The sequence below is a fragment of the Shewanella sp. T24-MNA-CIBAN-0130 genome (assembly GCF_040310185.1).
GTDB lineage: Bacteria > Pseudomonadota > Gammaproteobacteria > Enterobacterales > Shewanellaceae > Shewanella > Shewanella psychromarinicola.
The window spans coordinates 173,015-229,225 of the sequence record NZ_JBEOPP010000001.1; the positions used below are offsets into that span (position 1 = coordinate 173,015).

Consider the following 56,211-nt stretch of genomic DNA (forward strand, 5'->3'; position numbering starts at 1 on the left):
TAAGCCGACCCAGCAAATACGTGCAGGCAAACCTTGAAACGCAATACGCTCACGCGCCATATCTAACCAATTATGTAACTGCGGATTATCAGGGATCAGCTGTTTGACTTTGGCATCTGTTTTGTAGATATCTTCAGGATCGCCCGACAAGGCGACCCAACGGAATGGGCCTATGCCTTCACAAAATAACGGCCGCACATAGGCTGGCACAAATCCGGGGAAATCAAACGCATTCGCCACGCCTTCTTCAAAGGCCATTTGACGAATATTATTGCCATAATCCGTGGTTGCCGCGCCCGCTGCCTGCAATGCCAACATGGCTCTAACTTGAACCGCCATTGACTGTTTAGCGGCTTTCACCACTGCAGCCTCATCCGTTTTACGCATTTTAGCTGCGTATTCTAAGGTCCAGCCTTGGGGTAAATAGCCGTTTAAGGGATCGTGCGCCGAGGTTTGGTCGGTGACCACATCGGGGGTAATACCGCGAGTCACTAACTCAGTAAACACATCTGCGGCATTGCCGAGTAAGCCTACCGAAACAGGCTTGCCGCTTTGATTCGCTTCATCAATCATCGCTAAGGCTTGGTTTAATGAAGTGGCTTTTTTGTCGACATAACCGGTGCGTAAGCGAAAATCGATACGCGTTTCATCCACTTCACAGGTTAAGACTGAATAACCCGCCATGGTGCCAGCCAATGGTTGTGCGCCGCCCATGCCACCTAAGCCACCGGTTAAAATCCACTTACCGGCTGATGAACCATTAAAGTGCTGTTTAGCCATAGCCACAAAGGTTTCGTAAGTGCCTTGAACAATGCCTTGCGAACCAATATAAATCCACGAGCCCGCCGTCATTTGGCCGTACATCGCCAAGCCTTTTTTATCCAGTTCGTTAAAATGCTCCCAATTAGCCCAATGTGGTACTAGGTTTGAGTTAGCAATAATCACTCGCGGCGCATTAGTGTGGGTGGTAAACACCCCAACGGGTTTACCCGATTGCACCAACAAGGTTTCATCATCTTCAAGACGCTTTAGCACCTCAATAATTTTGTCATAACTTTGCCAATCGCGCGCGGCGCGACCAATACCACCGTACACCACTAAGTCTTCTGGGCGCTCGGCAACATCTGGGTGGAGGTTATTCATTAACATCCGCATTGCCGCTTCGGTTAACCAGCTTTTACACTGTAATTGAGTACCGTGCGGCGCAATTATGCGACGGCTTGGGTCATGTCGTTTATCCATATTATCCTCTTCAACCGACTATCTTAGGTTTGGTTTTTTTATTGGTCTTGTTGGTTTATGTCTTATTGTTATGACTGTCAGCTAAGGTTTAAAGTGATACTTATTCGTATCATCTCTTAACCAAAGCTGAGGTTAATTTAAACTTACTGCCCGGATGCACTAAGCGTGCAAAACTGACCACACCTTGGCGTGACCAGGTACGACGTAAAATTTGTAAACAAGGTTCAGTCGCCGCAATAGCCAAACGTTGCTGTAACAGCTCGTTAGCCATAATGGCTTCAACGGTATGCCGAGCTTCTGTCAGTGGCGCCACGGCCGATAAATATTCATGGGGAGTATGTATAATAAAGTCTTGTTGCAGGTAATCAGGCACAAGCTGTGGGTTAACAAAGCGCTCTTCAACTTGCAGTGGCAAGCCTTGTTCGCAATGCACTAACACCGAGTAAAATACTGGACTGCCAACCTCTAGCCCTAGGGCATTAGCCACAGCGGTCGTAGCATCGATTTGTTTCAATTCGAGCTGTTTGACACTGTATCCATGACCGCGGTCTTTTATCTCGTCGGCAATATTACGAATAGTCAGTAATGACGATTGCGATTTAAATCCTGCCACAAAAGTGCCTATGCCTTGGGTGCGCTCTAACACACCCGACTCCACCAGCTCAGTCAAGGCACGTCTTGCGGTCATGCGGCTGCAAAAAAATATCTCGGCCAATTGGTTTTCAGACGGCACGCGATCGTTCTCTTGCCATTCGCCCGTCTCAATACGCGACAAAATAAATTGTTTTATTTGGGCAAACTTTGCTTGGGCCATGTCAGCAGCTCTCGGTTTTGTAGACAATTATGTCATTGCTGTTTAAAAACACATCAGTCATCCTACCTTGTATATACAAGTTAAAACAAGTATTGTTTAGCGATTGGTTAATAACTCATTTTCAGAGGTTTTTATGTCGTGGGATCAGGTGTGGATTGATGTCAATATTGCAACCATGGACCCGAGTGTTCAACGGGCTTACGGTGCGATAACTCAAGCGGCTATCGCAGTAAAAGATAGCAAAATAGCCTGGGTTGGTCCGCGCAGTGAGCTACCTGAATTTGATGTACTGGCAACGCCGGTTTACCGAGGTAAAGGAGGCTGGATAACGCCCGGGCTTATCGATGCACACACCCACTTAGTGTTTGCCGGAAATCGCACCGATGAGTTTGAACAACGTTTACTAGGCGCAACTTATCAAGATATCGCCCGTGCTGGCGGCGGTATTATCTCGACCGTTAACGCATGTCGCGATGCAGACGATGTCGAACTGTTTGAACTGGGTCGACAACGCTTAAACGCCTTAGCCAGAGAAGGCGTCACCACGGTTGAAATTAAATCCGGCTACGGCTTAAACACCGAAACCGAGCTTAAGTTACTCCGCGTAGCACGAGAACTCGGCGAACATCACCACATTGATGTTTGCACCACGTTTTTAGGCGCTCATGCCATTCCACCTGAATATAAAGACCGTGCCAACGAGTATGTCGACTTAGTGATTAATGACATGCTCCCCGCGGTGATTGCTGAAAACCTTGCTGATGCTGTGGATGTATTTTGTGAAAATATCGCCTTTGACCTTGAGCAAACGGAGCGGATATTAATCGCAGCCAAACAAGCAGGATTACAGTTTAAACTGCATGCCGAGCAATTATCCAATATAGGCGGCAGTGCGTTAGCCGCTAAACTAGGGGCTAAGTCGGTTGATCATATTGAGTTTTTAGACGAAGCGGGGGTTAAAGCCATTAGCGAAAGCGGTACCTGCGCAACCTTGCTACCTGGGGCATTTTACTTTTTACGCGAAACCCAATTACCGCCAATTGATTTATTGCGTCAATACAAGGTGCCAATGGTGATTGCCAGCGATTTTAATCCTGGGTCATCGCCTATTTGCTCAACCTTATTAATGCTTAATATGGCCTGCACGCTATTCAAACTTACCCCTGAAGAAGCCTTACAAGGCGTAACCATTAATGCCGCTAAAGCCTTAGGCCTCGAAGCAAAAGTCGGTCACCTTGCCATAGGTATGCAAGCTGATTTTTGTTTATGGGACATTACCACCCCAGCACAACTAGCTTATGCTTATGGAGTTACCCCTTGTAAAACCGTAGTGAAAAAGGGTCAAGTGGTTGCCTTACCCAATTAAGTCATAGTACTCAATTTGTATCATTAAACTCACCCGCCACTAAAGCCAAAACACTTTGTTTATTTTATCGTCACGAGTGCTAATACGTTATCACTCGTGACCTTGTTATTGGCGTCATCTCGAAATACGGAACGAATATTATTAGTAAACGTGACAATAAAACCGTGATTTTAAGGTCAGTTTCATTTAGGCTGACTATATTAATGAACAATCGTTCAACTTGTTAATGTCAGTATCACTGACAACAACAGTGAGATGAAGACTCGATAAATTCTTTTCAACCAACATTACATTGTCAGAGGTTTTATGAAAATCCGTATTTTATTATCGCTTGCCACTGCTTTTTTTATGCTTAATACCAGTAGCGCTTTTGCTAAAGATCCAGCAAATACTGCGGTGCAACCCCCATTAACTAAGCCTAAAGTGATTATTTTTGATGTTAATGAAACCTTGTTAGATCTTGAAAATATGCGCGCCTCTGTGGGTAAAGCACTTAATGGCCGTGAAGATTTACTGCCATTATGGTTCTCAACCATGCTGCACCATTCTTTGGTTGTTTCAGCGACAGGTGATTACCAAACGTTTGGCAGTATTGGCGTTGCGTCACTGCAAATGGTCGCCGAAATCAACGGCATTGCCATCACACCAGAACAAGCTAAAACTGCGATACTAACGCCACTGCGTTCATTACCTGCTCATCCAGATGTTGCCGAAGGCTTAGCTAAATTGAAGGCCCAAGGCTACAAACTAGTGACCTTAACTAACTCCTCATTAGAAGGCGTAACCTTACAGCTTAAAAACGCTCATTTAAGCCAGTATTTTGATGCCAACTTAAGCATAGAATCTGTTGGGGTATTTAAGCCGTATTTAAAAACTTACCAATGGGCCATTAAAGATTTAGGCGTTAATGCAGATGAAGCGTTAATGGTTGCTGCACACGGCTGGGATATTGCCGGTGCAGATAAAGCCGGCTTACAAACCGCCTTTATTCGTCGCCAAGGTAAAGTGTTGTTCCCGCTAGCAGCACAACCAGATTACAAGGTACTGGATGTTATTGAACTCGCCAGCATATTGGCTAAATTTAACTAAATATTTCGGTCTAAATATAAGTCTCAGTCTAAATAAAAGTCGAAAAAAACATCGCCCAGCATTTTGCTGGGCGATTGATAAAACCAGCATCTATCTCCAACAGCATTAACGCTGCGCATCAAAATCAGCTTAAATCCTATTCTTGCTTAGTGACAGCTCTTGCCATTAACTATTATTTAACATTTAATAAGTGCTGAATAAATAGTCGCATGAAAAGGGATAATAAGATGAAAAAAGGGTATTTAGCGCTATCGGTTGCATTAGGTTTTGCAGGGTTAAGCGCCAGCAGCATGGCACAGACAACCTTGGTGCATCACGTTAATGGCTACACACTGGTTAATGGAAAATTACAGACCTTTAATGCGATTCAATTTACCGATGATAAAATTGATCGACTATTTACCTTAAACCAAACCTTACCGACAGCGACAGATATCACCTCAATTGATGGCCAAGGTAAAACCTTACTCCCAGGCTTAATCGATGCCCACGGTCATGTGCTGGGTTACGGATTGAGTTTATTAACCGCCGATTTAACCAATACCGGTAGCGAGCAAGATGCCGTTGCACGCGCACAAGCATTCAACAGCAAAAATCCAACCGATGGCTGGTTAATGGGCCGCGGCTGGAACCAAGAATTATGGGATAGTAAGCAGTTTCCGAATAAAGAAAGCCTAGATAAAGCCTTTAGCGCTAATCCAGTGTCATTTGGCAGAGTCGATGGTCATGCTATTTGGGTTAACAGCAAGGCGTTAGCACTCGCGGGCATTTCGTCAACCACAGTGGCACCAGAAGGCGGTGAAATTGTTAAAGACGACCAAGGTAATCCTACTGGTGTGCTTATCGATAATGCGATGAGCTTAGTGTTTAACGTCATCCCTGAACTTAACCCGCAACAACTTGAATCGACTTTAATCCTAGCGATGGACAGTTTGGCGTCATATGGACTCACCAGCGTTCACGACGCTGGGATCAGCATTAACAACATCAACGCCTATCAGCAATTAGCCGCAAAAAAGGCCATGAGCTTGCGCGTCAATGGCATGTTGTCGGTAGAAGCCCCCCGCTTTGATAGCATATTAAAACAAGGTTTTATCACCACGGCTGACGACATGTTTAAAGTCGATAGCGTAAAAATCTCTGCCGACGGCGCGCTTGGCAGCCGCGGCGCCGCATTGATAAAAGAATACTCAGATCAGCCAGGCCATAACGGTCTACTGCTTTATTCAGACGAGCAATTAGGTAAACTTATTTTACAGTCGATGAAAGCCGGATTTCAGGTCAACACCCACGCCATTGGCGACAACGCCAACCAAGTGGTACTCGATAAATACCAAACCGCCATTGCAGCAACAGACTCAAAAGCATTGCGTCACCGCATTGAACACGCACAAGTTCTCGATTTAGCCGATATACCGCGTTTTTCTAAACTTGGGGTGATTGCCTCTATTCAAGCAACCCATGCCACCAGCGATAAGAACATGGCTGAAAACCGCTTAGGCAAAGCCCGCCTAGCCGGAGCTTATGCGTGGCGCAAACTGTTAAACGCCAACGCCGTCATCGCCAATGGTTCCGACTTCCCCATCGAATCTCCCAATCCATTTTTCGGTTTGCATGCCTCCGTAACTCGCCAAGATCATATAAACAAACCACTGGGCGGCTGGCTCGCCACTGAAAAACTCTCACGCATTGAAGCATTCAAAAGCTTCACCATCGACGCCGCCTACGCAGGCCATCAAGAGAAGCTCTTAGGCACATTAGAACCCGGCAAAAAAGCAGACTTTATTTTGGTCGAAGATGATTACTTTGCAATAAACCCACAAAAAATCTGGCAAAACAAAGTCATCGCCACCTGGGTTGATGGACGCAAAGTGTTTGCAAAAGAGTAAACAATGTTGAGCATGGCTTATTGGTAAGCAAGATAAGTGCAATGAGTCTTGAACACCTTATTAGCCCGTGTGCCAAAGTGACACCCAGATTGATTTTTGAACAATTTAAGTTCACAATACTCATGTGACATTTTGGCACAACTGGAGATTACATTATGACGACGACTTTACCTCGCATCACCGCTAGAGTTGATGTCGACACCCAAGATTTACTGGCTAAGGCAGCAGCGATCGCTGGCATGTCGAGCATTAACTCATTTATTCTGAGTGCGGCAATCGAAAAAGCCAAACAAGTGATAGAACGTGAACAAACGCTAAAACTTAATCAAACAGATGCAATCTTGCTTATGGAAGCGCTAGACAGTCCTGCAACACCAAACTCAAAACTCAACGAGGCTGCTGAACGTTACGAAAGCAAAACCCAATCATGAATACGGTACTGCTTGATAAAGCTAAACACGATAGAAACCGATTTAACTGTGGTATTGAAGCGCTTAATAACTACCTGAAAGTCATGGCGAGTCAGCAAGCCAAGAAAGACAACAGCAGAACTTTCGTTTTAGAAGATGATAACGATAACTCGCATATCATCGGCTTTTATACATTAACAATGACGACGATTGACTTGAAGGCTTTGCCGAATAAGCTACACAACAAGTATCAATCATCCACCTCTGGCGGCCTTATAGCCCGCTTAGCAATTGATGAGCGCTATAAAGGCCAAGGCTTTGGCGAGTGGTTACTTATTGATGCACTCCGAAAACTGTTAGCAGCGAGTGATAGCGTAGCATTCCCAGTGGTCATTGTTGACGCCAAAGTTGACGCAAAAGATGGCGCAAAACACTTCTATGAACGCTATGGATTTCAGGCCTTTCAAGACGCAGAAAACAAACTGTTCATCATAATTGCAGATGTAAGAGCAAGCTTAAACTAGTTAACCACAAGCCTTTGACATACTCACCGTAATTCGTCGAACTTACTTGGTATTGGTTTAGCTTAATTTGAATCGTCACTTCATTGTCACTAATTGCCTGCCGCAGGCTACGTGCAGATGATTAAGCGAGACGCCGCAAGCACATCCATGTGGGCTTAGCCAAAACATCCATGTTTTGGATACTCGCTGACTCATCTGCACCTGTGATTCTACTCTCTTCGATTTAACTTCATGGTTGTCTAACGGCAAGACGAAGCTCACCTTTTGACTAGCAGGAGGCTCATATATGTTAAATGGCTTGCCTGCGCACCCTTGCAATCTCATCCTTATTGCTTAGTTGTCTAATAAGAAATTCTGCCCATCGACGTGAATATAAGTAACCGTCAAAACCTTCAGAATAAGCTGCATATTCTCCTTTGAAGGTGATTACCATTTCACGAGGTCTCGCATTATAATACTTCCAACATTTAGTATGTAACGTAGGATTAAAGTCTTTTATTTTCTCTTTAACGATAGTAACAACTTTGCCTGGTTTTAACTTAAATGGAGACTCTATACCTTTAATAAAAGCTACGCCTCGCTCATAGTTTTCCATTTCATTATCATTGAGTTTATTAACGTTAATAAACTCAATAGCTAAGTCAGCTGATTTTGCATGATTTCCGAGCTTGGGGACTAAAAAAGCCCTTATTCTATATTTCTGGCTTTCCAATACGTCATCAGATAAATCGTTTTTATATGTTTCCATGTACTCACGCACAACACGGTAATTTTCGGTTTGAAATTGTTTTAAAGCATCGAGTTGAGCTTGTTCTGAAGTTCGGGTTAATTGCATAGCAATCGCTAACCTAGCCATTAATGCATGACTATCACCAAACTCTTCAACTAGAAGATTCTCAAAATTATTAAGTGCAGATTGGCATTCACCGCTAGTTGCGAGATCAACTGCTGGTAAACTTCTATGTTCAATCTTATTTCTGAGTCCAATAAGAAAATTTAAATTTTTGGTTTCAGGGTTATCCTCGCCACGCCAATATTCGTTACAGCAACGATACAACTCCCATGCTTTTTCTTCACCATCAATTATTATTGGATTTCCTTCTTCATCAAGATGAAAATAATTTTGTTCTTTTTTCTCAAAAATAGCATGAAACAAAGCTGTGTAAGCAATGACGATATTAACTATAAAGCCATATGTTTTAAATTCCGTATAAGGATTGTTGTACGTCGATACAGCCAGTAAAGCGAACTCTCTAGCTTTGTGAAGCAAAATACTTTTTGGCGAAAGGTTGTTTGGATCTTGCAAATTTTGTGAATGTATAAGACTAAATTCAGCCTTGCTTAAATAGATGAGCCCCGTAGAAGTATATTGGCTACCGTCTCTTTGAACGAATTGGTGCCATCTTTTAGTTGGATATGTTTGACAACTACTTATTGCCCAGCCTGATGCCTCTGCCAATTCAGTCATTGTGAAAGCTTCTCCAGCTTTCTCCTTAGCGAGCATAAACTCAAATGCTAGCTCTACTCTTTGATTCCGATTCAACGCAATACTCCATGAGTTATTTTAAAGCTGATTAATTAATTTCATCCTACATTTGCTATCTCTTTGGTGTAAAGCAATTAAATCTATTCACGTTGCCTTTACATGTAGACTGCTTAAGACAACCGACAAAATAATGCGTGAGCAGACTTAAACCATCAGGATTCAATCACATTGAGGGCGTTGAAGAAAATGACGTGAGCTGGCCATGGACGGCCAGCTAGCTTTCGAGGGGAAGGGACGCCCCATCGGAAGCGTTAGCATTTTCGAATAAGGCCGAAGCAGGATTCAAATGAAGTTAAAAGCTGGATCAATTTCCGTCGCGACCTTTTCGCTGTTTGAAAATGTTGCCGGAACGGCAGGGGTGATCCAAGAGGGGATTGCTGTTGATCCCCTTTTGGCCAGTGCAGGGTGGAACCTTGCGATCTTAATTCAAACGAAGTTTGAAAAAGCTGGTGTGGGCGAAGCGCCACGACCTTAGTGGCCGCAGGCCATAAAAATAAGAATAAGAATATAGCTGAGATAGCAGCAAAAATTGACCATGTCATCACAACCTAAGTGGTGACATAGCCAGAAAAAATGCTGAATAAACGAATTAAGCTTGAGAAATCTGCTGGTAAAGCTTGTCTTTGAGTACTGTTCGGTCAAGCTTGGCTTGATGCATAAAGTCATCGCTTGTTGGAGAGTTTCGTAACTCCAGCTTACGAATTTCAGTATCTAATTTATGATACTGCTTCGCATCTTCTACAAACTCAGTATCACTCGCGGTTAACAATAAAATCTTATTTTGATACTCAGGAAAATCAACTAATAGCGCATGGCTTTCACCTAACATACCTCTCTCCTTTTCATGTCAATGTCTAGTTAAGTTAGACCATATTTAAACGTCATCGTCAAATTTACCCCCACATCTTTCAATAAAATGGACATAAAAACTGCAACAACGTAACCGTTATAACTGTTAGGATGTCGTCATATTCCTACTTGAATGCCGCGATTAACTTAATGAGTAATCAATGAAAAAATTTTTCCATGTCTTAATCATAAGCCTGCTAGCCACCGCTTGCTCCGACTCTACCACCGCGGACAATAACTCAAACGCTGCAAGCTCCCAAACAGATAGCTCAGCCACCAAGCTCAGTCTTAAGCAGCAAGTAAAATCGATCACTAAAGACTATTTCCTACTAAGGCCCGAAATTGCCACCTACTATGGCGTGAGTGATGCCAGTATCGATGCCAATGTCATGTCTAAACTCACCGACTACAGCCCTAGAGGTGAAACCCATCGCCGCCAAGGCCTTAAAGCAATACTAGGCCAGCTCAACGATATTGATGCAGCAAGCTTAAGTTCATCCGATAAAATTAGCTTAAACGCAATAATCTCGGAAGTAAAAGGTGCATTATTACCCGCTCAAATTGTTAATTATGGCAATGTCCTGGGCGAGTATGGGGTGTGGTTTCTACCCTATGCGGTTAACCACTTGTCGGGTTTGCAAATTGAGTTCCCCGGCTATATGGAAGACAAGTTTGCGGTGACCAATACGGCCGAAGCCAATGCCTATTTAACTCGTTTGAACATTTACCCTGCGGCTATGGGCACTCTGGTTGACAAACTCAACCACGACGTTGCCATGGGCGTCATTCCACCGGACTTTGTTATTGATAATACTCTACGCGGCTTAAGATCACAGATCAGTGGCCCAGCAAACATGCATCCTTTAGTCACCAGCTTTAACGCTAAACTTAACGCCGCCAAAATGGCAGATAGCGCTGCTTTGGTAAGCTCTGCCGCCGAATTAGTCGATACCAAATACTATGCCGCCACCCGTCAACTTATTATGGCATTAGAAGCCGTGCGCCCAAAAGCGACCCATGACGCCGGAATAGGTCGTTTACCCCAAGGCGCTAAACTGTATAAGGCACTTATTCAGCATTTAGGTAACTCAAACAGAACCGCCGATGATATTCATCAACTAGGGTTAACTGAAGTGGCGCGGATCAGCACTGAAATGGACGGATTACTTAAAGAAGTCGGTTATGTTGACGGCTCCGTGGGTGAGCGCATGCAAGTGCTACTCAACGACCCGCAGTACCTTTATCCCAACACGCCTGAAGGTAAACAAAAGCTGATGGCAGATATTGATGCTGACCTGGCCTTAGTTAACGCAAAATTACCAGACTGGTTTGGCCTATTACCCAATCAAGATGTGGCTATTGCAGCCGTACCAGCCAGCCGCGCAGCCTCTACTAGCGGCGCGTTCTACGATGCCCCCTCACAAGACGGTTCGCGCAAAGGCACCTTCTGGATCAGCTTGTATGACACCGCATCACTTCCCTCTTATTCATTGCAAACCTTGACCTACCACGAAACCAATCCAGGTCATCATTTACAAACCATAATTGGCTTATCTGATGAACTCCCCCTGATGAGCACAGTCTTTTACTCTAATGCCGCTGGTGAAGGTTGGGCCTTATACGCCGAGCGTTTAGCTGCCGAAATGGGCATTTACGCTAATGACCCTATCGATAACATTGGTCGCCTCCAATCTGAACTGCATCGTGCAGTTCGGTTAGTGGTTGATACTGGTATGCATGCCAAAGGTTGGAGCCGCGAGCAAGCCATTGATTATGCTATTGCTACCGAAGGCATTCATTTGTCTGAAGCCACTGGCGAGATTGAACGTTACGCCGTCTGGCCAGGCCAAGCACTAGGCTATAAGTTGGGAGAATTAAAGATTCTCGAACTCCGCAAAAAAGCCAAACAAGTGTTAGGAGACAAGTTTGATATTAAAGTGTTCCACGATCGTCTACTTGAAAATGGCGCTTTGCCACTTGATTTAATGGAGCAAAAAATCAATCAGTGGTTAGCCAGCGAAACTGCTGCGTAATCAACCTAAGCTCGAAGTAGTAATCTCAGCTCAGAATAATATTATTTAAGCAGGTTAGACAGTAAAGCCACAGGACGAATACTCGTGCTGTGGCTTTATTGTCATTTATCTTTTTTCTAGTTTGGTTTAGTTTGGTTTAGCTTGGTTTTGACACGCTTAGTTTGAAATGCTTAATTTTGAAACGCTGCTAATTGCTTAGTGTATTTATTTTGATAGAACGGATGGTCGGTACTCGCTAACGCTTGTTGTTCAGCTTCGATAGCCTCACTCATTTCACCTGTGGCGGCATAAACACTGGCTAACTCATGGTAGGCCGAATGCGCTTTAGGGTAGGCTTTCAGCGTATCTTGATAAACCCCGATCGCTTGCTCTGGCGCTGCTTCAACTAAGCTATTACCTAAGGCTAACAACGAATCAATTGCTGGCAAATCAAAGCCATAAACCTCATCAGATAAGCGTTTATAATAGGCTAGAATTGCTTGAGCCCCCTGTCGCGATACCTCTGAATCAGCCGCCAAAACAGTGTGAACATCATTAAATATCATCTCTATGCCCAACGCCGTCGCCAAGATAGGTTGAGTCATATAATAGCTGCCGTCAAAACGCTTTATTTGATAGTTCAATTTACTGTTGGCATTGGTTTGAATCATATCTTCCAGCTTAGCAAACGAATCAAGCTGCCTTTGCTCAAAGTCGCTATCACTGGTGCTAACAAATAGAAATCTTGGTTTGCCTTGCATATTTTTGAGCTTTTTAGGCGCATCATTTAGCACATAAGCAAAGTCTGAAGATAACACTGGGCTGGCAGCAATATAGGCATTAAATAAGCTAGGACGATTAATTAAGCTGTATAGCACTAAACCTGCATTACCAGTAAAGCCGTTAAAAATACGAAAGCCATTGGTGCGATAGCGTTTATCAATTGCGGGCAGTAAATCTTGCTCAAAAAAGTCCAGTAGTCCTTGATCGCCTTGTCGCTCAATGGCACGCTGTTTTAACTTCCCCAAGCCTTGGTGGCCGTCGGGCGCGGTAACAATAATGGTTTCTAACCACGGCCAGCCACCATTATGGCTCATCCAGTCGTGCATGCCCGCTAAATACAAATGGCTACGTGGATGTAAGTCAAATAACACCACGTAACGCTTATCGGTTTGCTTGGTATAACTGTTTGGTAAGGTCACCAAAAAATCGGCTTGCTGGCTAAATAATGCGGACTTCACACTTAGTATTTCAGTAGTCTGCAGTGGCAATATTTCTGTGGAAGACACTACACCTATGTGAAAAAAACTTAATAATAACGTGCATATAGACAGGCTTTGAGCCCATAATCTCGACCATTTTAAATAACGTTTTATCCCTATTGTAAGCATGGTTTCTTCCTTGTGAAACGTGACAGTTAAGTTATCCCTGAAGCTACCAGACCACATCACTCAAGGCAATTTAGCATTACCTAAACCCAGCTCACATCTTGTACTAATAGTCAGCTAACAAGAATGTTATATCATCAATAGCACTAGCCTTAATCGCCAATAAAGCATAGGATCATCATTAAGTTAATTAATTGTTTTGGAGTAACAAATCTTATGAGTATTAGAGCTATCATCGTTGATACCGCCGGTACCACTACCGATCTTAACTTTATTCAGGATGTGTTATTTCCTTACTCAAGAAAGGGTATGGCTGATTTTCTTGAGCAAAATCAACATAACGTATTAGTTGATTATTGCATTAGCGATGTTAAAGATATCGCCCTAGAACCAGATGCATCACTCGAACGAGTTATCGAGATTTTACAACAATGGATTGACGAAGACCGTAAAGTTACGCCACTGAAAACCCTGCAAGGACTCATCTGGAAACAGGGTTATAACCGCGTTGAGTTTACCGGTCATATTTATCCAGACTTTATTGACAGCATTGAACGGATTAAAGATAAAGGCATTCGTATATATAGCTTTTCATCTGCCTCAGCTGAAGCGCAAAAACTGCTTTTTAGCCATACTAACTCAGGTGATTTAACCCATTATTTCAATGGCCATTTTGATACCCGTACAGGTAATAAATTAGACAAACAAGCCTACTGCAATATTTGCAATACGATTAGCTTGAAGCCAAAACAGATCTTATTTGTATCTGATGTAGCAGAAGAACTCAAAGCCGCAGAAGCTGCAGGCATGATCACGTGCCAAATGATCCGTTTTGCCGACCAACGTCAAGCAAAGTGCAAAAAAATCAGTAGCTTTAGTGAATTATCCTTCGATTAATGCTTTTTCATTAGCGATAAAAAAACGACCTTTTTAGGTCGTTTTTTTTATTCACCTCGTCTGCTAAAGAGGAAAAGCAGGAGAAATGCATTTTTTTACTTCAAAATGATAGCCATACTCTGCCTTTATATCAGGTGTTATCTCGAGGATTTCGTAATCATTCAGCTCGACCACATGCGACTGAGGTAACTTTTTACAACGCGATTTAACATTAGCTTCCAACTGAAACGCAAACAACGCAATCGCTTTACGTACGCCGGTAAAGTACTGGCTACGTAAATGATTATAAGGCTGCTTGGCTATCTCATCTATTGCAGCTAATTCTTGTTCGTGAACTATCTCATCAGCCGTCATGACCATTGGAGATTCATCGGCTTCTTTCTCAACGGACGGGGCTTTCACTATGGTAAAGACATCGTCATCGAATTCGGTTTCTGCTTCGACTAACGTCACCATTTGCGGATCGTCTAAGGCCTTTTCAAACTGACCATACAAATCCATCAGCATGGCTAAGTGGTACAACAACACCGCTGCTAGAATAACCCGCACCCAAAAGGTACAGCGATGAAAATGCAGATGGTTAATTAACCGAAAGTTTTTTACCCCCAATGGACGCAGCAAAAAAGAAACGGTGAACATTAATGGGAAAATCAACTGTAACATTAGCAACACAATGCAGCTCATTACCACGCTCCATGCGGGTAAATAGAGCAAAATGGCAAAGTTATGGGTGTAATTAAAATTGCTGGCGGCCACGCCCACCACATCATTGACGACTGAACTTGAGCTAGCCAAGGCAAAGTTGGCCACGATGGCGTAAAACAATAACAACACCGCTTTGCCCGCCAAACTGTGCCACATACGTTCAAACAAATGCCAGAATTCAATCGACATGGCTATCACACTGATCATTGCGACCCACACCACCGAATCGGTGGTAAACAATAATACTATCGCCACAAAATATAGCTTTTGCGGCAAACTCAGTTGATTTTGTAAAACGGCAATGCGTGCCGATAACACCGCTTCACATGACGATAGCCATGAACGTGACTGAGTTAAAAAAGCCAGCTTTTGCAAAGTTAAATCCTCATAAGTGTAATGACCTGTATGTCGGTATTATCTGCTTAAATTGACTCTTGTTGATCACCTGTATGGCTGATAGATTAACGCTGCTCATTTAAACAAGCGTTTAATTTATAATCCATAACAGAGAACCGCCATGAATGACTTTTTAGCACAACACTCTATTAGCACTGATATTCAAGTAGCATGGGGTGACATGGATGCACTGCAACACGTTAATAACTCGGTGTATTTTAAGTACTTTGAAACAGCTCGTCTCGATTTTTTTAATCAAATCAACCTACTTGGCGATCTTAAATCCACTGGTGTTGGCCCAGTACTTAGTGAAACCAATGCCCGCTTTAAGCGCCCAGTGACCTTTCCTGACTCAATCGTTGTCGGAGTCAAGATAAGTGATATTCATAAAGAGCGCTTTGTCATGCATTACACCGTGTTCAGCAAGGCACAACAAGCCGTTACTACCATCGGCTGGGCTAAAGTGGTTATGTTTAACTTTAAAACTGGCAAAAAATCTGAGTTAACCCCAGAATTACTTCAAGCCCTAAAACAACATGAATAGCGATATGAAGATCAATATGAACAACAGCACATACAACTCCTGCCCGAGCAACATCGTTTTGTGGTCGTCACCCAAGGTGTTGAAGCCATGCTTGAATATCACCTAGATGATCAAAATATCGATTTTTACCGTGCCTTGGTACCGCTAACATTACGCCGCCAAGGTATTGCCGAAAAATCAGTTCGCACTGGGCTGGCATGGGCTAAAACAGAAGGTCTTAACATCAGTACCCGCTGTAGTTATGTGGTCAATTTTTTGCGCTGACACCTTAAACTACACCGGTTAATGCTGCCAATTGCTGACGCACATGTTCAGCAAGCGGCTGACTTTTTTCTGTTTGGTAATTGTAGTGCACCATGGTCGTAGTTGCTTCGGCAGTTTTTTTACCCTGCTGCCAGCAGCTTTGCAATACATCAAAGCTGCTATTACCTAAACGGCTAATGTGGGTTTTTATCGTCACTTCCTCGCCGTAATAAGTGGGCGCACTAAAAGCAATGGTAAAGCCGGCAATAATCATATTCCACGTAGTTAAATCTTGGCCTGGATGAACGATTTCAAAAATCGGCTCGCGCGCGGCTTCAAACCACACCGGGATCACTGTGTTGTTAATATGCCCTAATGCGTCGGTTTCACAAAAACGCGGTTTCAAAATCATGCTAAATTGGGTATCTGCCACAAAAATTCCTTTATTATTATGTTGAGTCCATTGACGTTTTGCTCGATGAACAAACGCCATTAACTCATTCTAACGACACATCTCACTCGAGGTCATTAAAAAAGTCTTTATTGCGAAGGAATTATGGGGGGTATGTTAGGGGAGAAAACAGTAATCATCTTAAAAAATTAAATAAAATTATTTTATCGGTTGGGTATCGTGCCCATCTATAATGGCCAAAATCAACTAAACAGGCACAAATGTCATCAAATCTCGGCTTAAAATATTGTCACTCTAAAGCCAAACAATTAGAACTTATTTCCATGTTTAGCTCTTTCTGCAGCGATTTCAGCACGAACCTCCTTAATGTCTTCTAAGGCATCAAACTGATACTCTACAAAACTTTGATAGTATTTACTCTGTAACAAGTAGAGTGACATGAGCAAAAAAACAACGGCTAACAGATATGCATAAATAAATGTTACCTTTTCTACGATTAAAAACACTGTTGGCAAAAATATAATAAATAAAATACAGAAATACCATTGTAAGACTTTTACGGCGAAGAAAGATCCTCTCACAACTGCAAAGTTCACACCGCTGAAAATAATGGTAGTAGTGAATAAATACATCAACACATGCTCTATTTTTATCTCGAAATAAAAATCAAAAATGAGCAGATTTAACAGTGCGATGGAAAGTATCATGGATAGTGTCGCAGCTAAAAAAGCCGCTATGGACTTCATAGGTGGAAATAATCCGACAATATCGTCATCACTTTTCTTTTTAGTTTGTCTTTTCATCAATCAGCTAGCTCTTCATATATCCCAATAGCCATTGTTCCAATTGTTCCATTGAATAGGCTACCAGAAATGCTCATTGAAGCTCCAACGGCATCCATTAAATGTAAACGAAATGCATGGGTAATTTGTTTACCTGTATATTTTTTTATGTTGCCTTTTCGAGCCATAGATTTTATTAATTTACCTGAAGCACCAGGTAAATTAAGACGGGTAATTTCACGATTTAATCTCTTTTTTTCAGCACGGGATAACCCTTTTAAGATTTCATAGGTATTCTTACTTGTACCCAACTGCATCATTTTTATTGCTTTTATTGTACCTAAAGCAGCAGCCCCAGCACCTGCAAGTGATACTAAATCCACAGCTGAAGTGGCATTTTGATACCATTCTTGTGAGTCTAAATTATCATTTTTTTCAGGATTTTCATACGCATTATATGATCGCATCGCACCATTAATACATTGAACAAGACCAGCAGTTGCGCCTGCTCCAGCTAAATACGTTATCGCACTACTTGTCCCGCCGGTTAATGGAATAGCAGCCATACTACCAATTACAACCATCCACCCAAGCGCAGCAGTCCCACAACTCCAAGCAGCATTTCCCAATTCACCAACCAAGTTCGATTCACGGATATTACCCTGGCTACCTTTTAAATGGGAGGCAAACTCGGCCTGACTCATTAATTGAGGAGGCTCCCTTAGCACAATTTTAATAGGATTTAGTTGGCAAACAGGTTCGAATTTTCTTAATTCAATAATGTTATATTTGCTATCAATATAAACGATTCCTGCACCCGCAAGCCCCGGTATAGCATCAATTTTTTTGAACAGCGTTTTTGTATCGATATTAGCTAGCACTTTTTGGCTAAATTGATTGTCATAAAACGACTGAGTGTTAGATCTAAAAACAGGCTTTCCATTTACCGTGATAATTTCCATAGTTCCCTCTACGTTGCCTAATTTTAAAATAGGGTATTGTACCGCTACTGGAAATACAGGCAATTATCACTAAGTATTACTAAAAAGGACGCTAATGCGTCCTTTAGTATAAAGATTGATGGTTAATTACTTCCCATACATGGCATTAATTTCATTATGGTATTTACTGTAGATCATTTTACGGCGCAGCTTTAATGTGGGGGTGATTAAGCCGGCTTCCATTGAAAAGGCTTCATGTAATAGGGTGAATTTTTTAATTTTTTCAAAACCGGCCAATTCATGTTGTAACTCTTTTAAGCGCTGCTCAAAATGAGCGACCACTTGTGAATGACGCAACAAATCAATCGGATTTTCAACATAAATACCTTGGGCATGGGCCCAAGATTCTAGGGCGGAAAAGGCTGGCACAATAAGCGCTGACACGTAATTACGCGCATCGGCAATAATGGCCACCTGCTCAATAAACGGGCAACACCCCACTTTACCTTCAACCCGCTGTGGGGCAATGTATTTGCCGTTAGAAGTTTTCATCAGTTCTTTAATGCGATCGGTCATAAACAGATTACCCTGCTCATCAATGCGGCCAGCATCGCCGGTTTTTAACCAGCCGTCTTCAAAGGCTTCAGCAGTATCTTCGGGGCGATTGTAATAACCGCGCATTACCGTGTCGCCACGCACTAGAATTTCATCGTCTTTGCCTAGCTTTATTTCCATGCCATCTAGTGGTTGACCGTTCGATCCCGGCACGCGATTGTCTAAGGTGTTACAGGTTACCGTGGCACTGGTTTCTGTCATGCCATAACCACATAACACTGGCACACTAATGCTGTGAAAAAAGTCGCCGACATTAACGTCTAACGCCGCGCCGCCCACTGGCATAAACTTCAAACGGCCACCCAACACTTGCTGCAGTTTGCGGTAAACCAGCTTGTTGGCCAGTTTCCACTGGGCACTTAACCATAAACTACCTGACGCTCGACCTTGGCTGACTTCAAATTGGCGTTTGCCTACTTTAATCGCCCAAGCAAATAGCGCTTGTCGAGCTTTAGGGGCTTGGCCCACTTTATCGTGCACTGCACTGTATATTTTTTCTAAAAATCGCGGCACCACACATAAGGTATGTGGTTTAACCGCAACAAGGGCTTCTTTAATGCGGTTAGTATCATTTAAATACACATTGTGACCGCCACGACACAGTACGTACATGGTCCAACCACGTTCAAATACATGGCTTAACGGTAAAAAAGCTAATGACACATCACCAGGGGTAAACGCTAATTTACTGTCATGTTGGTTGATCATTGAAGCAAAATTACGGTAGTCCAGCATCACACCTTTAGGATTACCCGTGGTGCCCGAGGTGTAGATCAGCGTGAATAAGTCATTTAAATCTGCCGCGTCGAGTCTGGCTGCTAACTCTTGTGCAATGCTTGGATTAAATTGGGTTGTAAGCAAGTGATCAAAATAAACATGATTATCGCTATTTAGGCTCACGTTCGCGTCAAACACCACAATATGCTTTACGCAGTCTGCTTGTGCGGCAACGGCACATGCCATGTCATATTGTTGTTGGTTACCGGCAAAAATTAATTTTGCTTGGGCATCATTAACAATGAATGCGGCTTGATCTATGGTGCTGGTTGGATACACAGGCACCACCACATTGCGGGCTTTAAGTGCACCAATATCAGCACACGTCCACTGTGGGCAGTTTTGAGCTAAAATCACCACTTTATCTTGCACTTGTAAACCAAACTTAATTAACAACTGTGCCACTGAGTCTGTGACAGTATTGAATGCATTCCAGGTCACAGTATGCCACGGCGCGGGCATATCAAAGCCTTCAAGCGCAATGTTATTAGTTAATAACTGGCTCTGCTGTTGCATGAGTCGTACGACATGGTATTGATCTAGTGACATATTACAGTGCCCTCTTAGCTTACAAGTGTTCCGCTTTTCTATTCTACCTTAAGCCACTAAAAATCATATGAGTTTTTGCTCTATTTTTGAGCTTGAAGTCACGTTCATACTAAAAATTGACAACTTATTAAGCTGTGGTGATGCCATTTTTCCACAATTTTCGCTTACCTCTGGCTAGGGCTCCAACACCTATGGCGAGCAATGGGATGTCGATAAACAATACCCTAACCGCTCTAGCAACGGGTTCGCCTTGGGTATCCACCAGCACACGTTGACCTTTTTTTGATCGAGGCAACATGGCTAGCAACGCGCGCTAAGTCTGAGGTGATACCCAATAAAAATATCACGGCAGCCCCGAATTAAGCACAAGATCAAATAAGTCGTTTATAAGCTGGCGTCTGGCAGCGGGGTCAAGACTCGGGATGGGCTCATCGAGTAATTATAAGTGGGGCGATACGCCATTGTCATAGTTAATGTCATAGTTAATGCCATAGTTAATGCCATTGATTGACACTGAGCAACAGACAATTTTTGCATCGTTTGAGTGACATCTAAATCAAAATAAAAATCAAAATATTTCAGTCAATCTTGTTCGAGTGTTCTATCCCAGTTAAGGTTGGAGTTTAGGTGTAGTTTTTACGTTTATCTATGATGAAACCTTCATAGCCAAAAGGCTGTTGCGGCAAATAATTAATGTGTTCTTTTGCTTATATTGACAGGGCTGTAGGTGTTTAATCGAGAGTTAAAATATCCTCGGTCTCAATACCAACAAGGCCTAAGACACAGCGCATAAAGGGTCGACTGACCGGCACCATTTTAACCGAATAATCTGACCACAGTGCAAGGGTGAAGTGTCATCGACAGATCAACCAACACAGTGTTACCGCGGTAGATTTGTCTTTGGTGGCAAAGAGTTTGCTCACATGATTAACAGTAAAACGGGCTGTTGTTCAAGTTCCATTGTCGACTTCCTTGAGGGTGTTGTTAACAAAATCGACTTAATTACCGCTGTTTTTATTCCAAAATTGTTCCAATAAAATCTGTAACTGGTCATAATCGACCCCTAATTGTCGCGCTTGCTCAACCAATGCGGTTAATTGCGGTGCCAACAAACTACCGCCAGAGGTATTATTAGCTGGCGTTCTTGCGGCAATCCGCGATGGCTGACCACGACGGCGTTCAATCCAGCCTTGCTCAGCAAGTTGCTGCATTGCTCGCGATACTGTCATTGGGTTTACCGCTAAATGCTCGGCAAGATGGCGCACCGAAGGCAGAATCTCTTCAGGGTGCAACTGCCCGCCGACAATTAAGCGCACGATTTGATCGTGCAACTGTCGATAGATGGGTTCACCACTGTTAGGGTTAACATTTAATAATTCTAGCATTCGCCTTTAACAACCGTATTAACGCATTGATACACTCATACACTAAATGCTAAGGTAGCATAATCGCCATGAAATGCAAAAAGGAAACATTCCGATGATCAACAGGAAGTTTGTCAACACCGCCTTGGCTCAACCGGTTAGCCGCTCAGGGTTATGCCAATCGGCAACACTTACCAGCCGTTGGCTCGCGGTGGCCATTGTTATTTTATTCGCCAACTATAGCTATGCCGACACACAGGAAGCCAATGAGACTGCGCCCGCTAAAACTACAGCTTGTTACTTAGACGGTTTAGACGAGCAATTACAATGCGGTAAAATGAGTGTGCCAGAAAACCCCAAACAACCTGACGGTAAGCAAATCGACATTCATTTTGCGATTTTGCCGGCGATTAAAAACACTTATCCGGATGAAGCTTTACTCGCCATAGCGGGTGGGCCAGGCCAATCGGCTATCGAAAATGCCGCCAGCTTTAATCGTATGTTGTCAAAAGTCCGCCAGCAGCGTGATATTTTACTCATCGACCAACGCGGTACAGGCCAATCGAACATACTATCTTGTGACGATGACACCACAGCAATACTCAGTATGAATGATGATGATATGGATATCATTGCTATGACTGAAAAGTGCCTAGCTCAAATTGATGCCGACGTGACTCAATACGGCAGTAACTCAGCGTTAAAAGACTTCGAAGCGGTACGCCAATTTTTAGGTTATCAAAAACTGCATCTCTATGGCATTTCATATGGTTCACGCATGGCACAGCTTTATATGCGTCATTATCCAGAAGCCTTATTAACAGTGACATTAGATGGTGTGGTGCCAATGCAACAGAGTGTTGTCGCGATTGGTAGTTCAATAGAGCGTGGCTTAAATGTGTTATGGCGTGACTGTAAAAGTACACCGGCTTGCCAGCAACAGTTTCCTGATTTGGCAGATGAATACAATAAAGTCGACCAGCTGTTGGCTAGCGCACCGATTAATCAGCAGGTGCGCGATCCACAAACTAATCAACTTAGCGACTTTCTACTCACCCGCGGTAAGTTTTCTGGTGCTATTCGGATGGCAATGTACATGGCCAATATTCGCGCACTACTCCCCCATGCTATTCATCAAGCGGCACAAGGTAATTATCAATCGATATTAGGCATTTACGCGTTAACCATCGACAGCACAGGTATTGCCATGGGCATGCATGCATCGGTAGTTTGCGGCGAAGACATTCACCGCATTAGCGAACAAATGCGTAAAGATGCCAAAGAGTCGTACATTAGTAGCAGCATGTTAGATGGGTTAGAAAAAACCTGCCAAGCTTGGCCGATGCCAACGGTTGACGATAGCTTTAGCGAGCCCATCCACAGTGACATACCAACCCTACTCTTGTCTGGTGAACTAGATCCCGCCACGCCACCCAATTGGGGCGCCTTAGCGCAAGAGAAACTCACTCAGTCAAAGCACTTGATTGCCCCCTACGCGACTCACGGGGTGGCTGGTCAAAGCTGTGGTAATGATTTAGTCGCCCAATTAGTTGATCAAGGTTCGGTAAAAGACCTCGATGGCGCATGTTTACAAAAAGACGTACGTCGCAGTTTTTACCTCAACGCCAATACTGTAGAAGCACTGCCGGTTACCGACAACCCAGCCGACATCGAAACCAATCTCGACACAACGGCGCCAGCGAATATCGCTACAGATAAGGAATAGTCATGATTACTGTTGCAAACTTAACCAAAAAGATTGGCGATATTCAGGCATTAGATGATTTAAGTTTTAGCGCCGAAAATGGTCAGATCACCGGCTTACTCGGCCCAAATGGCGCCGGTAAAACCACCTGTTTACGCACCTTGTTTGGATTGCTCAAACCCGATTCAGGCACTGCCACGGTAAATGATATTGATGTAGCCGATGATCCGATTGGAGCCAAGAAGCAGTTGGGTTTATTCCCCGACCCTTTTGGTTTGTACGAGCGCCTTACCCCACGGGAATACATTAGCTTTTTTGCCGAACTGAGCGGTATGTCGCGTAAACAAGCTAAACAAGCCACCGCAAATGTCATTGCACAATTGAAGCTTGAAGACATTAGCGACCGTCGCTGCAAGGGCTTTTCCCAAGGTCAACGGATGAAAACCGCCTTAGCACAAGCGATTGTACATAGACCAAGTAACATTATTTTAGATGAGCCGACTCGTGGACTCGATGTGATGAACACCCGCCTATTGCGCGATATCTTGCTACAACTCAAAGCCGAAGGGCATTGTGTACTGTTTTCAAGCCATGTAATGCAAGAAGTCGCCGCCTTGTGTGACCGCGTCATCGTGATGGCTAATGGTAAAGTGATCGCCATGGGCAGCCCTGACGAACTGTGTCAGCAAACCGGCAAAGACTCACTAGAAGATGCATTTATCGAACTTATCGGTACTGACGAAGGAATTGCAGCTTAATGAAAATGATACTCGCAATGGTGCGCAAAGAACTCGTCGATGCCGCACGTGACAAGCGTTCGGTAATGGCTGGGCTGTATTACGCCATTGGCACCCCGCTGCTCATGTGTGGCATGTTTATGGTGTTAATTGGTCAACTGTCTAGCCCAGAAGATTTAAACATCAATATAAACAACGCAGATAATGCACCCGATTTAGTACGCTACTTAAGCAATAACGGCATTAACCATGGTGAAGGCGAAGACGCCAACAAAATCACCTTAACCATTAGCGACGATTACGCCACCAACATGGCCAAAGCCAAACAAGCTGAAGTGTTATTAATCGCCGATAATTCAGATGAGAAGCTGCAAAAGTCTATCCGCCGACTAGAACGTCAGCTGCAAACTTATAGCGCCGAAATGGGTAGCATACGGCTAATTGCACGAGGTATTAATCCACGTATTACCCAACCACTCAAAATCAATGTCGAAGACCAAGCCACCCCAGATTCTAAAGGCGGGATGATTTTAGGCATTGCCATTTTCACCATGATGTATTCGGTGTTCATCTCGGGCATGAACCTTGCTATCGACACCAGTGCCGGCGAGCGTGAGCGTAATTCACTGGCACTATTACTCAGCCACCCAATGAGCACCCGCCAATTAGTGATAAGTAAAATCATTGCCGTAAGCTGCTTTGCGTTACTTGGCTTAATCCTGATTTTATTAGTCTCTAAAGTGGCGTACGCCTTTGTCCCGTGGCAAGAAATAGGCTTTACCGTCAATATTACCCAAGACTTTATGGGCTTAATGTTCATTGTAGGGATCCCGGTTGCCTTGATGGCCGCAACCTTACAACTGTATGTGTCGTTTATGGCTAAAACCTTTAAAGAGGCGCAGTCATATTTAACCATGGTGCTGTTTGTGCCACTGGCACTATCAATTGCAGCCAGTTACAACATCGCCCCAGATGTATTGCAGTGGTTACCCGTATCGGGCCAGCAACAAGCCTTAATGGACTTTATCAAAGGTCGTGAAATTCCGATGCTGCAGCTAATTATTTCATCAATCACCACGCTGATCATTGCCATTGCATTAGCCGCAGGTTTAGAAAAGTCGCTTAAAAGTGAAAAAGTCGTCTTTGGCTTATAAGAGTTGGTTTATATCGATGTGATCCCAGCCTTGACGGCTTGAGATAAGGCTGGCTGATTTACCCGTAATCATTAACAAGGATGGTTTAACAGGGAATATTAACAACCAATAATGACGGACAACGCTATCGCGATTATCTGTTGGCATTCGTTGTTATTGTCGGCACGACAGCATCTGAAATGTCTAAACACTATTTAGAGCATAAACAACAAACTGACACCGGCAGCGTTGCTGAGCTTAAAATCCAAAACCAAGCGCTGACTGAGCGAGTGCCAGAGTGAGTGAAACGCGTTAGCGACAATGGCGTTAAGCTGAAGCAGCCGTTTAAACAGTTGTAGTGTTTGCACTAAAGTCCAGACACCTAACTACACAGGGAGGGTTGTCGGCTATTTCTGTTGGCTAATAGCATTCATTTGAAGTCAATAAATAGCTGATAAATAAACTATTAACCAAATTTTTAATCAATTAATATATTCCAGTAAATGCTGGACAATCGCGATGACCTTAAGAGTTAATCAACGAAAGTTCTGACAACATACTAGCAATAACAGCACATATGCAATTAGACATGAAAACAATGAAAAAGCTTGAATTGCCATTGTACGTTTAGAGGGATTTCATGCCTTAACTCAAATAATTTATAACGTTTAGTATGCCAATAAATATAAATATAATGTTCAAAATCCAACATAAAAACATTCAATGAATAAAAAAGGCCCTTCCTCTAAATTTTTCTATACGCTTTTAAAGTAATACTTATATAATAAAGGAGAAGTCAAAATAATCATCAAAAACTTGATAATAAAAATTTTATCTGTTAAAAATCCTGGATAACTATCATACTCAGATAATATTAGATCTAAATATTAAATTCCCATCATAAAATTATTTTATAGTTGGATATATGTAATCTAAAATAACCATAGTAACAAAACAGAGTGAATCAATCATAAAAATGATATAATAAACTTTAAAAATACGTGTTATTTTAGTTGGTACACAATCTTTTAAATGAAATAAATTATACCGCTTTGCATACCAATCAAACATAAAAACACTCGCATAATGAAGCGTTCCATGTCCTGTTAAAAAGATGTTTAATGAGAAATATTCACGTCCATTTTCTAATATCCCTTCAACTGACTTAATACGTTTTTTGTATATATATAACAACATAGGCAACAAAACAAATAAACCTAAAAATACAAAGCTGCCACCTAATAAAAGCCCTATAAGATCTGTTATTGACATTATTTTTCTATCACCTCGTACAAAAGTTCTGCTTTATCTCCTATATAATGACCCCCATGCTTCGCCCCAAAATATCCTCCAACACCACCGGCGACTATCCCACACCATAGTAAACTAGTCCCGCCACTAGGAAGACCAAAAACAATTGAACATAAACCATAACTTGCAATAAAACCACCGCCAGCGCCCCCGACAATAGATCCAGCGCCTTTGCCCGTCTCAACATATTTAGCTTTAGTACACTCAAGACCTGTACCTTCAAGACAAGCTCGTTGGATATTTGCTGTTGCCTCAACACCCGTTAATACAACGCCTACATATCCAACACGCTTTAAGTTTTTTGCCATATTCGCTACAGTTTTATAATGTTCAGCAAAAATAGGAATATTTTGAGCATGTCCGCCCATTTTATCCCAACGTCTAATTAAACTTTTGCTACTTAAACCTAATTGAGTTCGAATATCTCCTGGCATTAAATTTTCACCAAACGCGGGCTGACCAAAGCGTCTTAAAGCATTCTTTAAATTAGAAAAGATAACCTTCCTTCGATGTTGAAACTCAGGAGACCTCAAGTTACCTTTTGCGTTATAAGTCTTAACATACGTCTGCTCTAAATTTTTTAAGTTCTCCTTTACAAAGCTAACATGCGAGTTCCAAGTGTTATTAGCTACGCCTAATAATAAGCCGTTATATTTAGCAACATTACTGAGTAAGTCGTACCGCTTGGCCAAAACTTCTTTTTCAATCTCATCAAGCTCTCTCAACTTTTTATCAATAACCAACGCATACTTTTGAAACTCTTGTTCTTCTATTGTGCACTCAAATGTATTTAAAGGAGAAATTAAAACGATTTGACCAGGCTTAGCAAAGCCATCGATTAGATGAGAGTTAACAAATTTAAAATGCTCAAAGGTTTCTTTTGTTGGCATGTTGTATAGCGCAAGGATCAATACATTGACCGCCATACGCTTCTCAACAATATGTATTGCAAGACCACTTGGTATTGCAGAGGTATTACTCATAAAACATCCTTGCTTTCACGATTTAGTCCTTCAATATTTAGATCTATATTTTACACCTATGCCTCTAATTTTCTATTATCAAATAGGATATAAATACCTTTACCTCCACATCATAATGGTTATAAAGCGTATCGTATGGGTCTTTTTATCCTCACGACACGCTTTAACATAGCAGAAACTGAATTTTTTTAATTACTTAGCTTTAGGTCTAAATGGCTTGATCACTGCTTCGTCACACACCAAAAACGGTCCATCCATTAAGTCGATACAGTATGGAATGGCTGGGAATACCGCATCTAAACATTCGCGAATAGACTTAGGTTTACCGGGCAAATTGACAATCAGCGAATCGCCGCGTAATCCTGCAGTTTGACGTGATAAAATAGCAGTTGGTACAAACTTTAATGACTCGGCGCGCATGAGTTCACCAAAGCCTGGCATCATTCTATCGCACACAGCTTCGGTAGCTTCTGGGGTAACATCGCGTTTGGAAGGACCCGTTCCACCAGTGGTCACGATTAAACAACAATCTTGGTTGTCGGCTAAATCAATTAATGTGGCTTCAATAACGTCACCCTCATCTGGGATCACCTTGTAAACAGGTTCCCATTCAGAGGTTAAGTATTCAGTTAATACATCAATAATAGCTTTGCCCGACAAATCTTCATATATACCCGCGCTGGCACGATCGCTCACGGTAACGATGCCTATTTTAGCTTTGCTCATGGTTATCTTTCCCTAATGTGGGTAAATCAATCTCAGCTAGAGTTGAGGTTAAATCAATAATGCACTTATAGACCGACAATCTACCAAATAAATGCAAGTTCACAAAATAACAGATCGATAAATAGATCACTGTTTCAGTATAAACAATGACTTCGTCTAATAGAGTATTTATCCTATATTACCTTTTTAGTTCGGCTTAGTTTACATGCTAGGTTGCTGATGACTATAAAAACGAGATCACAATATGCATACTAATCGACAGCGCGGCTTTACCCTTATCGAGCTAGTTGTAGTGATCATTATTTTAGGTATTTTGGCTGTGGTAGCTGCGCCGAAGTTTATTAACCTAAAAAGTGATGCGCTTATCGCCAATTTAAATGGTTTGCAAGGGGCGTTAAAGTCGGCCAATACCTTAGTGTATTCTAAAGCAGTATTAACTGGTCAAGAAAAGCTCGAACCCGGTTCGGTGGCAGTTAATGGCACACCGATTAGCACCACTGTGGGCTACATTACATCTTCACCAGCCAATGTAGCAGCGGCTATTGACGGTTCTTTTGAAGTGATGACTGGTGCACAAGATGAGATTACCGCGGACTGGGGATTATTTAATGATCCAGGAAAAACCATGCATATTTACCCTAAAGGATATGGCAATACGGGTAACAGTAGCTTGCTTTACAATGTTGATTCAACGAATACCACCGAACCGACGTTTTACAGTATTACCAGCAGCGGCTGTTAGGGCTATATGAACAAGGAGTAACAAACAAAAGAGTCAATATTGAGAGAAGATTGAGACGGTAAAAGATACGGTGAAAATTACAGTATCAATTGATTTACTGAATGGCTAGCCTTAGTAACCGAGTTAATAAGCTACTGAATAAGCTACTTAGGATTGACGTATAAAATCAAAATACCTGCAATCGCCATGCTAGCGACTTGCTGCAACTCTTCAATGCTTGCCCCTTCTGATGCTTGAATCGACATTCCCTGAAACAAGGTGCTAATGAATCGCGCTAACACTTCAGGCTGACAATCTGCATTTAATTCACCTTGATGCTTGGCTTGCTCAAATCGGGCAATCAACTGGAGCTTATGTTGCGCTTTGCGCTCTAAAACAGCTTGTTTAATAGACTCGCTCGCCTCACTACATGAAAGGGTGCTGTTAATTAATGCGCAACCTTGAGGGTGGCTACAGTCAGTAAACTTGGCTGCAGCGCCAAGCAATAAGCCGCGAACCACATCAGCAACATATTGATGTTTAAAAGCCGTATTAAATAATGAATCTGGGCGGTTTTCGTATAAATCGATGGCTTTTAAAAATAGCTGCTCTTTATTACCAAATGCGGCATACAGGCTAGGCTTCTTGATCCCCATTGCCTCGGTTAGCTCGTTTAAAGAAGTCCCTTCATATCCATGACGCCAGAAAACATTAAGCGCTTGCTCTAATGCTAAGTCGATATCGAACCCACGAGGGCGACCAACGCAAGCTGCTTTTGTGATTGTCATAAATAGTACCTCATATATTAACGCAGCTTTACTTATCAGAAACTTAACTGGCTTTCTAATGACAAATAACCCGCATACTTTAGCATAATATTAAGCCATCTTAGGGTTAATATTGTGCAGATTTGTCGCAATTATAACAATTGAACAAGTATTGATTAACGCTATTTCATCGCAACAAATCACCTTGTAAGTAGTGATGTTACTTTATCTTCCCGCTAATTGAACCTCTTGTCAAAATAATTTAATACCTGTCGGTACAAAAGTCATTGACAGGGTTATTTTAATCTATATATTACCGTTCGGTACAGAACATTTTTTACCTATCGGTATAAAATTAATCCGCACACCAATATAACGACCCTATAGCCTGCTGAAACAAACGTAAATGCTATTGATTAAAGGACCGCACCATGAAGACGTTAACATCAATTAAAACCACTTTATTAGTCAGCCTAACGGCATTGCTATTAGTGGCGTGCGGCGAACAACCTGCACAACAAGCCAATACATCTGCAGCGCCTAAGGTAGATGTTGCTAACGTGCTTTATGAGCGCATTACCGAGTGGGATCAATTTACCGGACGCTTACAAGCCCCTGAAAAGGTCACTTTAGTGCCTCGCGTATCGGGCTATATTGAATCGATTAACTTTAAAGAAGGCGCGCTAGTGCAAAAAGGCGATGTGTTATTTACCATCGACTCGAGTGTTTTTATTGCTGAATATGAACGCCTTAAAGCAGAATTAACCAGTGCTCTATCGGCCAATCAACTCGCTAAAAATGACTACGCACGGGCAAATAAACTTTTTTATCAAAAAGCGGTATCAGAAGAGCTAATTGATACTCGTCGCTCTACTATGCATCAAACTGCGGCAGCGGTTGCGTCAGTTAACGCCGCATTAACCCGCGCACAACTTAACGTTGAATACACCCATGTTACCGCTCCTATCACGGGTCGTGTTTCATATGCCAACGAAACCGCAGGTAACTTCGTTACGGCAGGACAAACACATCTCACCAGTTTAGTATCAACATCGCATATGTACGCTTATTTCGATATCGACGAGCAAAGCTATTTAAAATATGCGGCCTTATCGTTCGAGAATAAACGCCAGAATCCTCGTTTAGGTAACAATGCCGTGGTTATGGCGCTTGCCAATGAAACCAGTTTTAATCACCAAGGCGTGATCGACTTTGTTGATAATGCAGTAAACCAACAAACCGGTACTATTCGTGTTAGAGCCAACTTTGCTAATCAAGACAATCAGTTACTTCCAGGCTTATTTGCTCGCATCAGCATTGCTGGTAGCGAGTCGTATCAACGTATTTTAATTGACGACAAAGCCATTATGACTGACCTAAGCAACAAGTTTGTCTTAGTGGTAAGCGACAAAAATATCCTTGAATATCGTGGTGTTAGCCTCGGAGCGAAACTTCATGGTTTGCGTATTATTACCGCAGGGTTATCGCCTAACGACACCATCGTGGTTAACAGCCTGCAAAAAGTACGTCCTAACGTCACTATTGAGCCAAACCTGACCGAAATGGCAGGTGACGGTCAGCTTGAAGCCTTGCATCAAGCGCAACAAATCCTCGATAACCAGCCTCTCACAGCACAAGTTGCTGATGACGCTAGTCAAGGTTAAGGAAACTACACTATGTTGTCTCAATTTTTTATTAAAAGACCGATTTTTGCCGCTGTTCTGTCGCTACTGTTCTTTATTTCAGGCGCGCTGGCGGTATGGCAATTACCGATCACCGAATACCCTGAGGTAGTACCGCCAACAGTCGTTGTTACGGCAAACTACCCAGGCGCCAACCCAAAAGTAATCGCCGAAACGGTTGCCTCACCACTTGAGCAAGAGATAAACGGCGTAGAAAACATGTTGTACATGTCTTCACAAGCCACATCCGATGGCCGCATGACGCTAACCATCACCTTTGCGATTGGTACTGACGTTGATTTAGCTCAAACCCAAGTGCAAAGCCGTGTAGAGCGTGCAAAACCTCGCTTACCAGAAGAAGTACAACGCTTAGGTATTGTGACCGAAAAGTCATCACCGAGTTTAACCATGGTGGTGCATTTAACCTCGCCCGATAACCGTTATGACATGTTATATCTGTCTAACTATGCGGTATTGAAAGTGAAAGACGAATTAGCCCGAATTACCGGTGTAGGGGCGGTGCGCGTATTTGGCGCAGGTGACTACAGTATGCGTGTATGGCTAGATCCTAATAAAGTGGCAGCAATCAGTTTATCTCCGAGTAATATTGTTGCCGCTATTCGTGAGCAAAACCAACAAGCAGCAGCAGGAAGCCTAGGCGCACAACCTAGTGGCGACAGTGATTTCCAATTATTGATCAACGTTAAAGGTCGTTTATCCAGCGTTGAAGAGTTCGAGAATATTATTATTAAAGTGGGCGATGAAGGTCAGATCACCCGTTTAAAGGATGTTGCTCGGGTTGAATTAGGCGCATCAACTTATGCCCTACGTTCAATGTTAGACAATAAAGACGCTGCTGCACTACCTGTTTTCCAAGCATCGGGTTCAAACGCGATTCAAATATCTGATGATGTCCGTTCTAAAATGGCTGAATTGTCTCAGGCATTTCCAGAAGGATTAACCTACGACATCGTCTACGATCCAACCGTGTTCGTCCGCGGTTCAATAAAAGCGGTAGTGCAAACACTGCTCGAAGCTTTATTGCTGGTAGTACTCGTCGTGGTACTGTTTTTACAAACGTGGCGCGCATCCATTATTCCATTAGTGGCCGTTCCGGTATCGCTTGTGGGTACCTTTGCCTTTATGCACCTATTGGGCTTCTCACTGAATGCCTTATCATTATTTGGTTTGGTATTAGCCATCGGTATTGTCGTTGACGATGCTATCGTGGTGGTTGAAAACGTTGAACGAAATATCTCTGACGGTTTATCTCCTGTTGCTGCCACCCAAAAGGCAATGAAAGAAGTGACCGGCCCGATTGTCGCCACCACACTGGTTCTAGCAGCAGTATTTATTCCAACCGCCTTTATGTCAGGTTTAACCGGCCAGTTTTATAAGCAGTTCGCGCTGACGATCACCATTTCCACCTTTATTTCAGCGATTAACTCGTTAACCCTGAGCCCTGCATTATCGGCATTACTGCTTAAAGGTCATCACGAGAAAAAAGATGTGCTTACTCGTGGCATGGATAAACTGCTGGGAGGCTGGCTATTCAATCCATTTAATCGCCTGTTTGCGCGCATGTCTGAAGGTTACGGTTGGCTGGTTAAAAAGATCATCCGTTTTGGTGCGGTTGTCGGCATTATTTATATCGGTTTAGTCGGCTTAACAGGCTTACAATTTGCCAACACCCCTACTGGTTATGTACCAGGGCAAGATAAACAATATCTTATCGCCTTTGCACAATTGCCTGATGCCGCGTCATTAGATCGCACTGAAGCTGTCGTGAAAGAAATGTCACGAATTGCCTTAGCGCAACCTGGTGTCGCCCATGCGGTAGCCTTTCCAGGCTTAAGCATTAATGGCTTTACTAACAGCACCAATAGCGCCATTTTGTTTACCCCGTTGGATGACTTTGCCGATCGCAAAGATCCATCATTATCAGCAGGCGCAATTGCAGCAGCGTTAAATCAACAGTTTGCCGCCATTGACGGTGCGTATATTGCGATTTTCCCACCACCGCCAGTACAAGGCTTAGGCACCATTGGTGGCTTTAGATTACAAATTCAAGACCGGGCAAACTACGGTTATGAAGAGTTGTATAAAGTGACCATGGAAGTGATGCAAAAAGCATGGGCAACGCCAGAGTTAGCGGGGGTGTTCTCGAGTTATCAAGTGAGTGTGCCACAACTTGACGTGAACATTGATCGTACTAAAGCCAAACAACAATCGGTGTCGTTAGACGAATTGTTTTCCACATTACAGGGTTACATGGGCTCGGTTTACGCCAACGACTTCAACCAATTTGGCCGCACTTATCAAGTTAAGGTGCAAGCCGATGAGCAGTTTAGACAAACGCCAGAACAAATAGCCCAACTTAAAGTACGCAACAACCAAGGCGAAATGGTGCCTATTGGTTCATTTATTAATGTGACCAATACATCCGGGCCTGACCGAGTCATGCATTACAACGGTTTTACCACTGCAGAACTTAACGGTGGTGCTGCGCCAGGATACAGTTCTGGTGAGGCACAAGCTGCGATTGAAAAAATATTGGCAGAAACCTTACCCAATGGCATGACTTACGAGTGGACAGAGATCACTTACCAGCAGATTTTGGCCGGTAATGCGGGTACCTATATTTATCCGTTAATTATCTTATTAGTGTTTATGGTATTAGCGGCGCAATATGAAAGTTTAACCTTGCCATTAGCCATTATTCTTATTATTCCAATGACACTATTGTCAGCATTAACAGGGGTGCTTATCTACGGTGGCGATAACAATATCTTTACCCAGATTGGTTTGATTGTACTGGTGGGGCTGGCAACCAAAAACGCCATTCTGATTGTTGAGTTTGCCAAGGAGTTACAAGACAAAGGCATGCAACCATTAGAGGCGATACTTGAAGCGGGTCGTTTACGTTTACGGCCTATTTTAATGACCTCGATTGCCTTCATTATGGGGGTGGTACCTATGGTATTCTCGAGCGGACCAGGTTCAGAAATGCGCCAAGCAATGGGTGTTGCAGTATTCTCTGGCATGATTGGGGTGACTATTTTTGGCCTTATCCTCACGCCACTGTTTTACTATGCTCTGGCTAAGCGTGGCAAACATAACGCCGAGTTAGCTGAACCAGTCGAGTCGCACGACTAAATACCTAATGGGATCAATCATCACAAAAAAGAGCTAACCCTAGGGTTAGCTCTTTTTTATTGCCCTGCCACTAACTCAAGCATCTGCTGTACATGAACCTTATGCCAAAATATAAATAGTTAAAACAAATTAATAACTTAGATGAAATAGCATTAGGTAATCTAACCCTTTAAAATATAACCGATGTCGACATTCACATTGAAGAGCACCTGCTCATTAGGCTGATGGCGCATTATAAATTGTCTTGCTGTTGAACATGATCAACAAGACTGGCTATCGACATGTTTTGCTCAAGCGTTGGGTTTTTTAAGCGTGTTGCAAACCAAAAACGCGGCTTCCAATAGATATTATTCAAACTCGAAATTTTGACCCCTTTTTTAGTCGAGGCATGTAAAAAACGATTGTTGCCCATGTAAATACCGACATGGCGAACGGTTCGAGTGGTTTTAAAAAACACTAAATCGCCCGTTTGCAACTGAGCTCGCGGCACCTCTTTACCCATAATACGCTGCGCGTTTACAGTACGAGGTAATTTGTCACCGACAATATTAAGGTAAGCCAAATACACAAATCCTGAACAATCAATACCGTTTTTACTCAGCCCACCTAAACGATAAGGGGTACCTTTCCATTCGTTATGAAAACTTAGCAGGTTTGACTCGCTCCATTTTGGCGGCGGTTGCAACATAGGCGGTACCGCCACAGGTATAGGCGCAACCACAGGAGGCTTTGCCGCACACGCAGACAACAACACCACTACACAACCAACTAATAATCCTTTAGTCAATTCGACCCACTCCAAGACCCGAAAAATCACCCAAAATATAAACGTGTCACAATAAGCAATCAAAATCACGCTTGCCGATATAGACGTTTAACGAGTCATCATTTGCATGCACTGCACTAAAGCCCGTTTAGTCGCTATTTTATCCGCTTTAATTTGTGAGCGTAGCATAGTTCCTTGCCAGTTTGACCAAAAAACACTCGCTAATATTGATGCCGATAAGTCGGCACGAATATGCCCTTGTTGTTGACCTTGTTGAATAAGTGCACTCAATAAACCTAACCATTTATCGTAAAGATGAGTCAATGTTTGATGCAATAATGGTGATTGTGGACTCACCTCAACCATCAAGTTACCGATAACACAGCCGCGAGGCTGATGACCACTAAAAAGCTCATCAATGAGTTGATGATAGCCATTCAATAGCGTCGATAAATTGGCTTTAAAATTCGCACTAGGATCAATCGCAATGGGTTGAATGCGTTGTTGGAAATAATGTTCGGCAACGGCAGCTGCAAACGCTTCTTTACTGGCAAAATAATGGTAAAAAGAACCTTTAGGAATGCCGACTTCATCGAGGATCAATTTAATGCCTACGCCACTGTATCCATGCAAAGCAAAAAGCTTTTCGCCTACGGCACAAATCGACTGTTTACTGGTGATATTTTTGTTCATAGGGCCTCCCATTTTAGTGACAGAATAAACAAGAATAGACCAGTCGTCTACATTTTGCGAAACATCGAGTCTGTTATTGTATTGTCATGGTAAAATAAGCATTATTAGTGAGTATTTGGCTTAATACTCTCGTCCAGCCGTTGATTGTCGGTGCGTTTCAGCGCAACCGTGGTCGATATGCTGATGACCCCTTTTCTGGCACTGTTTGCGCTTGTACAACACGCTTCAGCTGCCACTTAACAACAAGATACAAGTACATATCAACGCAGTAAAATAACCGCTTGCGGTATTAATTATCCCAACCAAAAGCTAGCGACTTAGCAAACATTCGCTAAAGGTGTTTACTGACATTAGGTATAAACACCTTTAGGGACTTGGGCTTGACTTTAATACACAGATCTTCAGATTCAAATAACTCACCGTCAATCACATATTGGCATGACGAATCAGTATTTAAGTAGATTTTCTTGGCTTGTACATGCCGAATACCACTCACTTGATCATCCTCACGCGCTCCGGTTAAGCCAGCAAATAGCAGCTCGGTCATACTCAATAATTGTTGTTGTGATACTTCACTCGACTCAATCCAAGTAATGTCTAACAAGCCATCGGTGATATTGGGTTCACCATTACCTTGTGCTAACAAACTGGTAAAGGGTGCAGCATTGGCAATCACTAGGCTAGTGGTGTTAATCACTTGAATTTCACCACCATCAAGCTGTAACCTCATCGACAATGGTTGGTTTTCTTCTATCGCCTCCCACAAACCATTAAGATATGCCCACTGGCCTAGCTGATCTTTTCGGTCACGATCAGCTTTTTCAATCATTTTTTGCTCAAAGCCTAATCCCACCAGCAACAACATCAACTGATTATTACAAATGGCGGTATCAATTCGCTGACAATGACCTTGAATTAAAATATCAAGCGCTTGCGACACAGGAACCAACTTACTGGTTACGCCAAATAAGGTATGACTTAGTGCGTTGGTGGTTCCCATCGGAATAATACCTAAGAAAATATCAGTATCGACAATAACCGATGCCACCTCGTTAACTGTGCCATCACCACCGCAGGCCACAATAATATCCGCACCCTTGTTTTTGGCATGTTCGGCGAGTTGCCCAGCTGACTTATCTTTGGCGGTATGCAGCACTTCAAGCTGAAAATAGTCCGACAAGGTTTGGATTATATGATCAGCTTCATCATGCCACTTGCCACCACCTGACACTGGGTTAACAATTAACCAAGCGCGTTTGTGGATGTTAATTTGGTTCCGGCTATGCATTTTCTCTACCGCAGCCAACTGCCATTTATTTAACCGTGCCGTTTGACGAATATTATTAATGGATTTAAGCACATCACTAAAATCACTGTGTTGATCACGACACACCAAATAAGCCGCTAACACCAACACAGAACGTCCTCGACCTAAGGCACAATGCACCACCACATTTTTGCCGTTACCGACTTGAGTGTGCAACCAATTGATGGCTTGATTTAACTGCGCGACAGTCGGCACGCTGTGATCCAATACGGGAATATTTAAATAGGCGATATGTTCATCAACCAAGGTCCACTCTAATGCGTCAAATTCGGCAGTAACATCCAAAATCGCATCAATTTTTCTTTCCTTAAGCAGGCTAATATCACTCGGAAACAATCGACAAGCCAAATACAACTGCTTATCAATTTTTTGGATTGCGGGCACTTTATCGTGCTGTCTCGCCCAAGCGTTATACACTTGGCAACCCATTAAAAATGGAATAAAACTCCAACTGATATACCAAGGAATACTGCCATCTTGGCTTTTACGGAATATGCCTGCGCTATTAACCCAATACGCCGAACTCACCAGCCCCAAAGACAATGCAATCCAGCCAAAAATGAGCTTAAGTACCACGTAAGGAAGCGCCACACATAAGCACAAAGCCAATAATACGCCAAGGGTATAATAATATTTAATATGAATTCGGCTGAGCATGGGGGTCCTCCTGCGATAGAAAAGCAGCACATGTGTGCTGCTTGGGCTAATGCTTATTGTAATAACACTCTGGTCTCTTCGCGGCAGTCACTCAAGTATTCCACTTCAGCTTACATTAGCGTAAAGGCAATTACCCCTACATCAATAATCCTAAGCTAAAAAGCTTAATGGCTCTGAACGGATAAAATAGTTAATTAGATAGATTTGGTAGTTAACAGTCTGGATCTTCTGCTTTCATACCTTCTTTTACATCTTCACATGCATCTTCAACAGCATTACCTGCATCTTGCATCATTTCATCCACTTTCTCGCCAGCATTCTCAGCTTTGTTATCTGAACAGGCTGATAAACCTGCGGTTAAAAACACCATTAAGCTTGCCATTGTCAGTAATTTTAATAATTTCATATTCATCTCCAAGATGATGGTTGTAATCGAATAATTTTATATCGCTAACCTTATCTCGAGTTAAGAGATCAGGTTAACTACTATGCTCGGGGACCTTTGCCTCTAATCGCATTGGCTACTAATGAAATCACCAGTAACACAATAAAAATAAAGAAAATAATTTTCGCGATACCTGCTGCGGCACCGGCAATACCCGTAAAACCCAATAGACCCGCTATAACGGCTATAACTAAAACATTAATGTCCAGCCCAACATAAAAACCTCCTTGGTGTACGGTTCACATTGTGATGTGCGTTGAATTTACGCTGACGGTTGACACAAATATCTTATCTCTATCGTCAAAATTAACAATTCACACCACGACTATGTGTTAGTTAAAGCTAACATTGTGCCAACTTCAACAAAAAACTATAAGACCATGATTTGTAGATATTTTAATTTAAGGTAAGAAGATCAATAATGAAGAAGCCATAGTCGAGCAGGCAATTTTTACCGATGATACGGTAAGGATTTCAGGCTATCACGGTTAGGTAGCGAAATATCGATATGTAAACAAAAATGCATCTATTAGCTGTAATGGCTTACCCTTTATGAGGCAACTTAAGTGAAATTAAGGCAGCAAGAGCGACAAAACTACTGGATATCCATAAACAGGCTTCTAAGCCATATTCTTGAAACACCCAACCTGAAAGTACTGTACCCATTAACCGTCCCATGGCATTAGCCATATAGTAAAAACCCACATCCAGTGACACTCCATCACTGCTGGCGTAGCTAACGATTAAGTAGCTGTGCAGTGATGAATTAATCGCAAACACCGCGCCAAATAACAATAAACCCGCTATTAATGTTACCTGGATATAAAAGTCAAAATGCAGAGTGAGAGCAATAGCCGCCGGGATCAGTAATAAGTAGCTTGCCCATGCAAATGCAGCTCGACCGCTCGGCACTTTGCCCTGCCGTTTACCGGTGAAATAAGGTGCAATAGATTGTACGATCCCATAACCAATTACCCAGCTAGCCATAAAGCCGCCAACCCACCAATGATCCCAGCCAAAGGTTGTGGCTAAAAATACCGGTAATGCCACCACAAACCATACATCTCTGGCGCCAAACAAAAACATCCGCGCCGCCGACAGTAAGTTAATCGCCTGACTTTTCGAAAAAATATCTTTGAATTTGGGTTTGTTTTTAGCTTTGCCTAAATCATCTTTTAAGGTCACTAAACTAAATAACCATACAATGCCTAATAACGTGGCCATTAACATAATAGCCCCTCTAAATCCCAAGCCCGTAAGCAACACACCACCTAAAAAGAACCCCACCCCTTTTAAGGCATTTTTAGAACCGGTTAACAGCGCCACCCACTGATAAAGCTTACCCTCGGCATCTGCTGGCACCAGAGTTTTAATGGCACTTTTGGCGCTCATTTTATTCAAATCTTTGGCGATACCCGACAAGGCCTGCGCTGCCATCACGTAAACCACTGTGAGCATGTCAGCAGGCACGGTTAGCATGGCTAACGCCACGATTTGCAGGCCTAAGCCAATATTCATGGTGTTATTAAGGCCAAGCCTTGCCCCTAACCAACCGCCAATAAGATTGGTGATCACCCCAAAGATTTCATAAAACAAAAACAACATCGCAATATTTAACGGGCTGTAACCTAGCTGATGAAAGTACAGCACCACCAGCATACGCAAGGCGCCATCGGTTAAGGTAAATGCCCAATAATTAGCGGTGATCAGCAAATACTGCTTTATCGATGGTGGTAAGCTACGCAATGAAACCAGCCCCATGAACGCTATTCCTTATCAGCTAAGCCGACTTTGCGCGCCAGCTCTGCAGTGCGATTAGCGTATCCCCACTCATTGTCGTACCACACATACAGCTTAACTTGGGTGTCATTGACTACCATGGTCGACAAGGCATCGATAATGCTTGAACGTGGGTCGGTTTTATAATCTACCGACACTAATGGACGTTCTTCATAGCCCATAATGCCTGCAAGTTCTTGTTGTGATGCCTGCTTAAGCAGCTGATTTACTTCTTCAACTGTAGTGCCTCGCGCCACTTCAAACACGCAATCGGTAAGCGAAGCATTAGCTAACGGCACGCGTATCGCATGGCCATTTAACTTGCCTTTTAGCTCAGGAAAAATATGGGTGATGGCAGTCGCTGACCCCGTGGTGGTCGGAATTAAACTGATGCCACAAGCCCTTGCGCGGCGTAAGTCTTGATGCGGTGCATCCAAAATAGTTTGGGTATTAGTAATGTCGTGGATTGTCGTCATCGAGCCATGCTTAATGCCAATTTTCTCATGGATCACTTTCACCACTGGCGCCAAACAGTTGGTGGTACAAGATGCCGCGGTCACTATAGGGTGGATGGCTTTATCGTATAAATGCTCGTTTACACCCATCACAATGTTTAACACGCCGTCTTCTTTTACTGGCGCAGTCACCACAACCCGTTTTACACCTTGATCTAAATAAGCTTGCAGCAAGGCTGTGGTTTTTATCTTACCTGATGCTTCAATCACCACGTCACATTTTGACCAATCGGTATCTTTAGTCGCAATATTACGACTACAAGGAATGGCGTTACCATTAATCACTATCGCCTCCCCATGATGGGTCGCCTCATGATGCCAACGGCCATGCACTGAATCAAAGGTCATTAAATGGGCCAAGGTCGCAGCGTCGCCAGCAGGATCGTTAATGTGCACTATTTCAACATCGTCCCAATCATATGCAGCGCGCATAGATAAACGTCCCATACGGCCAAAACCGTTAATGCCTATTTTTATCGTCATAATGGTGTCCTACTAAATAAAGTTAACTAACCTCAACTCGAGTAAAAGATGAGGTTAACAATTAAAAGCATTGAAATAATCGCGTTGGATCGAATGCGTCAGTGCTTTTGGCCGTAAGCTTTGCACCGCAGTTACTGCTTTATCTTTTGGCCAACCAAGGCTGGCAAGAATTAACCCAATCACTAATCCAGTGCGTCCCGAACCGCCTTTGCAATGCACCGCAATGGTGCCTTGGTTATTAATCACCTCAATAATCTGCGCTTTATTAGCTAACCAATTAGCTTCAAATTCGGCACCGGGTGCGGCATCGTCTAAAATGGGCAATTGCACCCAGGCGATCTGTTGTTTGGCGCATTCTGTCGGTAGTTCGGTAGCATTATTGCGCGCCATTTCGTCATCGAACATCAAGGTGATTAACATCTGCGTGCCGGCACGTTTTAATGTGGCAAGCGACTCGATTAACGGTTCATCTTTGGTACCAGGGCACGGGGTAAAAATTAATTTGGCGCCATTCTCACACAATGAGTCTAATGGCGAATCTAACGCTAAGATATCGAAAGGATGTTGCTGCATGATTAATTCCACTGTTAATTTAGAACGTATTATTTCGTCGTCATAAAAAACGTATTCGAAATACTTATCAAAATAATCGTCAACATTAATGCTTAAACCAATGTTGAGTACGATTAATAATCGCCACCAGCGACAACATCACCGGCACTTCTACCAACACCCCAACCACAGTGGCTAAGGCTGCACCCGAGTGCAAACCAAACAGGGATATAGCTACCGCAACGGCAAGCTCAAAAAAGTTAGAGGTACCAATTAAGCAAGCTGGCCCAGCAATATTATGCTTTAATTTCAATAATATAGCAGCAAAATACGCTATCGCAAAAATCCCGTAAGTTTGAATCACCAATGGCACCGCGATTAAGCCAATGGTTTGTGGGTCGGACACGATAACCTTGGCCTGAAACCCAAACAGCAACACCACAGTGGCCAGTAAGCCGACAATCGACCATGGTTTTAATCTTGCCACTAATCGATCCACTCCTGGTGTGCCGCCTTGATGATTAAGCACATAACGCGTGGTCACACCCGCCATTAATGGCAGTAATACATACAGCACCACTGAAATAAGCAAGGTTTCCCATGGCACCTGAATGTCACTCACCCCCAGCAAAAATGCCGAAATAGGCGCAAAGGCAAAAATCATAATCACATCGTTAACCGACACTTGCACTAAGGTGTAATTAGGATCGCCCTTAGTTAATTGCGACCATACAAATACCATTGCCGTACAGGGTGCAACACCTAATAAAATCATCCCTGCGATATATTCTTGTGCCGATGCGGGGTCAACTAAGTCGGCAAACAGCACTTTAAAAAATAACCAACCTAATGCGGCCATGGTAAAAGGTTTAATCAACCAGTTAACGACAATCGTCAGTAATAATCCCTTGGGGTTTTTACCGACATCTTTAATGGCTGAAAAATCAATTTGCACCATCATTGGGTAAATCATTACCCAAATAAACAACGCCACCACAAGGTTAACGTGGGCAACTTCAAGACTCGCAATGGTCTGAAATACTTGTGGTTGCCATAGCCCTAACAGCACTCCGGCAAGCATACTTAAGCCAACCCATACCGATAAAAATCGTTCAAACAAGCCCATTACGATCACTCCTATTTTGCTGAATCAGCGACAAAAACTCACTTTATTAGGCCGGTTTTGCATAATATCTAGTCGTTGTAGATGAGCCATAATCAAGCCAATATTGTTCTCGGTCGTTGCAGCTATTACAGACTTTGCCCATAACGGTAAATTAGGGTTAATTCGATAAAATACCCACTGGCCATTTTTTCGGTCGCTAATAATAGCGGCCTTTTTTAACAACGCTAAATTGCGAGACACCTTAGGTTGGCTGTCCTCATTCAATGCCTCCATCAGCTCGCACACACATAACTCACCATGATAATGAGTCAGCATTAGGCTTTTTAAGCGAATGTCATCGGTTAAGCATTTATAAAATGCGATGGGATCAACATCGGCGAATACCTCGGGAGGTGTTTCATTTGCGCCAATGACGTCTACCTTGGCGGTCACCTCCGCCGTGGTCTTAGCCTTGGCAGTAACGTTGTTTTCCACCAGTAGAAACATCGACAAGCGGTTATTCAGCTCAGCTAAGGTACTTGAAAAGGGTTGATGACCTGCGCGGCTTTTAGGATCGGGAAAATCCCAAGCCAGTTGTTTACCTGCACCAGGAAAACGACGGCATTCTGTATTGGCTTTATCACAAAGGGTAATCACGTAATCAAATGTTTTACCTGCAAACGTTTGTACGTTTTTAGACACTAAACCACCCGTATCAACACCAAAACGCGCTATGGCCTCAATCGCCCTGCTGTCGATATCTTCGGGCTGAGTCCCTGCACTAAACACATCAAATTGATCAGACGCTTTACTTCTTAGCAAAGCTTCTGCCATTTGAGAACGCGCCGAATTGCCGCTACATAGAAACAACACAGTTTTCTTTTTCATTGGTGGCACATCCAATTAAAACACACTGAACATTGTATATATGCTTTTTTACATATACAACCAAGAAAAACAAAAAAGCCTATTCTGTAAATGAATAGGCTTGAATGGTTAACTTAAATGAAGAGGTCGCTTTAGTGCTTATCTAACCAGTTAAGCGCCAGTGGCCATAAGGTTTGCGACTTACTGCTAAAAAACTTCATATGGCCAATGTCTGATAATCCATAATCACTTGGGGTTAAGGTTAAGGTTTGCCCGTTAAGCTTAGGAAACACCGACATCATGTCTGCTACGTTGGCGTTATTGGCAATGTCATCATCAACGGCGTTAACCCACAATGACGGTAAGGTCAGCTCATTGTAATAATGCTGGTGCACGGTTTTACCAAAAGCAGTTTTGACATACCCTTGACCATTGCACCATTGCTGCCATTGTTTGGCGACATCCTTTGGCAATGGCTCTCCCATACCCAGCCACTGAGACTTGGTATGACCAAACATCGCATTACTGAAAGGAATAAAAAAGTTCATAAAAAAATGTGCTTGAATCAGATAAGCCAACTTCATATTTTTTAACTGACCAGAAGAACAGGCAAAATTGAACATTGAACTGATGTCCATCGCATTATGCATTAACCCAATGAGTTGACCACCAGCACTGTGGCCCACCAGATGATAGTTTGTATTCGGAAATACCTCTTTTAAACATTCCAACACCGCAGGCATATCTTTTTCACCCCAACACTGTAACGACGAGGCACTCTTCGCAACTGGCACCGTTGATGATCCACCAATACCCCGGTTATCAAACGTAATAACGCCATAGCCATTGCAGGCAAGGTAGTTAGCAAAATTTCCGTAAAACTGTCTTTTGATCCCAGTAGCAGGCGCCATCAATACCGCACCCTTCACTGTAATAGTTGGCTCATAAATAGTTGCAGCAAGTAACTCACCATCGCTGCACTTAATTGTCATTTGCTTTACATTCTGCTGATTCATCGTTTTTAGTTACGCCAAATGGGTGTTAATGCAAATTATCTATATGCCAAGATATTTTGTACCATGGGGGGTATTAAAACGATAGTTTTAATCTTGTGTTTAAAGTAAATACTCGGCCACACTGGCATGATAGAACATCCATTACCTTTATAAAGAACAAGCCGTTTCCACAGGTGTCTTTCCATCACGGTCGTTTTATGGCTTGTTGTCTAGTGTCGTTACTGTTGAAAAGTCTGAGGTTGAGTCCCTAGCTCCCAAAGGGGCCAATCTTGAAAACTTAACATTGGAAGGCTTAGCGTTAGAAGGATGGCATTCAGAGAATAAGACTGGTTGCCATTTATCTTCTGCAGGGGTTTATTGCTTATGACTATCATCCTTAATATCACTCGACACTCAATATATTCCTTATTGCTGTTTAACAGCGATAAGCCCACCAACATCCCTTGGTGATTTCAGCTCACCGCTTTTACTGATTACTTCACCACTTAAAATCCCCAGACTACTGGTTCTTTTATCATAGTTACAAATCTAAACGGCCAACCCTGCCGCGACACCAGAGCTCCAGGCCCATTGAAAATTAAACCCGCCTAACCAACCACTTACGTCCATTACTTCACCAATAAAATACAATCCTGGGACCTTGTTGGCTTGCATGGTTTTAGATGACAGTTCATTGGAGTCAACACCACCTAAAGTGACTTCTGCGGTGCGGTAACCTTCAGTACCATTCATGATGATTGACCAATGATTTAACTCATTAGCCAGCTTTTCACGCTCACCATGACCGAGTTGGTTTAGGGCTTTATCTAATTGAGACTCTTCAAATAGCGCTTCAACCAAGCGTTTAGGTAACCATTGGCTTACTGTATTACGTAGACTTTGTTTTGGGTGATGTTTTAAGGCAAATTCGATTTTATCTAACGCGCTTTCACCCGGCAACAAGTTGATTGAGATAGCTTCACCTGGCTGCCAATAATTTGAAATTTGTAATACGGCTGGACCTGATAGACCGCGATGAGTAAACAATAAAGCCTCACTAAACTGGGTGCCATCTTGCGCGGTAATGGTTGTTGGCACGGCAATGCCAGATAACGGCTCAAAACGAATTTTTTGATCGCTATGCCAAGTGAACGGTACTAGGCCTGCACTGGTAGGTAACACTTTTAAGCCAAATTGCTCTGCCAACTTATAGCCATAAGGCGTGGCACCCAGCTTTGGCATCGATAAGCCTCCGGTGGCAATAACCAGTGAATCACAGCTTAAATCACCGTTAGAGGTATTTAAATTGAAACCGGCTTCAGTCTTGCTAACCGAGAGTATTTCAGTGCGCAGCTTTACCTTGGCACCTGCCCATTCGCACTCGGTCATCAACATAGTGACGATTTCTTTAGCGGAGTCATTACAAAATAACTGCCCATGGTCACGTTCATGGTATTCAATCCCGTGTCGCTCAACCAGTTCAATAAAGTCGCTTGAGCGATAGCGGGCCAATGCCGATTTCACAAAGTGCGGATTACCACAAATAAACTGCTGCGGCTCAACTTTTTGATTGGTGAAGTTACAACGTCCGCCGCCACTGATCAGAATTTTTTTGCCTGCTTGTTTGGCATTATCCAGCACCAACACATCACGACCTCGATAGCCCGCGGTAGCAGCACACATTAACCCTGCCGCACCGGCGCCGATAATGATTACGTCATGATGTTTCACGTTTTACTCCACACGGTTTAAATGGGTTACTTGGTTCTTAATTGATAACTATTAAATGCAAAAAAGGATGCTATTTTAGCATCCTTTTTACTAGGGTCTGTTAACCTTTATGGCTAACTTAACTACTGTGCCGCACTATTTTTTGAGTGTTTCAGACTTTTTATCTCGGCTGAGTAACACTTTTGACGCTTCAACAGGAGATTTACCTTGGTAAAGCACTTGATAGATTTGCTCAGTAATCGGCATTTCTACCCCTAGGCGTTTGGCTAAGGTAAACACTTCTTTGGTATTACGGTAGCCTTCGACTACTTGACCAATTTCTTGTTGCGCGGTGATCACGTCTTTGCCTTGACCTAAAGCCAAGCCAAAACGACGGTTACGCGACTGATTGTCGGTACAAGTTAACACCAAGTCACCTAGACCCGCCATGCCCATAAAGGTTGATGCATCAGCGCCAAGCGCGACACCTAAACGGCTAAGTTCGACTAAACCACGGGTTATTAATGCCGTACGAGCATTAGCACCAAAGCCAATACCGTCAGACATTCCAGCACCAATCGCAATCACGTTTTTAACCGCGCCGCCTAGTTGTATACCAGTAAAGTCGTCATTGGCGTAAACGCGCAGACGTTCTGGACTGTGGAGTAGCTCAACCAAATCATGAGTAAACTGAGGGCAAGTACCGGCAACCGAAATGGCTGTTGGTAAACCAGCCGCTAATTCTCTCGCAAAGGTTGGACCTGACAATACCGCCAATGGATACTGTTCGCCTAATTGCTCGCGGGCAACATCTTGTAATAAACGACCGGTTTCGGGTTCTAGCCCTTTAGTCGCCCACACAATCCGAGCATCTTCACGCAATAACGGCTTAGCTCGTTTGAGTACATCACCAAATACATGGCTAGGGACTACCACTAAGATATTTTTGCTTGCCGCGAGTGCCTTTCCTAAATCAGCTTCGATGGCTAAACAATCAGGAAACTGAATACCAGACAGAAACTCCTCATTACTGCGCTGCTCAGTTAAGCGCGCCATATGATCGGCTTCATGACCCCAAAGTAATACCTTGTGGCCGTTACTGGCTAAAGAAATAGCAAGGGCGGTGCCATAAGAGCCCGCCCCTAATACCGTGATTTCGGCAGCGTTATTCATAGCTTATGCTGTGACTTCTTCGGCAGAATTTGCTTGTTCTGCTGCAGTTTGACGCTGTTGAACGTACTGAGCAAATAGCGCATCAAAGTTAACTGGAGCAAGGTTTAGTTGTGGGAAAGTACCACGGCCAACTAAATTACCCACTAATTCACGTGCGTATGGGAATAATACGTTAGGGCAGTATGCACCTAAAGAATGAGCAAGTTGTTGCTCAGTTAACCCAACGATGGAGAAAATACCCGCTTGCTGAACTTCACATAAAAATGCGGTGTCTTCGCCGTTTTTAGCCGTAACGGTTAACGATAAAATCACTTCATATGTGTCATCAGACAGCTTGTTGCTGCGAGTATCTAAATCTAATTTTACTTCTGGGTTCCATTCTTTCTGGAAAACAGCTGGGCTGTTTGGCGTTTCAAAAGACAAATCCTTTGTATAAATACGCTGAATGTTGAACTGTGGTGCTTGCGCTTCGTTGTTTGCTACTTCAGCCATAATTTCCTACCTATCGATGTTATTTAGCTTTTCTGTGAAGCTAATTGTGTTGGGCTTGCTCTTAATGTATATAGAATTAATCTAACATTAGTGCTATCCCGTAAAGTTGATCCGGCTCGATAAATGGTAACGAACAAGATCTTGATAATAAACAGTGTTAGCTCATTCCCAAACTTGTTAACACTGAATACCATTAAGCAACAGTATTAACGCTTGCTTTTAACTACGGGTAAATTTGCACCCTTCCATTCGCCCATGCCACCTTTAAGGTTAGACACGTTTTCAAACCCTTGTTTAGTAAGAAGTTGAGCGGCTTGAGAAGATGTAGTACCTGAGTCACATACTAATATAATGGGGTTAGTTTTGAAATTTTCAAGGCTAGTGACTTGATTATTTTTAATTTCTGATAAGGTCACATTAAGCGCATCAACAATATGGCCTTTTTTAAATTCTTCTTTACCTCGCACATCAACGACTCTGGCATCTTGCTTATTCACCATGAGTGTTAGCTCTTGATGACTGACAAGTTTCACTTTTGATATACTTGATTTAATGACACTGAAAACAAGCGTTACAAACAAGCCGACCCAAGCCAAACTTAACATTGGGTTCGCTTTAAAAAATTCCATATATTCTTGCATAATTACTAATTTCTCTGACGATGACTAAGATGAGATGGCCTCGAGTATATCGTTTTGCTCGGCAGTTTTCATTAAAGAAACACCTAAAATAGACGCTTTAAGCCGACTTATTCGTGACTGGTCCCTCGTTATTAGCTGCTTTAGTTATATCTTCAAACCTATATGCCTTTTGCACATTATCAAGAAGTAGTAATATTCATACAATTGAAATTTTATAACACTTCTATTTTCAACTTAAAAGGTACTTGCATGACGACAACAAAACGTCCACTCGCATTACTTATCCTTGATGGCTGGGGTTCCCGTGAAAACACGCAAGATAATGCGATTTTTCATGCCAACACCCCTGTTTTAGATAAGCTCAATGCGCAATATCCTCACAGTCTTATTTCGGGTTCTGGTATTGACGTCGGATTACCCGATGGCCAAATGGGTAACTCTGAAGTAGGCCATATCAATATTGGTTCAGGCCGAATTGTGTATCAAGAACTCACCCGCATCAGTAAAGCGATTGCCGACCATGAGTTTGAGAAAAACCCAGCACTTTGCGATGCGGTAGACAAAGCCATTGCCGCTAACGGTGCCGTTCACATTATGGGGCTTTTGTCTGCCGGTGGCGTTCACAGCCATGAAGAACATATTGAAGCTATGTGCCGTATGGCCGTTGAGCGCGGCGCAACCAAAGTGTACTTACATGCCTTTTTAGATGGCCGAGATACACCTCCGCGCAGCGCTAAAAACAGCTTGCTTCATTTTGACGAGCTATTTGCCTCACTAGGTCATGGCCGCACGGCATCGATTATCGGTCGTTACTTTGCCATGGATCGTGATAACCGTTGGGACCGCGTATCGCAAGCCTACGAATTAATCACCGAAGGCAAAGCCAAGTTCGCTTATGCTTCGGCAGCAGAAGCGCTGGACGCTGCATATGATCGAGATGAAAACGATGAATTTGTTGCTGCATCTGCAATTGTTGATGCTCAAGGCGAAGCAGCTGAGTTAAACGATAACGATTCGCTCATTTTTATGAATTTCCGCGCCGATCGTGCCCGCCAAATTACCCGCTGTTTTGTCAATCCTGATTTTGATGGCTTTGCACGTAATAAAACACCAAAAATCAACTTTGTGATGCTGACTGAATACGCGGCCGATATTAACGCCGCAGTAGCCTATCCATCTGATAATTTGGTGAATACCTTAGGTGAAACCCTGCAAAAGCAGCATAAAACTCAACTGCGCATTTCAGAAACTGAAAAATATGCTCATGTGACCTTCTTTTTCAATGGCGGTAAAGAAGAGCCATTTGAAGGCGAAGATCGCATTTTAATTCAGTCTCCTAAAGTCGCTACCTACGATTTGCAACCTGAGATGAACTCAGCAGAACTGACCGACAAACTGGTCGCGGCTATTGAGTCTGCAAAATATGATGTGATAATTTGTAACTATCCAAATGGTGACATGGTTGGCCATACTGGTAAATTTGATGCTGCCGTTAAAGCCTGTGAAGCGGTTGATGCTTGCATTGGTCGTGTAGTAGAAGCATTAGCCAAAGTGGATGGCGAGTGTTTGATTACCGCCGACCATGGTAACGCAGACCAAATGACCGACCCGATAACAGGTCAACCTCATACGGCCCATACCAGTGAGTTAGTACCGTTTATTTATGTTGGCCGTGACGCCACAATAAAAGACAACGGGCGATTGAGTGATATTGCGCCAACTATGTTAACCTTGATGGGCCAAAGCATCCCAAAAGAAATGAGTGGACGCTGTATTATTGACCTTAAAGAGTAAACATTAACTCGTGATAACTCGTTTATTTGTTAAAGCCAGCATTGTTGCTGGCTTTCTAATCTTTTCATTTGTGGCAACTAGTGCTGATTTGTCTTCACGCCAATCGGCTTTGAAGTCTATTCAAGCACAAATAAACCAACAACAAAATTCGCTCAAAGATACAGCCAAGCAACGCGAAAAGCTTAATTCGTTACTTAAAAGTGATGAACAAGCCATTGCAAAAGCAGCTCAAAAAGTTAATCAATCACAAAACCAATTATCTGCGGTTAACCTAAAAGTTAAAGAATTAGATAAACAACAAGTTAATTTAGCCGAACTGAAACTGAGTCAGCAAGATACCTTATCAAAACAGCTTTCTAGTGCTTATTTGGCTGGTAATCATGATTACACTAAAATGATGCTTAACCAGCAAAATCCGGCTACGGTTGAACGCATGCTGGCGTATTATCAATACCTCAACAATGCCCGTATAAAAGCCATTCAGCAACTAAAGCAAACCAGCATTGATCTTAATAAAATCAAACAACAGCAAGTCACAACGCAACAAAAACTCAATGCTTTAGTGATAGATCAAAAACAACAGGCACAGCAATTAACCAAAGAGCAAAGCCAACGTCAACAAACTCTGACTCAATTGCAACGAACCTTATCCACTAAAGGCGCAAAATTAGAACAACTGCAAATAGAAGAGGCGAGTTTAAAACGCATCGTACAACAAGCTATGATTGCCGCAAAAGCCAATCCAACGATGGATGGATTAGTCAGTCAAAAAGCTAAATTAAAATGGCCAACCAAAGGCCGATTAAGTAAACGCTTTGGTAGCAGCCGCTCAGGACAAATTGTGTGGAAAGGTGCAGTACTTGCTGCACCAGAAGGACAAGATATTCATGCTGTGGCGTCAGGGAAAGTGATTTATGCCGACTGGTTACGTGGTTTTGGTATGGTGCTCGTCATTGATCACGGTAAGGGCTATATGAGCCTCTACGGTCACGCCCAAACACTATTAAGACAACCTGGTGATATGGTAAAAAGCGGCGAGTCTATTGCGCTCGTGGGTCGATCTGGGGGGCAAAGTGAGCCAGGATTATATTTCGAAATCCGTAATAAAGGTAAGGCCGTTGATCCTGCCTATTATTGTCGTTAGCCGCTCAAACACTCGGCATTGATATTCCATGATGTAATGCATTGGTTTAGCGCATTATTGAACACCGGCGAACACTGTCCCCAATATGGCGATAAACAGCCCTTGTAATTAGTACGGTATCAATAGAGATATTCATGACTATAATCAATCTGTTATGCTGATATTCTGCTATACTGATATGAATAATAACTCACAACTAGATAAGCTAAACTTGTGCGCAATCGACTCCTAATCCTATTCTGCCTATGCAGCATCATGCCTGCTACCGCCGCTAAATTAGCCATCATCATTGATGATATTGGTTATCGCCTAACTGACGAAGCCACATTGTCATTACCTAATGCCATCACTTTGTCGGTATTACCCCACACTCCGTTAGGACAAAAACTCGCGCAAGATGGTTTCGATAAAGGTCATGAGATTATGCTGCACCTCCCCATGCAAGCCTTAAATGGTAAAGCACTTGGACCTGGAGGGTTAACAAATGACATGACTGAGGTGCAAATTAAACAGAAATTACAAAGAGCATTCGCTAACATCCCATTTGCTAAAGGGGCGAATAATCATATGGGTAGTTTACTCACTCAGATGGATGAGCCGATGCTATGGGTAATGCAAAGCCTCAAACAGCAACAATTGTTTTTTGTCGATAGTTTTACTACTAAATACACCAAAGCGGGTAGCAAAGCCTTACAACTTGGCGTACCAGTACTAAGAAGGCATGTTTTTTTAGACAACAATATTGATGATCGAGCTCTTGAAAAGCAGTTCCAACAGATAATTAAGCGATCAAAGCAACAGGGTCAGCTCGTCGCTATTGCACATCCTTACCCTGAAACCATTCGATTTTTAAACGCTAATTTGGCTCGTTTAAAAGACAATGGCATCACATTAGTGCCCACATCTCAATTATTTGATGACGTGAATGTCGCGACAACAAGCCAGCCTAATCCATCTGCAACACTGAAATAGATAAGTCCGGTAATGTAGACAAAATCTCTGCTTTGTTCGATATAATATCGGCTAAAGTATATTGATCAAGTACAGCCAAATAGGCGGTAACCGCTTGGCCTAAGACTCCTTTTAATCGACATATTGGCGTAAATCGGCAATATGGTAATTCACAATTGATGGGCGATAATGAATGTTCTAAATCGCGAACCAATTGACCGATTAGTACCTCATCCGCGGTTTTTGCCAATCTAAAGCCACCGCTTTTACCTCTGACAGTTTGTAAATATCCCAGCTTTCCCAATTGATGGATAATCTTAGCTACATGGTTTGAAGAAAGATCAAACACACTGGTCACTTCTGCAATTCGAAATAAACTTTCGCGTTCAGGTTGTACCGCAAGATACATTAAAATGCGAATACCAAAATCTGTATATCGAGTTAGTTGCATGATCTAAAATATCCAAGGTAAATAAAACGGGCAGATTAGCATGTTGAAGACTCTAAATCAGTGATCAACCATAAAGCTTGTTCATTTTTGGTGCCACACACATCAATACTTGCACTAAACTCGGCACATACAACTGGACGATGTGGCTGACCGAAGATCATACACAGATTATCATCATTTAATTGAATACAACGCACCCCAGCAGGTTTACCATTTGGCATACCCGGTATTGCACTAGTAATAGAAGGCGCAATACAGCAAGCACCGCAACCTAGACGACAATTCACACTACTCTCCACGATTTCAAAACAGTTATACCTTCACTTAAACACGTTAAACAGCCATATGGAAAAACAAGCTTAATTTGCAGCAATGCTGCAGATGTTATATCGCCAATAGCAGGCCTTTTCACTCGCTTATTGGCCATTATAACATTTGGATCACTCATCACGCTTCGATAGTCTACAACGAGGTTATCATAACGGTATTCAATAGCGACTAGCAGTGGGTTTAATCTCTATATTAGATCACATTTACATCGTTTAAGCATTAATACAATCAGCCATGATGATACAGTAACCACACATTCAAATAAGGAAATCACCCATGAAACGTCCCGTTATACTTGATTGCGACCCAGGTCATGATGATGCCATTTCACTTATCTTAGCACTCAGTTCTTCTGAGCTTGATGTCTTAGCGGTAACAACCAGTGCAGGTAATCAAACACCAGATAAAACCCTAAATAATGCATTACGAGTATTAACATTGCTCGGGCGTCACGATATTCCGGTAGCCGGTGGCGCACCGAAGCCATTAGCAAGAGAACTGATCATTGCTGATAATGTACATGGAGAAAGCGGCCTTGATGGGCCCAAATTGCCAGATCCAGCCTTTGCGCCTGTAGAACATACAGCCATTGAACTAATGGCCGATAAAGTTGGCAACAGCAAACAACCCGTCACTCTTGTCCCTACAGGGCCACTGACTAATATTGCTTTATTTTTGGCTGCTCACCCTGAACTGCATCACAACATCGACAGCATAGTGCTAATGGGCGGCGCAGCAGGTGAAGGCAATTGGACTCCAGCGGCTGAATTCAATATTTTTGTCGACCCAGAAGCGGCTGACATGGTGTTCAAATCAAGCATACCTATTGTGATGTGCGGCTTAGATGTGACTCATAAAGCACAAATCATGGATGAAGATATTGAGCGTATTAGAGCAATTAATAACCCTATCGCTCTATGTGTCGCAGAATTACTCGACTTCTTTATGATTTATCATCGAGATCCAAAGTGGGGCTTCACCGGTGCACCACTACACGACCCTTGCACTATCGCATGGTTACTCAATCCATCACTATTTACCGCTGTCGATTGCTGGGTTGGCGTTGAGACGAAAGGGGAGTATACACAGGGTATGACCGTGGTTGATCGTTATCAATTAACCGCTAAACCTCACAATGCTAAAGTATTGTTCGATATTAACCGAACCGGTTTTGTCGACTTCATTGTTGAACGATTAAACGATTACTAGCAAATCAATGCCATGCAGAATCACTTAATTCTGCATGGGTTATAAGGAAATACATGAGCACTTTACTGGTTGTCGGCAGTGCCAACGCCGATCATGTCCTAACATTCAACGAATTACCCCAAGCAGGACAGACCTTAATTAGTCAGCAATATCGACTTGAACTAGGTGGAAAAGGGGCAAACCAAGCTGTTGCGGCTGCCCGATTAAGTAATACTGGCCAGAACGTATGTTTTATCAGTGCTCTGGGTGACGACAGCAACGCAGCAACAATGCGTAAAACCTGGGCCGCCGATGGGATTGACCTAATTGGTTGTTATGAAATAGCCAATGAGAGTACTGGCACAGCGGTGATTTTTGTTAACCAGCAGGGCGAGAACTGTATTGGAGTTGTGCCTGGCGCCAATGCCTATTTGTCTGCACAACATCTTCAGCAACAACAGGCATTATTTACCCAAGCTAATTTCTTGCTGGTTCAAGTAGAAACTTCGTTAGACAGTGTTCATCACGCATTAACATTAGCCAAACAACATCACTGCACAACTATCCTTAACCCAGCACCAGCGGCAAAACTGAGTAGCGATTTATTGTGTTTAATAGATATCATTACCCCCAATGAGACTGAGGCTTTCGCATTAACGGGAATTGATGTTATCGATCAACAAAGTGCAGCAAAAGCGGCAGAAAGTCTTCACAGGCAAGGGATTAATATTGTCATTATTACTCTAGGCAGTAAAGGTGCTTATGTCAGTGAAAAAGGCCAAGGGCGAATAATTCCAGCGCCCACAGTCAGCGCAATAGATACCGTAGCAGCCGGAGACACATTTAATGGCGCACTGATGGTAGCATTAGATGAAGGAAAAACCTTAAACGAGGCGGTCAAATTTGCCAATAAAGCATCTTCTCTCGCAGTCACTCGCCACGGAGCGCAAAGCAGCATTCCTTATCGAAACGAATTAGCTTAACCAGTAGTAAAAGTAATCCGGGTACGTTTTACTTCACTAAATCACATGAACGAAAAAGGCCTTTGCAGTAATGCAAAGGCCTTTTTCGTAAGTTTGCGGGCGAATATTACGGCTGCAATAAGATAAAGGACGAGAAGCATGGGAGCCGACGGGACTATTAGCACAAGACTATTAGCACAAGACTATTAACACGAGATTGTTTTGCGCAGATTGAGTTGAGAGTGACCCCATGTAACGTCTACCGCGTTGTGTTTTTAGGGAGTCTACAATCCCCATGTATGGGGTGAATGATCGCTCTATGACTGGTATTTCACCAAATTTCAGATACAAAAAAGCCTCGTCATATGACGAGGCTTAGATGTAATTGGCGGAGTGGACGGGACTCGAACCCGCGACCCCCGGCGTGACAGGCCGGTATTCTAACCAACTGAACTACCACTCCTTTAGCAAATTGCTTACGCACGATGCTAAATGCTTTTTAAGTCGCTAGTGTGTCAGCACAAGGAGACTTGCTTTTTCAAGCTACTCTTTCGAGTAAATTAGGCGCCTGGAAATGACCTACTCTCGCATGGGGAGACCCCAAACTACCATCGGCGCGATTGCGTTTCACTTCTGAGTTCGGAATGGGATCAGGTGGTGCCACAATGCTATGGTTTCCAGACAAATTTGCATATCTACCGCCTTTAAGGCCGTAAATAATAATTCGGAAAGCTGATTTTTTTGAGTCTGCAAAACACTGTTTAAGCGCTCTATTCTAACACTAAGGTGTATGACCTCCATGGAAGGAGGAAATACTTCAAAACGTCTGGAACGTTTTAAGTAAAACCCATCTGGGTTGTATGGTTAAGCCTCACGGGTCATTAGTACAAGTTAGCTCAACGCCTCACAACGCTTA

At 42.9% G+C, this 56,211-nt stretch carries 54 protein-coding genes, 1 tRNA gene, 1 rRNA gene and 1 pseudogene (1 of these 57 running past the window's edge); 22 read left to right on the forward strand and 35 right to left on the reverse strand.

Features of this window, described 5'->3' with window-relative positions; genetic code table 11:
• Both hutU and hutC read right to left on the reverse strand, forming a co-directional pair.
• On the reverse strand, positions 1–1,242 hold the 5' portion of the coding sequence (gene hutU, locus AAEZ02_RS00705) for a urocanate hydratase (RefSeq protein ID WP_124012862.1). It extends 429 nt beyond the left edge of the window; the window shows 1,242 of its 1,671 coding nt (coding positions 1–1,242); it begins with the start codon at positions 1,240–1,242; its stop codon lies off the left edge, out of view.
• Positions 1,243–1,351: 109 nt separating this feature from the next.
• Positions 1,352–2,056, reverse strand: a complete 705-nt coding sequence (gene hutC, locus AAEZ02_RS00710; protein WP_101033367.1) for a histidine utilization transcriptional repressor HutC — start codon at positions 2,054–2,056, stop codon at positions 1,352–1,354.
• A 133-nt stretch (positions 2,057–2,189) separates the two neighbouring features.
• Here hutC and hutI point away from each other — a divergent pair, with 133 nt between their 5' ends.
• From hutI to AAEZ02_RS00735, 5 genes are all read left to right on the forward strand, one after another.
• Positions 2,190–3,422, forward strand: coding sequence for an imidazolonepropionase (hutI, locus tag AAEZ02_RS00715; RefSeq protein WP_124012863.1), 1,233 nt, complete (start codon positions 2,190–2,192; stop codon positions 3,420–3,422).
• Positions 3,423–3,734: 312 nt separating this feature from the next.
• A complete protein-coding gene (locus tag AAEZ02_RS00720) occupies positions 3,735–4,511 on the forward strand; it encodes a haloacid dehalogenase type II (RefSeq protein WP_372491509.1) in 777 nt (258 codons plus the stop codon).
• Positions 4,512–4,738: 227 nt separating this feature from the next.
• On the forward strand, positions 4,739–6,400 hold the full coding sequence (locus AAEZ02_RS00725; RefSeq protein WP_351121582.1) for an amidohydrolase: 1,662 nt from the start codon (positions 4,739–4,741) through the stop codon (positions 6,398–6,400).
• Between the two features lie 155 nt (positions 6,401–6,555).
• The gene (locus AAEZ02_RS00730) at positions 6,556–6,831 is read left to right on the forward strand and encodes a type II toxin-antitoxin system TacA family antitoxin (protein WP_351121585.1); all 276 of its coding nucleotides are present in this window, start codon (positions 6,556–6,558) and stop codon (positions 6,829–6,831) included.
• Positions 6,825–7,334 (forward strand): GNAT family N-acetyltransferase, encoded by a 510-nt coding sequence (locus AAEZ02_RS00735; RefSeq protein ID WP_124012867.1) that lies wholly within the window; start codon positions 6,825–6,827, stop codon positions 7,332–7,334. Before AAEZ02_RS00730 ends, AAEZ02_RS00735 begins: the two co-directional genes overlap by 7 nt.
• Positions 7,335–7,623: 289 nt before the next feature.
• Here AAEZ02_RS00735 and AAEZ02_RS00740 read toward each other — a convergent pair whose 3' ends face one another.
• Entirely contained in the window at positions 7,624–8,877 is a 1,254-nt protein-coding gene (locus AAEZ02_RS00740) for a DUF3644 domain-containing protein (protein WP_124012868.1), read from the reverse strand.
• A gap of 289 nt (positions 8,878–9,166) precedes the next feature.
• On the opposite strand from AAEZ02_RS00740, the gene AAEZ02_RS00745 reads away from it, so the two are divergent.
• A complete protein-coding gene (locus AAEZ02_RS00745; protein WP_124012869.1) occupies positions 9,167–9,355 on the forward strand; it encodes a hypothetical protein in 189 nt (62 codons plus the stop codon).
• A 114-nt stretch (positions 9,356–9,469) separates the two neighbouring features.
• On the opposite strand, the gene AAEZ02_RS00750 is transcribed toward AAEZ02_RS00745, so the two are convergent.
• A complete protein-coding gene (locus AAEZ02_RS00750) occupies positions 9,470–9,709 on the reverse strand; it encodes an HP1242/YdcH family protein (RefSeq protein ID WP_101033374.1) in 240 nt (79 codons plus the stop codon).
• Between the two features lie 181 nt (positions 9,710–9,890).
• On the opposite strand from AAEZ02_RS00750, the gene AAEZ02_RS00755 reads away from it, so the two are divergent.
• On the forward strand, positions 9,891–11,762 hold the full coding sequence (locus tag AAEZ02_RS00755) for a DUF885 domain-containing protein (RefSeq protein ID WP_351075410.1): 1,872 nt from the start codon (positions 9,891–9,893) through the stop codon (positions 11,760–11,762).
• Positions 11,763–11,932: 170 nt separating this feature from the next.
• On the opposite strand, the gene AAEZ02_RS00760 is transcribed toward AAEZ02_RS00755, so the two are convergent.
• Positions 11,933–13,132 (reverse strand): alpha/beta hydrolase-fold protein, encoded by a 1,200-nt coding sequence (locus tag AAEZ02_RS00760; RefSeq protein ID WP_351075408.1) that lies wholly within the window; start codon positions 13,130–13,132, stop codon positions 11,933–11,935.
• 213 nt (positions 13,133–13,345) lie between these two features.
• On the opposite strand from AAEZ02_RS00760, the gene mtnC reads away from it, so the two are divergent.
• On the forward strand, positions 13,346–14,026 hold the full coding sequence (gene mtnC, locus AAEZ02_RS00765) for an acireductone synthase (protein WP_124012872.1): 681 nt from the start codon (positions 13,346–13,348) through the stop codon (positions 14,024–14,026).
• Positions 14,027–14,089: 63 nt separating this feature from the next.
• Here the strand turns inward: mtnC and AAEZ02_RS00770 are convergent, their stop codons facing one another.
• Positions 14,090–15,106, reverse strand: a complete 1,017-nt coding sequence (locus tag AAEZ02_RS00770) for a hypothetical protein (protein WP_124012873.1) — start codon at positions 15,104–15,106, stop codon at positions 14,090–14,092.
• Positions 15,107–15,248: 142 nt separating this feature from the next.
• On the opposite strand from AAEZ02_RS00770, the gene AAEZ02_RS00775 reads away from it, so the two are divergent.
• Both AAEZ02_RS00775 and AAEZ02_RS00780 read left to right on the forward strand, forming a co-directional pair.
• Positions 15,249–15,671, forward strand: coding sequence for an acyl-CoA thioesterase (locus tag AAEZ02_RS00775; RefSeq protein ID WP_101033379.1), 423 nt, complete (start codon positions 15,249–15,251; stop codon positions 15,669–15,671).
• A 60-nt stretch (positions 15,672–15,731) separates the two neighbouring features.
• The gene (locus tag AAEZ02_RS00780) at positions 15,732–15,935 is read left to right on the forward strand and encodes an N-acetyltransferase (protein WP_267898632.1); all 204 of its coding nucleotides are present in this window, start codon (positions 15,732–15,734) and stop codon (positions 15,933–15,935) included.
• 4 nt (positions 15,936–15,939) lie between these two features.
• Here AAEZ02_RS00780 and AAEZ02_RS00785 read toward each other — a convergent pair whose 3' ends face one another.
• The 6 genes from AAEZ02_RS00785 to AAEZ02_RS00810 all read right to left on the reverse strand — a co-directional run bounded on the left by AAEZ02_RS00785 (position 15,940) and on the right by AAEZ02_RS00810 (position 21,375).
• The gene (locus tag AAEZ02_RS00785; RefSeq protein WP_372491486.1) at positions 15,940–16,326 is read right to left on the reverse strand and encodes an acyl-CoA thioesterase; all 387 of its coding nucleotides are present in this window, start codon (positions 16,324–16,326) and stop codon (positions 15,940–15,942) included.
• A gap of 308 nt (positions 16,327–16,634) precedes the next feature.
• A complete protein-coding gene (locus AAEZ02_RS00790; protein ID WP_124012876.1) occupies positions 16,635–17,129 on the reverse strand; it encodes a hypothetical protein in 495 nt (164 codons plus the stop codon).
• Entirely contained in the window at positions 17,129–18,070 is a 942-nt protein-coding gene (gene ssp4 / locus AAEZ02_RS00795) for an Ssp4 family T6SS effector (RefSeq protein WP_124012877.1), read from the reverse strand. Before ssp4 ends, AAEZ02_RS00790 begins: the two co-directional genes overlap by 1 nt.
• A gap of 126 nt (positions 18,071–18,196) precedes the next feature.
• Positions 18,197–19,990, reverse strand: coding sequence for an AMP-dependent synthetase/ligase (locus tag AAEZ02_RS00800; RefSeq protein WP_124012878.1), 1,794 nt, complete (start codon positions 19,988–19,990; stop codon positions 18,197–18,199).
• A 127-nt stretch (positions 19,991–20,117) separates the two neighbouring features.
• A complete protein-coding gene (locus AAEZ02_RS00805) occupies positions 20,118–20,288 on the reverse strand; it encodes a hypothetical protein (protein WP_351121589.1) in 171 nt (56 codons plus the stop codon).
• Positions 20,289–20,988: 700 nt separating this feature from the next.
• Positions 20,989–21,375 (reverse strand): GntR family transcriptional regulator, encoded by a 387-nt coding sequence (locus tag AAEZ02_RS00810; protein ID WP_124012879.1) that lies wholly within the window; start codon positions 21,373–21,375, stop codon positions 20,989–20,991.
• Positions 21,376–21,469: 94 nt separating this feature from the next.
• Between AAEZ02_RS00810 and AAEZ02_RS00815 the strand changes: the two genes are divergently transcribed.
• From AAEZ02_RS00815 to AAEZ02_RS00830, 4 genes are all read left to right on the forward strand, one after another.
• Positions 21,470–23,080 carry an alpha/beta hydrolase gene (locus AAEZ02_RS00815; protein ID WP_124012880.1) on the forward strand — a complete coding sequence of 537 codons (1,611 nt, stop codon included), beginning with the start codon at positions 21,470–21,472 and terminating at the stop codon, positions 23,078–23,080.
• Positions 23,081–23,082: 2 nt separating this feature from the next.
• Entirely contained in the window at positions 23,083–23,817 is a 735-nt protein-coding gene (locus AAEZ02_RS00820) for an ABC transporter ATP-binding protein (RefSeq protein WP_101033385.1), read from the forward strand.
• Positions 23,817–24,950: an ABC transporter permease gene (locus AAEZ02_RS00825; protein ID WP_124012881.1), complete on the forward strand. Its 1,134-nt coding sequence runs from the start codon at positions 23,817–23,819 to the stop codon at positions 24,948–24,950. The genes AAEZ02_RS00820 and AAEZ02_RS00825 overlap by 1 nt, the downstream gene beginning before the upstream one ends.
• Positions 24,951–25,090: 140 nt before the next feature.
• The gene (locus AAEZ02_RS00830; protein WP_164839420.1) at positions 25,091–25,231 is read left to right on the forward strand and encodes a hypothetical protein; all 141 of its coding nucleotides are present in this window, start codon (positions 25,091–25,093) and stop codon (positions 25,229–25,231) included.
• A 604-nt stretch (positions 25,232–25,835) separates the two neighbouring features.
• Here the strand turns inward: AAEZ02_RS00830 and AAEZ02_RS00835 are convergent.
• The 3 genes from AAEZ02_RS00835 to mog all read right to left on the reverse strand — a co-directional run bounded on the left by AAEZ02_RS00835 (position 25,836) and on the right by mog (position 27,949).
• Positions 25,836–26,201, reverse strand: a complete 366-nt coding sequence (locus tag AAEZ02_RS00835; RefSeq protein WP_124012882.1) for a hypothetical protein — start codon at positions 26,199–26,201, stop codon at positions 25,836–25,838.
• A complete protein-coding gene (locus AAEZ02_RS00840; protein WP_124693458.1) occupies positions 26,201–27,223 on the reverse strand; it encodes a hypothetical protein in 1,023 nt (340 codons plus the stop codon). The genes AAEZ02_RS00835 and AAEZ02_RS00840 overlap by 1 nt, the downstream gene beginning before the upstream one ends.
• A gap of 192 nt (positions 27,224–27,415) precedes the next feature.
• Positions 27,416–27,949, reverse strand: a complete 534-nt coding sequence (gene mog, locus AAEZ02_RS00845; RefSeq protein WP_101033387.1) for a molybdopterin adenylyltransferase — start codon at positions 27,947–27,949, stop codon at positions 27,416–27,418.
• Positions 27,950–28,193: 244 nt separating this feature from the next.
• Between mog and AAEZ02_RS00850 the strand changes: the two genes are divergently transcribed.
• Entirely contained in the window at positions 28,194–28,691 is a 498-nt protein-coding gene (locus AAEZ02_RS00850) for a prepilin-type N-terminal cleavage/methylation domain-containing protein (RefSeq protein WP_124012885.1), read from the forward strand.
• Between the two features lie 143 nt (positions 28,692–28,834).
• Here the strand turns inward: AAEZ02_RS00850 and AAEZ02_RS00855 are convergent, their stop codons facing one another.
• The gene (locus tag AAEZ02_RS00855) at positions 28,835–29,458 is read right to left on the reverse strand and encodes a TetR/AcrR family transcriptional regulator (RefSeq protein ID WP_124012886.1); all 624 of its coding nucleotides are present in this window, start codon (positions 29,456–29,458) and stop codon (positions 28,835–28,837) included.
• Positions 29,459–29,868: 410 nt separating this feature from the next.
• On the opposite strand from AAEZ02_RS00855, the gene AAEZ02_RS00860 reads away from it, so the two are divergent.
• Both AAEZ02_RS00860 and AAEZ02_RS00865 read left to right on the forward strand, forming a co-directional pair.
• Positions 29,869–31,101 carry an efflux RND transporter periplasmic adaptor subunit gene (locus AAEZ02_RS00860; RefSeq protein ID WP_124012887.1) on the forward strand — a complete coding sequence of 411 codons (1,233 nt, stop codon included), beginning with the start codon at positions 29,869–29,871 and terminating at the stop codon, positions 31,099–31,101.
• A 12-nt stretch (positions 31,102–31,113) separates the two neighbouring features.
• Positions 31,114–34,275: an efflux RND transporter permease subunit gene (locus tag AAEZ02_RS00865; protein ID WP_124012888.1), complete on the forward strand. Its 3,162-nt coding sequence runs from the start codon at positions 31,114–31,116 to the stop codon at positions 34,273–34,275.
• Between the two features lie 232 nt (positions 34,276–34,507).
• Here the strand turns inward: AAEZ02_RS00865 and AAEZ02_RS00870 are convergent, their stop codons facing one another.
• From AAEZ02_RS00870 to AAEZ02_RS00940, 15 genes and pseudogenes are all read right to left on the reverse strand, one after another.
• Positions 34,508–35,062, reverse strand: a complete 555-nt coding sequence (locus tag AAEZ02_RS00870) for a C40 family peptidase (protein ID WP_233768594.1) — start codon at positions 35,060–35,062, stop codon at positions 34,508–34,510.
• A gap of 87 nt (positions 35,063–35,149) precedes the next feature.
• Positions 35,150–35,734, reverse strand: coding sequence for a TetR/AcrR family transcriptional regulator (locus tag AAEZ02_RS00875; protein ID WP_164839421.1), 585 nt, complete (start codon positions 35,732–35,734; stop codon positions 35,150–35,152).
• A gap of 331 nt (positions 35,735–36,065) precedes the next feature.
• Positions 36,066–37,718: a diacylglycerol kinase family protein gene (locus AAEZ02_RS00880; protein ID WP_124012890.1), complete on the reverse strand. Its 1,653-nt coding sequence runs from the start codon at positions 37,716–37,718 to the stop codon at positions 36,066–36,068.
• A 211-nt stretch (positions 37,719–37,929) separates the two neighbouring features.
• Positions 37,930–38,124, reverse strand: coding sequence for a hypothetical protein (locus tag AAEZ02_RS00885; RefSeq protein WP_011639406.1), 195 nt, complete (start codon positions 38,122–38,124; stop codon positions 37,930–37,932).
• 80 nt (positions 38,125–38,204) lie between these two features.
• A pseudogene (locus AAEZ02_RS00890) lies at positions 38,205–38,380 on the reverse strand (DUF1328 family protein).
• Between the two features lie 326 nt (positions 38,381–38,706).
• Positions 38,707–39,924: an organoarsenical effux MFS transporter ArsJ gene (gene arsJ / locus AAEZ02_RS00895; RefSeq protein ID WP_351075396.1), complete on the reverse strand. Its 1,218-nt coding sequence runs from the start codon at positions 39,922–39,924 to the stop codon at positions 38,707–38,709.
• A gap of 5 nt (positions 39,925–39,929) precedes the next feature.
• Entirely contained in the window at positions 39,930–40,940 is a 1,011-nt protein-coding gene (locus tag AAEZ02_RS00900) for an ArsJ-associated glyceraldehyde-3-phosphate dehydrogenase (RefSeq protein ID WP_124012892.1), read from the reverse strand.
• A gap of 54 nt (positions 40,941–40,994) precedes the next feature.
• A complete protein-coding gene (locus tag AAEZ02_RS00905; protein ID WP_124012893.1) occupies positions 40,995–41,513 on the reverse strand; it encodes a phosphatase domain-containing putative toxin in 519 nt (172 codons plus the stop codon).
• Between the two features lie 85 nt (positions 41,514–41,598).
• A complete protein-coding gene (gene arsB / locus AAEZ02_RS00910) occupies positions 41,599–42,618 on the reverse strand; it encodes an ACR3 family arsenite efflux transporter (RefSeq protein ID WP_124012894.1) in 1,020 nt (339 codons plus the stop codon).
• A 24-nt stretch (positions 42,619–42,642) separates the two neighbouring features.
• The gene (locus tag AAEZ02_RS00915; RefSeq protein ID WP_206191844.1) at positions 42,643–43,485 is read right to left on the reverse strand and encodes a metalloregulator ArsR/SmtB family transcription factor; all 843 of its coding nucleotides are present in this window, start codon (positions 43,483–43,485) and stop codon (positions 42,643–42,645) included.
• 131 nt (positions 43,486–43,616) lie between these two features.
• On the reverse strand, positions 43,617–44,456 hold the full coding sequence (locus tag AAEZ02_RS00920; RefSeq protein ID WP_233768595.1) for an alpha/beta hydrolase family protein: 840 nt from the start codon (positions 44,454–44,456) through the stop codon (positions 43,617–43,619).
• A gap of 552 nt (positions 44,457–45,008) precedes the next feature.
• The gene (locus tag AAEZ02_RS00925) at positions 45,009–46,190 is read right to left on the reverse strand and encodes a BaiN/RdsA family NAD(P)/FAD-dependent oxidoreductase (RefSeq protein WP_124012896.1); all 1,182 of its coding nucleotides are present in this window, start codon (positions 46,188–46,190) and stop codon (positions 45,009–45,011) included.
• 135 nt (positions 46,191–46,325) lie between these two features.
• A complete protein-coding gene (gene gpsA, locus AAEZ02_RS00930) occupies positions 46,326–47,342 on the reverse strand; it encodes an NAD(P)H-dependent glycerol-3-phosphate dehydrogenase (RefSeq protein ID WP_101033401.1) in 1,017 nt (338 codons plus the stop codon).
• A 3-nt stretch (positions 47,343–47,345) separates the two neighbouring features.
• Positions 47,346–47,834 carry a protein-export chaperone SecB gene (gene secB, locus AAEZ02_RS00935; protein ID WP_101033402.1) on the reverse strand — a complete coding sequence of 163 codons (489 nt, stop codon included), beginning with the start codon at positions 47,832–47,834 and terminating at the stop codon, positions 47,346–47,348.
• A gap of 206 nt (positions 47,835–48,040) precedes the next feature.
• Positions 48,041–48,475 (reverse strand): rhodanese-like domain-containing protein, encoded by a 435-nt coding sequence (locus tag AAEZ02_RS00940; RefSeq protein WP_101033403.1) that lies wholly within the window; start codon positions 48,473–48,475, stop codon positions 48,041–48,043.
• A gap of 249 nt (positions 48,476–48,724) precedes the next feature.
• On the opposite strand from AAEZ02_RS00940, the gene gpmM reads away from it, so the two are divergent.
• The 3 genes from gpmM to AAEZ02_RS00955 all read left to right on the forward strand — a co-directional run bounded on the left by gpmM (position 48,725) and on the right by AAEZ02_RS00955 (position 52,385).
• Positions 48,725–50,269 (forward strand): 2,3-bisphosphoglycerate-independent phosphoglycerate mutase, encoded by a 1,545-nt coding sequence (gene gpmM, locus AAEZ02_RS00945; RefSeq protein ID WP_351079276.1) that lies wholly within the window; start codon positions 48,725–48,727, stop codon positions 50,267–50,269.
• Between the two features lie 10 nt (positions 50,270–50,279).
• The gene (locus AAEZ02_RS00950) at positions 50,280–51,413 is read left to right on the forward strand and encodes a murein hydrolase activator EnvC family protein (protein WP_124012898.1); all 1,134 of its coding nucleotides are present in this window, start codon (positions 50,280–50,282) and stop codon (positions 51,411–51,413) included.
• Between the two features lie 255 nt (positions 51,414–51,668).
• The gene (locus tag AAEZ02_RS00955) at positions 51,669–52,385 is read left to right on the forward strand and encodes a divergent polysaccharide deacetylase family protein (RefSeq protein WP_335686938.1); all 717 of its coding nucleotides are present in this window, start codon (positions 51,669–51,671) and stop codon (positions 52,383–52,385) included.
• Here the strand turns inward: AAEZ02_RS00955 and AAEZ02_RS00960 are convergent.
• Together AAEZ02_RS00960 and AAEZ02_RS00965 are read right to left on the reverse strand one after the other, a co-directional pair.
• On the reverse strand, positions 52,360–52,815 hold the full coding sequence (locus tag AAEZ02_RS00960) for an Rrf2 family transcriptional regulator (RefSeq protein WP_124012900.1): 456 nt from the start codon (positions 52,813–52,815) through the stop codon (positions 52,360–52,362). The genes AAEZ02_RS00955 and AAEZ02_RS00960 overlap by 26 nt on opposite strands.
• A 35-nt stretch (positions 52,816–52,850) precedes the next feature.
• Positions 52,851–53,102 carry a YkgJ family cysteine cluster protein gene (locus tag AAEZ02_RS00965; RefSeq protein ID WP_101033408.1) on the reverse strand — a complete coding sequence of 84 codons (252 nt, stop codon included), beginning with the start codon at positions 53,100–53,102 and terminating at the stop codon, positions 52,851–52,853.
• A 319-nt stretch (positions 53,103–53,421) separates the two neighbouring features.
• On the opposite strand from AAEZ02_RS00965, the gene rihA reads away from it, so the two are divergent.
• The gene (gene rihA / locus AAEZ02_RS00970; RefSeq protein ID WP_351121594.1) at positions 53,422–54,354 is read left to right on the forward strand and encodes a pyrimidine-specific ribonucleoside hydrolase RihA; all 933 of its coding nucleotides are present in this window, start codon (positions 53,422–53,424) and stop codon (positions 54,352–54,354) included.
• 53 nt (positions 54,355–54,407) lie between these two features.
• A complete protein-coding gene (rbsK, locus tag AAEZ02_RS00975; RefSeq protein WP_351121597.1) occupies positions 54,408–55,316 on the forward strand; it encodes a ribokinase in 909 nt (302 codons plus the stop codon).
• 365 nt (positions 55,317–55,681) lie between these two features.
• On the opposite strand, the gene AAEZ02_RS00980 is transcribed toward rbsK, so the two are convergent.
• A tRNA-Asp gene (locus AAEZ02_RS00980) sits at positions 55,682–55,758 on the reverse strand.
• Between the two features lie 103 nt (positions 55,759–55,861).
• Positions 55,862–55,977: ribosomal RNA gene (gene rrf, locus AAEZ02_RS00985) — 5S ribosomal RNA — on the reverse strand.
• Positions 55,978–56,211: the final 234 nt, after the last annotated feature.

Excerpts from the sequence above, each read along its gene's own strand:
- hutC (WP_101033367.1), bottom strand. The coding sequence starts at position 2,056 with ATGGCCCAAGCAAAGTTTGCCCAAATAAAACAATTTATTTTGTCGCGT.
- hutI (WP_124012863.1), top strand. The coding sequence starts at position 2,190 with ATGTCGTGGGATCAGGTGTGGATTGATGTCAATATTGCAACCATGGAC.
- AAEZ02_RS00725 (WP_351121582.1), top strand. The coding sequence starts at position 4,739 with ATGAAAAAAGGGTATTTAGCGCTATCGGTTGCATTAGGTTTTGCAGGG.
- AAEZ02_RS00730 (WP_351121585.1), top strand. The coding sequence starts at position 6,556 with ATGACGACGACTTTACCTCGCATCACCGCTAGAGTTGATGTCGACACC.
- AAEZ02_RS00745 (WP_124012869.1), top strand. The coding sequence starts at position 9,167 with ATGAAGTTAAAAGCTGGATCAATTTCCGTCGCGACCTTTTCGCTGTTT.
- AAEZ02_RS00750 (WP_101033374.1), bottom strand. The coding sequence starts at position 9,709 with ATGTTAGGTGAAAGCCATGCGCTATTAGTTGATTTTCCTGAGTATCAA.
- AAEZ02_RS00755 (WP_351075410.1), top strand. The coding sequence starts at position 9,891 with ATGAAAAAATTTTTCCATGTCTTAATCATAAGCCTGCTAGCCACCGCT.
- AAEZ02_RS00760 (WP_351075408.1), bottom strand. The coding sequence starts at position 13,132 with ATGCTTACAATAGGGATAAAACGTTATTTAAAATGGTCGAGATTATGG.
- mtnC (WP_124012872.1), top strand. The coding sequence starts at position 13,346 with ATGAGTATTAGAGCTATCATCGTTGATACCGCCGGTACCACTACCGAT.
- AAEZ02_RS00775 (WP_101033379.1), top strand. The coding sequence starts at position 15,249 with ATGAATGACTTTTTAGCACAACACTCTATTAGCACTGATATTCAAGTA.
- AAEZ02_RS00785 (WP_372491486.1), bottom strand. The coding sequence starts at position 16,326 with ATGATTTTGAAACCGCGTTTTTGTGAAACCGACGCATTAGGGCATATT.
- AAEZ02_RS00790 (WP_124012876.1), bottom strand. The coding sequence starts at position 17,129 with ATGAAAAGACAAACTAAAAAGAAAAGTGATGACGATATTGTCGGATTA.
- ssp4 (WP_124012877.1), bottom strand. The coding sequence starts at position 18,070 with ATGGAAATTATCACGGTAAATGGAAAGCCTGTTTTTAGATCTAACACT.
- AAEZ02_RS00800 (WP_124012878.1), bottom strand. The coding sequence starts at position 19,990 with ATGTCACTAGATCAATACCATGTCGTACGACTCATGCAACAGCAGAGC.
- AAEZ02_RS00805 (WP_351121589.1), bottom strand. The coding sequence starts at position 20,288 with ATGTTGCCTCGATCAAAAAAAGGTCAACGTGTGCTGGTGGATACCCAA.
- AAEZ02_RS00810 (WP_124012879.1), bottom strand. The coding sequence starts at position 21,375 with ATGCTAGAATTATTAAATGTTAACCCTAACAGTGGTGAACCCATCTAT.
- AAEZ02_RS00815 (WP_124012880.1), top strand. The coding sequence starts at position 21,470 with ATGATCAACAGGAAGTTTGTCAACACCGCCTTGGCTCAACCGGTTAGC.
- AAEZ02_RS00820 (WP_101033385.1), top strand. The coding sequence starts at position 23,083 with ATGATTACTGTTGCAAACTTAACCAAAAAGATTGGCGATATTCAGGCA.
- AAEZ02_RS00825 (WP_124012881.1), top strand. The coding sequence starts at position 23,817 with ATGAAAATGATACTCGCAATGGTGCGCAAAGAACTCGTCGATGCCGCA.
- AAEZ02_RS00835 (WP_124012882.1), bottom strand. The coding sequence starts at position 26,201 with ATGTCAATAACAGATCTTATAGGGCTTTTATTAGGTGGCAGCTTTGTA.
- AAEZ02_RS00840 (WP_124693458.1), bottom strand. The coding sequence starts at position 27,223 with ATGAGTAATACCTCTGCAATACCAAGTGGTCTTGCAATACATATTGTT.
- mog (WP_101033387.1), bottom strand. The coding sequence starts at position 27,949 with ATGAGCAAAGCTAAAATAGGCATCGTTACCGTGAGCGATCGTGCCAGC.
- AAEZ02_RS00850 (WP_124012885.1), top strand. The coding sequence starts at position 28,194 with ATGCATACTAATCGACAGCGCGGCTTTACCCTTATCGAGCTAGTTGTA.
- AAEZ02_RS00855 (WP_124012886.1), bottom strand. The coding sequence starts at position 29,458 with ATGACAATCACAAAAGCAGCTTGCGTTGGTCGCCCTCGTGGGTTCGAT.
- AAEZ02_RS00860 (WP_124012887.1), top strand. The coding sequence starts at position 29,869 with ATGAAGACGTTAACATCAATTAAAACCACTTTATTAGTCAGCCTAACG.
- AAEZ02_RS00865 (WP_124012888.1), top strand. The coding sequence starts at position 31,114 with ATGTTGTCTCAATTTTTTATTAAAAGACCGATTTTTGCCGCTGTTCTG.
- AAEZ02_RS00875 (WP_164839421.1), bottom strand. The coding sequence starts at position 35,734 with ATGAACAAAAATATCACCAGTAAACAGTCGATTTGTGCCGTAGGCGAA.
- AAEZ02_RS00880 (WP_124012890.1), bottom strand. The coding sequence starts at position 37,718 with ATGCTCAGCCGAATTCATATTAAATATTATTATACCCTTGGCGTATTA.
- AAEZ02_RS00885 (WP_011639406.1), bottom strand. The coding sequence starts at position 38,124 with ATGAAATTATTAAAATTACTGACAATGGCAAGCTTAATGGTGTTTTTA.
- arsJ (WP_351075396.1), bottom strand. The coding sequence starts at position 39,924 with ATGGGGCTGGTTTCATTGCGTAGCTTACCACCATCGATAAAGCAGTAT.
- AAEZ02_RS00900 (WP_124012892.1), bottom strand. The coding sequence starts at position 40,940 with ATGACGATAAAAATAGGCATTAACGGTTTTGGCCGTATGGGACGTTTA.
- AAEZ02_RS00905 (WP_124012893.1), bottom strand. The coding sequence starts at position 41,513 with ATGCAGCAACATCCTTTCGATATCTTAGCGTTAGATTCGCCATTAGAC.
- arsB (WP_124012894.1), bottom strand. The coding sequence starts at position 42,618 with ATGGGCTTGTTTGAACGATTTTTATCGGTATGGGTTGGCTTAAGTATG.
- AAEZ02_RS00915 (WP_206191844.1), bottom strand. The coding sequence starts at position 43,485 with ATGAAAAAGAAAACTGTGTTGTTTCTATGTAGCGGCAATTCGGCGCGT.
- AAEZ02_RS00920 (WP_233768595.1), bottom strand. The coding sequence starts at position 44,456 with ATGACAATTAAGTGCAGCGATGGTGAGTTACTTGCTGCAACTATTTAT.
- gpsA (WP_101033401.1), bottom strand. The coding sequence starts at position 47,342 with ATGAATAACGCTGCCGAAATCACGGTATTAGGGGCGGGCTCTTATGGC.
- secB (WP_101033402.1), bottom strand. The coding sequence starts at position 47,834 with ATGGCTGAAGTAGCAAACAACGAAGCGCAAGCACCACAGTTCAACATT.
- AAEZ02_RS00940 (WP_101033403.1), bottom strand. The coding sequence starts at position 48,475 with ATGCAAGAATATATGGAATTTTTTAAAGCGAACCCAATGTTAAGTTTG.
- gpmM (WP_351079276.1), top strand. The coding sequence starts at position 48,725 with ATGACGACAACAAAACGTCCACTCGCATTACTTATCCTTGATGGCTGG.
- AAEZ02_RS00955 (WP_335686938.1), top strand. The coding sequence starts at position 51,669 with ATGCCTGCTACCGCCGCTAAATTAGCCATCATCATTGATGATATTGGT.
- AAEZ02_RS00960 (WP_124012900.1), bottom strand. The coding sequence starts at position 52,815 with ATGCAACTAACTCGATATACAGATTTTGGTATTCGCATTTTAATGTAT.
- rihA (WP_351121594.1), top strand. The coding sequence starts at position 53,422 with ATGAAACGTCCCGTTATACTTGATTGCGACCCAGGTCATGATGATGCC.
- rbsK (WP_351121597.1), top strand. The coding sequence starts at position 54,408 with ATGAGCACTTTACTGGTTGTCGGCAGTGCCAACGCCGATCATGTCCTA.